59 protein-coding genes (1 of these 59 cut by a window edge) are annotated in these 54,454 nt (G+C 59.9%); 45 read left to right on the top strand and 14 right to left on the bottom strand.

Annotation, left to right across the window (positions count from 1 at the left end; genetic code table 11):
* Both ABJZ52_RS04920 and ABJZ52_RS04915 read left to right on the top strand, forming a co-directional pair.
* Positions 1-576, top strand: partial view of a peptidoglycan-binding domain-containing protein gene (locus ABJZ52_RS04920; protein WP_348188706.1) — the 3' portion only. The gene continues 153 nt to the left of window position 1, outside the view; 576 of the gene's 729 nt are visible here — the last part of the coding sequence; its start codon lies off the left edge, out of view; its stop codon occupies positions 574-576.
* Positions 577-638: 62 nt separating this feature from the next.
* Complete coding sequence (locus ABJZ52_RS04915) at positions 639-1,013, top strand: DUF1491 family protein (RefSeq protein WP_348188704.1); 375 nt, start codon at positions 639-641, stop codon at positions 1,011-1,013.
* Positions 1,014-1,045: 32 nt separating this feature from the next.
* Here ABJZ52_RS04915 and ABJZ52_RS04910 read toward each other — a convergent pair whose 3' ends face one another.
* Complete coding sequence (locus ABJZ52_RS04910; protein ID WP_348188702.1) at positions 1,046-2,200, bottom strand: DUF2336 domain-containing protein; 1,155 nt, start codon at positions 2,198-2,200, stop codon at positions 1,046-1,048.
* 184 nt (positions 2,201-2,384) lie between these two features.
* Here ABJZ52_RS04910 and ABJZ52_RS04905 point away from each other — a divergent pair, with 184 nt between their 5' ends.
* The gene (locus ABJZ52_RS04905) at positions 2,385-2,606 is read left to right on the top strand and encodes a hypothetical protein (RefSeq protein ID WP_348188701.1); all 222 of its coding nucleotides are present in this window, start codon (positions 2,385-2,387) and stop codon (positions 2,604-2,606) included.
* A gap of 258 nt (positions 2,607-2,864) precedes the next feature.
* The gene (locus ABJZ52_RS04900) at positions 2,865-3,551 is read left to right on the top strand and encodes a hypothetical protein (RefSeq protein WP_348188699.1); all 687 of its coding nucleotides are present in this window, start codon (positions 2,865-2,867) and stop codon (positions 3,549-3,551) included.
* Positions 3,552-3,632: 81 nt separating this feature from the next.
* Here ABJZ52_RS04900 and ABJZ52_RS04895 read toward each other — a convergent pair whose 3' ends face one another.
* Together ABJZ52_RS04895 and ABJZ52_RS04890 are read right to left on the bottom strand one after the other, a co-directional pair.
* On the bottom strand, positions 3,633-5,174 hold the full coding sequence (locus ABJZ52_RS04895; protein WP_348188697.1) for an ankyrin repeat domain-containing protein: 1,542 nt from the start codon (positions 5,172-5,174) through the stop codon (positions 3,633-3,635).
* A gap of 231 nt (positions 5,175-5,405) precedes the next feature.
* Complete coding sequence (locus tag ABJZ52_RS04890; RefSeq protein ID WP_348188695.1) at positions 5,406-5,885, bottom strand: Lrp/AsnC family transcriptional regulator; 480 nt, start codon at positions 5,883-5,885, stop codon at positions 5,406-5,408.
* 101 nt (positions 5,886-5,986) lie between these two features.
* Here ABJZ52_RS04890 and ABJZ52_RS04885 point away from each other — a divergent pair, with 101 nt between their 5' ends.
* The 3 genes from ABJZ52_RS04885 to ABJZ52_RS04875 all read left to right on the top strand — a co-directional run bounded on the left by ABJZ52_RS04885 (position 5,987) and on the right by ABJZ52_RS04875 (position 8,377).
* Positions 5,987-7,174, top strand: a complete 1,188-nt coding sequence (locus ABJZ52_RS04885) for a diaminopropionate ammonia-lyase (RefSeq protein ID WP_348188693.1) — start codon at positions 5,987-5,989, stop codon at positions 7,172-7,174.
* A gap of 167 nt (positions 7,175-7,341) precedes the next feature.
* Positions 7,342-7,953 (top strand): dimethylsulfonioproprionate lyase family protein, encoded by a 612-nt coding sequence (locus ABJZ52_RS04880; RefSeq protein WP_348188691.1) that lies wholly within the window; start codon positions 7,342-7,344, stop codon positions 7,951-7,953.
* Between the two features lie 91 nt (positions 7,954-8,044).
* Positions 8,045-8,377: an NIPSNAP family protein gene (locus ABJZ52_RS04875; protein WP_348188689.1), complete on the top strand. Its 333-nt coding sequence runs from the start codon at positions 8,045-8,047 to the stop codon at positions 8,375-8,377.
* A gap of 43 nt (positions 8,378-8,420) precedes the next feature.
* Here the strand turns inward: ABJZ52_RS04875 and ABJZ52_RS04870 are convergent, their stop codons facing one another.
* The 3 genes from ABJZ52_RS04870 to ABJZ52_RS04860 are packed head-to-tail and all read right to left on the bottom strand — an operon-like array spanning position 8,421 to position 11,850.
* Positions 8,421-8,981, bottom strand: coding sequence for a hypothetical protein (locus tag ABJZ52_RS04870; RefSeq protein ID WP_348188687.1), 561 nt, complete (start codon positions 8,979-8,981; stop codon positions 8,421-8,423).
* Positions 8,978-9,712 carry a DUF1214 domain-containing protein gene (locus ABJZ52_RS04865; RefSeq protein ID WP_348188685.1) on the bottom strand — a complete coding sequence of 245 codons (735 nt, stop codon included), beginning with the start codon at positions 9,710-9,712 and terminating at the stop codon, positions 8,978-8,980. The genes ABJZ52_RS04870 and ABJZ52_RS04865 overlap by 4 nt, the downstream gene beginning before the upstream one ends.
* On the bottom strand, positions 9,709-11,850 hold the full coding sequence (locus ABJZ52_RS04860; protein WP_348188753.1) for a PBP1A family penicillin-binding protein: 2,142 nt from the start codon (positions 11,848-11,850) through the stop codon (positions 9,709-9,711). The genes ABJZ52_RS04865 and ABJZ52_RS04860 overlap by 4 nt, the downstream gene beginning before the upstream one ends.
* Before the next feature lie 153 nt (positions 11,851-12,003).
* Between ABJZ52_RS04860 and ABJZ52_RS04855 the strand changes: the two genes are divergently transcribed.
* Together ABJZ52_RS04855 and ABJZ52_RS04850 are read left to right on the top strand one after the other, a co-directional pair.
* Positions 12,004-12,495 (top strand): YcgN family cysteine cluster protein, encoded by a 492-nt coding sequence (locus ABJZ52_RS04855; RefSeq protein WP_348188684.1) that lies wholly within the window; start codon positions 12,004-12,006, stop codon positions 12,493-12,495.
* A gap of 358 nt (positions 12,496-12,853) precedes the next feature.
* Complete coding sequence (locus tag ABJZ52_RS04850) at positions 12,854-14,335, top strand: PAS domain-containing methyl-accepting chemotaxis protein (protein WP_348188682.1); 1,482 nt, start codon at positions 12,854-12,856, stop codon at positions 14,333-14,335.
* A gap of 90 nt (positions 14,336-14,425) precedes the next feature.
* Here the strand turns inward: ABJZ52_RS04850 and ABJZ52_RS04845 are convergent, their stop codons facing one another.
* The gene (locus ABJZ52_RS04845; RefSeq protein ID WP_348188680.1) at positions 14,426-15,058 is read right to left on the bottom strand and encodes a TetR/AcrR family transcriptional regulator; all 633 of its coding nucleotides are present in this window, start codon (positions 15,056-15,058) and stop codon (positions 14,426-14,428) included.
* 357 nt (positions 15,059-15,415) lie between these two features.
* Here ABJZ52_RS04845 and ABJZ52_RS04840 point away from each other — a divergent pair, with 357 nt between their 5' ends.
* Positions 15,416-16,000: an NAD(P)H-dependent oxidoreductase gene (locus ABJZ52_RS04840; protein WP_348188678.1), complete on the top strand. Its 585-nt coding sequence runs from the start codon at positions 15,416-15,418 to the stop codon at positions 15,998-16,000.
* Between the two features lie 37 nt (positions 16,001-16,037).
* Here ABJZ52_RS04840 and ABJZ52_RS04835 read toward each other — a convergent pair whose 3' ends face one another.
* The 3 genes from ABJZ52_RS04835 to ABJZ52_RS04825 all read right to left on the bottom strand — a co-directional run bounded on the left by ABJZ52_RS04835 (position 16,038) and on the right by ABJZ52_RS04825 (position 19,454).
* The gene (locus ABJZ52_RS04835; protein WP_348188751.1) at positions 16,038-17,660 is read right to left on the bottom strand and encodes an FMN-binding glutamate synthase family protein; all 1,623 of its coding nucleotides are present in this window, start codon (positions 17,658-17,660) and stop codon (positions 16,038-16,040) included.
* Positions 17,661-18,678: 1,018 nt separating this feature from the next.
* On the bottom strand, positions 18,679-19,017 hold the full coding sequence (locus tag ABJZ52_RS04830; RefSeq protein ID WP_348188676.1) for a hypothetical protein: 339 nt from the start codon (positions 19,015-19,017) through the stop codon (positions 18,679-18,681).
* On the bottom strand, positions 19,017-19,454 hold the full coding sequence (locus ABJZ52_RS04825) for a Panacea domain-containing protein (protein ID WP_348188674.1): 438 nt from the start codon (positions 19,452-19,454) through the stop codon (positions 19,017-19,019). The genes ABJZ52_RS04830 and ABJZ52_RS04825 overlap by 1 nt, the downstream gene beginning before the upstream one ends.
* A gap of 534 nt (positions 19,455-19,988) precedes the next feature.
* Between ABJZ52_RS04825 and ABJZ52_RS04820 the strand changes: the two genes are divergently transcribed.
* From ABJZ52_RS04820 to ABJZ52_RS04760, 13 genes are all read left to right on the top strand, one after another.
* Positions 19,989-20,534, top strand: a complete 546-nt coding sequence (locus ABJZ52_RS04820; RefSeq protein WP_348188673.1) for a hypothetical protein — start codon at positions 19,989-19,991, stop codon at positions 20,532-20,534.
* Positions 20,425-21,798: a terminase family protein gene (locus tag ABJZ52_RS04815; protein WP_348188672.1), complete on the top strand. Its 1,374-nt coding sequence runs from the start codon at positions 20,425-20,427 to the stop codon at positions 21,796-21,798. Before ABJZ52_RS04820 ends, ABJZ52_RS04815 begins: the two co-directional genes overlap by 110 nt.
* Positions 21,799-21,864: 66 nt before the next feature.
* Entirely contained in the window at positions 21,865-23,106 is a 1,242-nt protein-coding gene (locus ABJZ52_RS04810) for a phage portal protein (protein WP_348188670.1), read from the top strand.
* Entirely contained in the window at positions 23,103-23,381 is a 279-nt protein-coding gene (locus ABJZ52_RS04805; protein ID WP_348188668.1) for a hypothetical protein, read from the top strand. The genes ABJZ52_RS04810 and ABJZ52_RS04805 overlap by 4 nt, the downstream gene beginning before the upstream one ends.
* A gap of 21 nt (positions 23,382-23,402) precedes the next feature.
* Entirely contained in the window at positions 23,403-23,603 is a 201-nt protein-coding gene (locus tag ABJZ52_RS04800; protein WP_348188666.1) for a hypothetical protein, read from the top strand.
* On the top strand, positions 23,600-24,076 hold the full coding sequence (locus ABJZ52_RS04795; protein WP_348188664.1) for an HK97 family phage prohead protease: 477 nt from the start codon (positions 23,600-23,602) through the stop codon (positions 24,074-24,076). The genes ABJZ52_RS04800 and ABJZ52_RS04795 overlap by 4 nt, the downstream gene beginning before the upstream one ends.
* A complete protein-coding gene (locus tag ABJZ52_RS04790) occupies positions 24,073-25,359 on the top strand; it encodes a phage major capsid protein (protein ID WP_348188662.1) in 1,287 nt (428 codons plus the stop codon). The genes ABJZ52_RS04795 and ABJZ52_RS04790 overlap by 4 nt, the downstream gene beginning before the upstream one ends.
* A 173-nt stretch (positions 25,360-25,532) precedes the next feature.
* Entirely contained in the window at positions 25,533-26,102 is a 570-nt protein-coding gene (locus ABJZ52_RS04785; protein ID WP_348188660.1) for a head-tail connector protein, read from the top strand.
* The gene (locus ABJZ52_RS04780) at positions 26,099-26,419 is read left to right on the top strand and encodes a head-tail adaptor protein (protein WP_348188658.1); all 321 of its coding nucleotides are present in this window, start codon (positions 26,099-26,101) and stop codon (positions 26,417-26,419) included. Before ABJZ52_RS04785 ends, ABJZ52_RS04780 begins: the two co-directional genes overlap by 4 nt.
* Positions 26,416-26,829: a DUF3168 domain-containing protein gene (locus ABJZ52_RS04775; RefSeq protein ID WP_348188656.1), complete on the top strand. Its 414-nt coding sequence runs from the start codon at positions 26,416-26,418 to the stop codon at positions 26,827-26,829. The genes ABJZ52_RS04780 and ABJZ52_RS04775 overlap by 4 nt, the downstream gene beginning before the upstream one ends.
* A gap of 34 nt (positions 26,830-26,863) precedes the next feature.
* Complete coding sequence (locus ABJZ52_RS04770) at positions 26,864-27,277, top strand: phage major tail protein, TP901-1 family (RefSeq protein WP_348188654.1); 414 nt, start codon at positions 26,864-26,866, stop codon at positions 27,275-27,277.
* Between the two features lie 9 nt (positions 27,278-27,286).
* Positions 27,287-27,676 carry a gene transfer agent family protein gene (locus ABJZ52_RS04765; RefSeq protein ID WP_348188652.1) on the top strand — a complete coding sequence of 130 codons (390 nt, stop codon included), beginning with the start codon at positions 27,287-27,289 and terminating at the stop codon, positions 27,674-27,676.
* A gap of 173 nt (positions 27,677-27,849) precedes the next feature.
* Positions 27,850-28,440, top strand: a complete 591-nt coding sequence (locus ABJZ52_RS04760; protein WP_348188650.1) for a phage tail tape measure protein — start codon at positions 27,850-27,852, stop codon at positions 28,438-28,440.
* Positions 28,441-28,462: 22 nt separating this feature from the next.
* Here ABJZ52_RS04760 and ABJZ52_RS04755 read toward each other — a convergent pair whose 3' ends face one another.
* Positions 28,463-28,717, bottom strand: coding sequence for a YdcH family protein (locus tag ABJZ52_RS04755; RefSeq protein ID WP_348188648.1), 255 nt, complete (start codon positions 28,715-28,717; stop codon positions 28,463-28,465).
* Between the two features lie 92 nt (positions 28,718-28,809).
* Here ABJZ52_RS04755 and ABJZ52_RS04750 point away from each other — a divergent pair, with 92 nt between their 5' ends.
* From ABJZ52_RS04750 to ABJZ52_RS04705, 10 genes are all read left to right on the top strand, one after another.
* Complete coding sequence (locus ABJZ52_RS04750) at positions 28,810-29,445, top strand: DUF2460 domain-containing protein (RefSeq protein ID WP_348188646.1); 636 nt, start codon at positions 28,810-28,812, stop codon at positions 29,443-29,445.
* A 23-nt stretch (positions 29,446-29,468) separates the two neighbouring features.
* Positions 29,469-30,362 (top strand): DUF2163 domain-containing protein, encoded by an 894-nt coding sequence (locus ABJZ52_RS04745; protein ID WP_348188644.1) that lies wholly within the window; start codon positions 29,469-29,471, stop codon positions 30,360-30,362.
* Entirely contained in the window at positions 30,352-30,810 is a 459-nt protein-coding gene (locus tag ABJZ52_RS04740) for an NlpC/P60 family protein (RefSeq protein WP_348188642.1), read from the top strand. Before ABJZ52_RS04745 ends, ABJZ52_RS04740 begins: the two co-directional genes overlap by 11 nt.
* Positions 30,798-34,685, top strand: coding sequence for a glycoside hydrolase/phage tail family protein (locus tag ABJZ52_RS04735; RefSeq protein ID WP_348188641.1), 3,888 nt, complete (start codon positions 30,798-30,800; stop codon positions 34,683-34,685). Before ABJZ52_RS04740 ends, ABJZ52_RS04735 begins: the two co-directional genes overlap by 13 nt.
* Complete coding sequence (locus ABJZ52_RS04730) at positions 34,678-35,403, top strand: DUF2793 domain-containing protein (protein WP_348188639.1); 726 nt, start codon at positions 34,678-34,680, stop codon at positions 35,401-35,403. The genes ABJZ52_RS04735 and ABJZ52_RS04730 overlap by 8 nt, the downstream gene beginning before the upstream one ends.
* A 39-nt stretch (positions 35,404-35,442) precedes the next feature.
* Positions 35,443-36,375: a peptidoglycan-binding protein gene (locus tag ABJZ52_RS04725; protein ID WP_348188637.1), complete on the top strand. Its 933-nt coding sequence runs from the start codon at positions 35,443-35,445 to the stop codon at positions 36,373-36,375.
* Between the two features lie 55 nt (positions 36,376-36,430).
* Positions 36,431-36,646 (top strand): hypothetical protein, encoded by a 216-nt coding sequence (locus ABJZ52_RS04720; protein WP_348188635.1) that lies wholly within the window; start codon positions 36,431-36,433, stop codon positions 36,644-36,646.
* Entirely contained in the window at positions 36,643-37,038 is a 396-nt protein-coding gene (locus tag ABJZ52_RS04715) for a hypothetical protein (RefSeq protein WP_348188633.1), read from the top strand. Before ABJZ52_RS04720 ends, ABJZ52_RS04715 begins: the two co-directional genes overlap by 4 nt.
* Before the next feature lie 87 nt (positions 37,039-37,125).
* The gene (locus ABJZ52_RS04710) at positions 37,126-37,497 is read left to right on the top strand and encodes a VOC family protein (protein WP_348188631.1); all 372 of its coding nucleotides are present in this window, start codon (positions 37,126-37,128) and stop codon (positions 37,495-37,497) included.
* 11 nt (positions 37,498-37,508) lie between these two features.
* Positions 37,509-38,204 (top strand): YafY family protein, encoded by a 696-nt coding sequence (locus tag ABJZ52_RS04705; RefSeq protein WP_348188629.1) that lies wholly within the window; start codon positions 37,509-37,511, stop codon positions 38,202-38,204.
* A gap of 2 nt (positions 38,205-38,206) precedes the next feature.
* Here ABJZ52_RS04705 and ABJZ52_RS04700 read toward each other — a convergent pair whose 3' ends face one another.
* On the bottom strand, positions 38,207-39,007 hold the full coding sequence (locus ABJZ52_RS04700; protein ID WP_348188627.1) for a DUF1194 domain-containing protein: 801 nt from the start codon (positions 39,005-39,007) through the stop codon (positions 38,207-38,209).
* Positions 39,008-39,130: 123 nt separating this feature from the next.
* Between ABJZ52_RS04700 and ABJZ52_RS04695 the strand changes: the two genes are divergently transcribed.
* The 9 genes from ABJZ52_RS04695 to ABJZ52_RS04655 all read left to right on the top strand — a co-directional run bounded on the left by ABJZ52_RS04695 (position 39,131) and on the right by ABJZ52_RS04655 (position 48,114).
* Complete coding sequence (locus tag ABJZ52_RS04695; protein ID WP_348188625.1) at positions 39,131-39,394, top strand: hypothetical protein; 264 nt, start codon at positions 39,131-39,133, stop codon at positions 39,392-39,394.
* 31 nt (positions 39,395-39,425) lie between these two features.
* Complete coding sequence (locus ABJZ52_RS04690) at positions 39,426-40,094, top strand: response regulator transcription factor (RefSeq protein ID WP_348188623.1); 669 nt, start codon at positions 39,426-39,428, stop codon at positions 40,092-40,094.
* On the top strand, positions 40,084-41,493 hold the full coding sequence (locus ABJZ52_RS04685; RefSeq protein ID WP_348200034.1) for an ATP-binding protein: 1,410 nt from the start codon (positions 40,084-40,086) through the stop codon (positions 41,491-41,493). Before ABJZ52_RS04690 ends, ABJZ52_RS04685 begins: the two co-directional genes overlap by 11 nt.
* Before the next feature lie 156 nt (positions 41,494-41,649).
* Positions 41,650-42,087, top strand: a complete 438-nt coding sequence (locus ABJZ52_RS04680; protein ID WP_348190367.1) for an RT0821/Lpp0805 family surface protein — start codon at positions 41,650-41,652, stop codon at positions 42,085-42,087.
* A gap of 363 nt (positions 42,088-42,450) precedes the next feature.
* Positions 42,451-43,851: a hypothetical protein gene (locus tag ABJZ52_RS04675; protein WP_348190370.1), complete on the top strand. Its 1,401-nt coding sequence runs from the start codon at positions 42,451-42,453 to the stop codon at positions 43,849-43,851.
* Between the two features lie 100 nt (positions 43,852-43,951).
* Positions 43,952-45,106: a c-type cytochrome biogenesis protein CcmI gene (ccmI, locus tag ABJZ52_RS04670; RefSeq protein WP_348200035.1), complete on the top strand. Its 1,155-nt coding sequence runs from the start codon at positions 43,952-43,954 to the stop codon at positions 45,104-45,106.
* A gap of 40 nt (positions 45,107-45,146) precedes the next feature.
* The gene (gene ccmE / locus ABJZ52_RS04665) at positions 45,147-45,581 is read left to right on the top strand and encodes a cytochrome c maturation protein CcmE (RefSeq protein WP_348190375.1); all 435 of its coding nucleotides are present in this window, start codon (positions 45,147-45,149) and stop codon (positions 45,579-45,581) included.
* A 62-nt stretch (positions 45,582-45,643) separates the two neighbouring features.
* The gene (locus ABJZ52_RS04660) at positions 45,644-47,629 is read left to right on the top strand and encodes a heme lyase CcmF/NrfE family subunit (protein ID WP_348190378.1); all 1,986 of its coding nucleotides are present in this window, start codon (positions 45,644-45,646) and stop codon (positions 47,627-47,629) included.
* Positions 47,630-47,634: 5 nt separating this feature from the next.
* Complete coding sequence (locus ABJZ52_RS04655; RefSeq protein WP_348190381.1) at positions 47,635-48,114, top strand: cytochrome c-type biogenesis protein; 480 nt, start codon at positions 47,635-47,637, stop codon at positions 48,112-48,114.
* Between the two features lie 24 nt (positions 48,115-48,138).
* Here the strand turns inward: ABJZ52_RS04655 and ABJZ52_RS04650 are convergent, their stop codons facing one another.
* Positions 48,139-49,134: a DUF2336 domain-containing protein gene (locus ABJZ52_RS04650; RefSeq protein ID WP_348190384.1), complete on the bottom strand. Its 996-nt coding sequence runs from the start codon at positions 49,132-49,134 to the stop codon at positions 48,139-48,141.
* Positions 49,135-49,377: 243 nt separating this feature from the next.
* Between ABJZ52_RS04650 and ABJZ52_RS04645 the strand changes: the two genes are divergently transcribed.
* The gene (locus ABJZ52_RS04645; RefSeq protein ID WP_348190397.1) at positions 49,378-50,613 is read left to right on the top strand and encodes a bifunctional alpha/beta hydrolase/OsmC family protein; all 1,236 of its coding nucleotides are present in this window, start codon (positions 49,378-49,380) and stop codon (positions 50,611-50,613) included.
* Between the two features lie 19 nt (positions 50,614-50,632).
* On the opposite strand, the gene ABJZ52_RS04640 is transcribed toward ABJZ52_RS04645, so the two are convergent.
* Positions 50,633-51,706 (bottom strand): DUF2336 domain-containing protein, encoded by a 1,074-nt coding sequence (locus tag ABJZ52_RS04640; protein ID WP_348190387.1) that lies wholly within the window; start codon positions 51,704-51,706, stop codon positions 50,633-50,635.
* Between the two features lie 296 nt (positions 51,707-52,002).
* Here ABJZ52_RS04640 and ABJZ52_RS04635 point away from each other — a divergent pair, with 296 nt between their 5' ends.
* Both ABJZ52_RS04635 and ABJZ52_RS04630 read left to right on the top strand, forming a co-directional pair.
* Positions 52,003-52,680: a glutathione S-transferase gene (locus tag ABJZ52_RS04635; RefSeq protein ID WP_348190389.1), complete on the top strand. Its 678-nt coding sequence runs from the start codon at positions 52,003-52,005 to the stop codon at positions 52,678-52,680.
* Positions 52,681-52,800: 120 nt separating this feature from the next.
* The gene (locus tag ABJZ52_RS04630; protein WP_348190392.1) at positions 52,801-54,339 is read left to right on the top strand and encodes a Do family serine endopeptidase; all 1,539 of its coding nucleotides are present in this window, start codon (positions 52,801-52,803) and stop codon (positions 54,337-54,339) included.
* Positions 54,340-54,454: the final 115 nt, after the last annotated feature.

Genomic DNA, 54,454 nt, shown 5'->3' with positions numbered 1-54,454 from the left:
CAGCCCGGCCGTCATCCAGCTCCTTTCTTCGCGACCCGTGACCGTCCGCAGGCGATTGAGCCGGATGACCGGCGGGGCATCGTGGTTCAGGAAGTGTCGGCCCTTGTTCTTGACCTGCAGACGAGCCTGCGCCGTATCGGGATCTATGAGGGGCCGCTTGATGGTCTGATGGGCCCTGCGACCGAGCGTTCGATCCGTCACTATGAAAGACTGCATGGCCGCCTGGAAACGGGTGAGGCAACCGACGAACTTCTCGCGCTGATCACGCTTCAGGGCGCGGTCGTTGCCGCGTCTGGTCCGCCTGTCCCGCGACCGAAGCCAATCGGCGCCTCAGCCTTGGCTGCCAAGACTGTTTCTGCTCCGCCACTGGAACCTGAAAATCCGCGTCTGGCTCGCATTCAGCAGCTTCTGTCGGATCTCGGCTATGGCCCCTTGAGCACAGATGGGGTGATGGGCGACAATACGTCCTCGGCAATTCAGAGGTTCGAGCTGGATCGGGGACTGCCGATCACAGGCGAGTTGACGCCCGCAGTGGTCGAACGGCTGGAAATGGTCAGCGGCAAGCGGGTCGACTGATCACCTGCCTGCCGAATTTTGGGCAACCTTGCCCGCCCTATGCGACCTGAAGAGCTAGCCTCATGCGCGTGACTTCCGATTTCTTCGTGACAGCCCTGGTCCGGCGGATCTTTGCCGAAAACGGCTTTGCGGCTATTCAGAAAAAGGGCGCGCCAGAAGCAGGCGCCATTTTTATTGCCGTTGACCGGCTAGACGGAACCTATGATTTTTATGGCCCCGCGCCGCAGGCCATGTTCATGGAGCAGCCTCAGGGACGTCTGTTCGAGCAGATTTTGGAAAAGGTGCCTCGTTCTGACATCACCGACCGCCTTGATCGCGAAGCCCGGATGGATCCGGACTACTGGTTGGTCGAAGTCGATTCAGAGGCGGGAAAGATTGACTTGCCCCTCGCCGAAGAGGAAGCGGAAAATGGTCCCGATCCCTTCTTCAAATCCTAAGTAAGCAACGCTTCGAAAATTGCGCGGCCTGTTCAGCCGAACCGGAGAAGCTTTTCGATGTCATCCAGTTCCTGCCATGTGGCGTTGCCCGAGCGTGCAGGGCGGGTCGTTTCCTGACTTTGGACGATATGCTGTGGTTCAGACAGGGAAGTCCGCTGTTCGTGCGGCGTTTCTTCGCCGATCCAGCGGTTGACCAACAGCATGGCAGCGCCGTGGCTGATGTTGCTGAACACCTCGACCAGACCACGCAGACCCTCCAGTGGAAGACGATCCCCCAGGACGCGGACAAGGATCTGTGCGGCCTGCGCCTCCGTGAAACCCAACGCCTTCAGGCAGATCGAAAGCGTTTCACCGCTGTCGGTGGTGACAATGTCACCTGTGAATGTCTCCGGCAGGCCAAGAGCGTAGGAGAGTTCATGGGCAAATTGCTCTGCACCACCGGTCAGCGCGCTCTGGTGCAATTGCTCCAGAAGGCTTTGCTTGAAGACCGGACGTGCGGGTTTGTGGGAGCCGCTGCGGGCCAGGTTGATCAGGCTTGCGAGTTCGGCCGAGGCGATGGCCTCCTGGCGCAAGGGAGCGTCCAAGCGTGAGAAATGCGTCAGCATCTGGCTGGAGTTCAAGACCTTGCGGTCAACCAGGTCCTTGCCAAAACGCTTCAGGATCTCGGGCCTTTTGCAAAGCCGCGAGACCATTTCTTCGTCCAGGTCGACGTCAGTGCGATCCAGAAGCAGTGCGACGACATCCGGACCACCGAGTTGCGCAATGATCGCCAGAACCTTCGGACCAGCATCCGGGCGTTCGGCGATGGCCTTGCGCAGGCTGTCTGGACCGCGTTCCGCCTGAGCCACGAGAATCTCTTCATCAAGGCTCGCAGCGTTGCGCAGGACGGGATAGGCGGTGAGGGCGTCCTCGTCGGCTGCCAGCGCCGCCAAAACCTCCGGGGGCGTGGCTGGATGGCGCACCAGGTGGCAGGCGATGCGGCGTCGGTCACTTTCGTCCGTCTGCGGCAGAAGGTTGAGTGCAAGTTCCCGGAAAAGGGTCTTGTCCCGGCTGTCGTGTGCCTCGCGGCCAGCAAACAGTTCTGAGGCGGCCAGAAGCACGCCTTCAAAATGTGAGGGACTGGACTGCCGAGGAGCAGTCTCGTGGCCGGAAGAAACCTCCGGCGAGGGGACGGACAAACGGTTCATGGCTCTCGTCTACGCAATACCAACAGCAGAGCGAACGGTTGCTGTTCGTTGACTAAAATAAAACGAAAAGCGTTAGCACACTGTTAACCCTGAAGGCGCCTAATCAATTTTTAGAAAGAGTATTGCGTCACCCATTTGACCGTCGCTGCGTATGCAGGAGAGACGAACCGAAGGAGGAGACGAGATGGGCACCCTTTTGGACTTTGCATCCGCGCAACGGCCCCTTTCACGACTGACCACCAAGCGAAACGACCGTCCGACGGCCAATTCCGCACCTTCTGGAGAGGTTGTCCTCTTCCCAGGTGTTCGTTACGAGCGCGAGGCTCTTGATCTGGCCGCGCGAATCGGGACCATCGGAAGAACTGCCGGAACAACTGCCGGAACAACCGCTTCCGACCTCGACTGAGTTCGAGTGAACGCTGCTTTTCCGGTAGGTTGATAGCGCAAGGGCTGATTCTCGCCCGGTGCCAAGCTACGGGGAAGCCCTATGGGCGTGACATCTACGCCTGAGCCACTGTCGAAAGAAGGAAGGTCTCGCCCGCCGTTGGCGATGACTGGACGATCTGTTTGCGTTGCCGCCATGCTTTGCGTGGTGCTGGCCGCCTGCAGTCGACCGACAGGCGACTTTGATCGCGCCCGCCCCAATATTTTCCATGACAAAGTCATGCCTGCTGCCGGCGAGGCCGCAGCGCGCTATCGCGGTGATCCCGTTTCCAAGTTCAATATGACGAACGATGAGGAACTCCTGCGCGAACGCGGCTGGGGTCTGATCCGGCCGCCCTGGACAAAAGACTGGATCGGCGGAACTGTCGTCGAGCTTTCGCGCACCCGCGTTTTGCCAGAGGTTGAAGGCAGGGTCCCTGTCGATCTCTATTACATCTTCCTGCGCTCGGACAAATTCCGCTCCAGCGATGCCCGATACGACCGCGTGGCCGCTGATGCGGAAGGCGATGCCAAGCTGGTCTGGCCCTTCTGCGAGGTCGCGATGCGCGTTCAGGCCGCCGACACGGAGCGCCTGCGGGTTCTGGCCAACAAGCCGGTCACCACCGAAGAGACATATGAGGGTGCCAAGGCCCGCGTTTGGGAAAACCGCATGATGGTCTCATGGGTAGGACAGGCCCTGCGCTACCGCATCACCGCCTATCAGAAGGCCCTCGACAGTCTGGAGATCGAAACGCCATCTGCCGATCGCTTGTGGAAGGCCAACAACGCCATCCGCACTCTCGAAGCAGAAGTGCGTCTAGCGGAAAACGGTTGCGTCAAGAAGGACCGTTTCACCGTTGAGGGCAAGATCAAACGCTCACGGATCTACACCGGCTGGGGTACAGAACGCCCGGCGCCCAAGAAGTAGGGCTGACAACTCAGGGGGGAGATGTATGGGCCGATCGGATCGAACGGCCCAGATCACAGTGTCCTCTGGAACGTCTAGACCCTAGAAAGCGCCGTGTTCCACGAGCTGATCGGGATGGTCGCTGGCCCAATCTCGCAAGAATTCCGAAATCTCGTCGGAAGCCACATGGTCGAGGGCGCGGCGTGGCAGACCAACGCCATGCGCCAATGCCAAACGCAGGCAACCGATGTGGTCCCGGTTTTCTCGTCCCGGGCAATTCTCAGACCCGTGTAGAATGGTGGAGAGCAGAGTTCCGCCATAGCCGTTTATATGGGCGAGGTCAGGCTTCAGGGTCAGCAGGTATTCCATGACCTCCGACTGTCCTTCCCAGCCAGCGATCTGCACGGGCGTCAAGCCTTCCGAGTCCGGGCGGTCATGCTCAACACCCATGGCGACAAGCCGTTTGATGTGATCGAGTTTCGCCGTGTAGGCCGTGAGCATCCGAATGATATCGCGGTAGGCGTCCGGGATCTCCTCCGGCTCAACTGGACCCGCCGCCGGGGAACCATCAGCTGCACCGGTAAGGGCGGTTTCCATGGGGCTCATCGTTTGATCAGCGCCCCGCGCCGCAAGTTGATCGGCCAGATCCGCGTGCCCGAAAACGCGAGCATAGGCATATGGTGTCGTGCCTTCAAACTGGCGGTTTGGATTGGCCCCATTGTTCAGTAAAAGCGTTGCCAGGTCTGCCGGTACCATGCGACGCGCCGCTTGATGGAGCGCCGGGATGACCCATGGCACCTCGCCTCCGACCGGAGTGGCGTCAAGCTCGTCTACCTGAGCGCCGTGATCCAGCAGCAGCTGAATGGCTTCCGTGTCATGAAAGTCCATCGCACGCAGCAGGGCGTTTGTGCCTTTGGGATCAGCGCCATGGGCCAGGAGCATGCGTAGACCATCATGATGACCAAGCTCGGTGGAATGATAGAGGCTTTCTCCATCGTTGGGGTCTGCGCCGTTGTCGAGCAGCCATTGACCAAGTGCCATGTTGTTGGCGTGGCCGATTGCAAAATAAAGCGGTGAAAGCGTGTGGTCGGTTTCGGCCGAAAGTACGGCTCCCTGATTGAGATCGGCGCCGTTTGCGTGGAGGGCTCGTGCGATCTCCAGCATGTCCTCTGACAGGTTCGGTTTGTGATGAACCCACTTTGAACGGGCAAGGACGGTCAGGGGAGGCGCCTGATTGGCAATCAGGTCGGTCGCGAGTTGAGGTGACTTGTCGAGAGCGGCAAGAACGTCCGACTTGCGATAAAGGCCAAGACACAGCCCGAAATCACCGTCAGCGATCTTTGGTGTGTCTGCAAGAAATTGCTCCACCGCACTGAAGTGGCCCGCAGACAGCGCAAGCTTCAGTCGCTGACGTTTGGTCGCGAGATCCATGCCGAGCAGGTCTGCTGCGAGTTTAAGAGCTGGCCAGGACGGAAAACCTGCCTCGCGCGCAATCACATGCAGATAGTCGGCATGTTTCAGCGCCGCCGTGTCTGTTCGAGGTGCGTGGCTTTTTAGGCGCTGCAGCGCCTGCTCGTCGTTTAACTGATGTGCCTTGCGCAGGGTTTTGGCGTCACGGCGGAGTTGGTCCAGAGACTTTGTCATCGGTGTCCTCACTTTGGCTCGCTGGTCCGCTGAGGTCGAGCATGAGACATACCGAAGTCTGGTAGCCAAATATTCGATGGGGTGCCGATGACGGCTTTCCGCGGACCTGGAGGCTAACCCGATAGCAGCGTGGTTTTAGACGTAGATCAGGCAGCAGGGCAAGGTCGGATGTAAATGAGCCATGACGCGGCTCCAAGAAGGGTCGACGATCCTGGCTGGGGAGTGGCCTGATCAGATGTTCAGGCTTCCGGAGGCTTTGGTCCGGTCCATGACGACGAAGGTCTTGAACTTGCGGATGTTGGCGTTGCCGAAAAAGAGGTGTTGTGTGAGGGCCTCATATTCCGCCATATCGCCGACCAAAATGACAAGCACGAAGTCCGCTTCACCGGTGACATAGTAGCATTGCTGGATCTCTTGAGCGGCCAGGAACTCGGCCTTGATGGCGTCGATCTGCCCGCCTGTTTCTGCCTTGAGCTCGACTTCCACCAGGATCGTCAGGGGCAAGCCGACTTTTGACGGTTCCAGAACCGCTGTTTGTGCAGCGATCACACCGGATTTCTGCATCCGCTTGATACGTCTTTGAACGCTCGGCGCAGACAGATTGACCTTCTCGCCGATAACGCGGTGAGGGATGGTGTTGTCCTCCTGGATGAGGCGCAGGATCGCGAGATCAAACGTGTCCAGATCAGAGGAGTGGGTTTCTTTCTTCAAAGCGTTCACATGCAAGAATTGTTCATTTGATGACTGAAAATAGAGCACAACTCTTACAGCCAATGAACTAAATTCTCGTCACGGATGAAAAGGAGCGATTGATGCTGGACCTGTTCGCAAATTCAAACACGGGCTATTTTGCTGCCGAACTGACGGACCAACGCCTGCTGCCTGACTTGCTGACGCCGGAGCAGTTCGATCGCGCGGAAAGCGAAGTCAGCAGTTGGGAAGGCTATGAAAAGACGCCTTTGCTCAGCTTCGCCCCATTGGCGGCAGATCTGGGATTGGGCGAGATCCTCTACAAGCACGAGGGCGATCGCTTTGGCTTGGGCAGCTTTAAGGCTCTCGGCGGCGCCTATGCGGTGATGTGTGTCCTGCAGCGGGAGATATCGAAGCGTATCGGCAAGGACGTATCCCTGGCAGAGATCCGAGACCGTGCGTTTCCGTCCGAGGCAAAGGGCATGACCGTGATTTCAGCGACGGATGGCAATCATGGCCGTTCGGTCGCGTGGGGTGCGGCCCGTTGTGGCGTCACCTGCCGGATCTATGTTCATGCCGAGGTCAGCGAGCACCGCGTCGATGCCATGCGAGCGCTGGGCGCAGACGTCATCCGCATCGATGGCGACTATGATGCAACGGTGGAGCAGACCCGCCTCGATGCTGAACAGAACGGATGGCTGATCGTCTCCGACACCTCATGGACCGGCTATACGAAGACGCCGATCGAGGTCATGGCCGGATACGGCGTGATGGCGCGCGAAATCACACGAGATCTGGCAACACCACCCACCCACGTCTTCCTGCAGGGCGGCGTGGGCGGATTGGCCGCTGCGGTGGCAGCAGTCTTCAGGCAGGATTGGGGGACTGACGCGCCCAAGGTCTACGTGGTGGAACCGGAGCTCGCGCCTTGCCTCTTTGAAAGTGCCAAGGCAGGCCGCTCTACCGCTGTTCAGATCGCCGAAGAGACCATCATGGCCGGGCTCTCCTGCGGTGAGCCGTCCGAGGTCGCCTGGTCTGTGCTGGCTTCACAGACGAGTGGTTTCCTGACCATACCGGAAGAGGTGGTCGCCCCGACCGTGCGCATGCTTGCGTCTTTCGAGCCTGAAAGTGCGCGCGTCCAGGCGGGAGAAAGCGGAGTCGCCGGGCTTTGCGGTCTGATCTGCGCGGCAACACAGCCATCCCTGCGCGCGGCGCTAGGGCTGAATGAAAGCTCTCGCGCGGTGTTGATTGGTTCCGAAGGCGTCACCGATCCGGTTATTTACGACCAGATCATCAAGGGCGAGATCTAGGCTGTCGGGAGCTGATCAGCGATTTTGATCCTGCGGCGGGGTGGTTTTCTGTGAGATGTCTTAGCTGCCGATCCTCGACAGTTCGATGGTGCCGCGACGTGTTTGACGGCGGCGGCAGGACACCCTAGCGTTGGCAGCTGACCTCGTGCCTGCTTCAGGAAGATTTCATGCAAAACCGCTCTGCCGCGCTACAAGCCTTTGTTGATGCGGCTGAAACCGCATTCAGAGAGCGTGCCCGGGGAGACGAGTCTCAGCGCTCTGTGAGGTGCGGCTTTTCAGCTCTGCGTGAACCGACGGACAAACCGACCTCAGTCCCAGCCAGTGAAGGCTGCCGTTTGCCTGTCTGCGACGAGCATCTCGATCAGGTGATCGATCCGGCACATTTTCCCGATGGAGATCTCGCTGCACTCGCGGAGACATTCCGGGCGCTGGAGCCTGCCCTTTCCTGGAGCAAACGCAAGGGCACGACACCCGCGGCAAGCGACACATTTGACCAGGGTCATGCAAATACGCTGATTATCGGGCCAGGCGGGCTGGAGCGGCGGACGGATGTCTGGCTCGGCGTCTCCCTGCTTGCGCCGGATGTCCGCTACCCGGATCACACCCACCCACCGGAAGAAACCTACCTGTGCATGTCACGCGGTGAGTTCACCCACGGCGGCAGTGACTGGTTCGAGCCAGGACCTGGCGGCTCCTTCTACAATTCACCGGGGATCATGCACGCCATGCGCTCGGGGGCAGAACCGCTTCTGGCGTTCTGGCTTCTTCTGGCCGAGTGAAGGCTGCGGCACCTAGAAACCCTGCCAGAAACGATGCCGGAAACCCGGGTCGTTTCGGGGTAAAGGCAATGAATAAGGATCGGCTTCGAACATGATCATCGAGATACGCCACTACACCTTGAAGCCGGGCCGCCGGGAAGAGTTCATCGACTTCTTCGAACGGGAAAATCGGGCCGCACTTCGCGATGCTGGAATGCTGGTCTTTGGTCCCCTGAGGGATCTTGAACATCCTGACAAGGTGCATTGGATGCGGGCCTTTCCAACGCTTGAAGCGCGCGAGACCCTCAAGGAAGGTTTTTACAATGGCCCTGTCTGGAATGAGCGCATCGAGCATCAGGTCATGCCTATGATCGCACACTACGAGGCGGAAGTGGCCGAAACGACTGGCGGGTTTGAGAACTTTGATGGCAACGCCAACCTCTGAGCCTTGGGAACAGTCGGTTTGAGATCTTACAGATGATCTGACGTCAGCTCAAAGATCCGCAGTAGGCGGTGCTCAGCGCTGTATCCACTTCCTTGCTTTGATGGGAGTGGGGCACGAAGGCCCTCAAGAGCGCAAAGCCGTTGGTGGCCGGGATCTCCAGAACGATCAGCTCATCGAGGTCCTCAGGCGGGTTCTCCCGAATGATCGACAGCTGTTCCGGCGTCAGCAGGAGCATTGAGAGAATATCCGAGCCTGATGTCCGGTTGTTGAGGCTGTAGACCGCTTCCCCTGCCTCGTTGAAGAGGCCTATCGACCAGAAAGGCACGGGAATCGACGCGGTGAACAGAACCGGCCCGTCGTCCAGGGTGAAGCGACAGGCTGCATGTTTCATCGCCGGGTCCAGCGCCGGCAGGGGCTCTGCGCCCGGTTTTACGTCCGGTAACAGGTTGAATTGGCGATCCGGGCCGAAGTTGGCGACGTCGGCATAGGCGCTGTGGCTCGTGTTTTGCGGGATCGTCAGCACAACGAGGATATGCACCACGGCTGCAAGGCTGAGTGTTGCGACCAGTCCGGTGAGCCAGGCAAGACGTGGAGACAGGCTCATAAGCAGGACAGCCTTTCGATGACCGGCATGACCGCACCATCCAGGGCGGATCCTGTCGTTATCGGGGCGTCGTAGAGCCTGAATGTGAACATCAGTCCGGACCCGATGCCGCCGGGAGCGGTGATGTCACCAGCGCCTGTCTCGCCAGTCAGTGGCAGCCCGATGGGGAGCCAGTTGCCGGACCGTGGTGCGCGCGAAGCGGTGATCTCGAAGCTGCCGTCCTCCTTGCGCAGGATCTGACGGCTTGTGAGGAATGTTCTCCCGGCAAGCGTCGGCAGCAGTCGGCCATGGTCTCCTGCGGCAGTCAGGGTCCATAGGCGCGCCGTCGGCGTCTGACCGGAAATCCGGTAGTCACATGCGGGGTCGAGCGTGGTGCCCGAGCTGTCGGTTCGTGCGCTGATCGCGAGACCTTCCCCCGATGCCAGTGGAATGCGGGCACTGCGTGTGTAGATCGCGACGGAATAAGGGTCTGCTTCCGACGTTCCCGCTTCCGGATAGGCCGACCAGGGACCGATGGTCACGGACAGGAAGGGTCGATCCCTTTCGATCATCAGATAGGCCGACGCGATCCCCAGAAGAGAGCCGACAAACAGGATCAGAAGGACAGCAAAGAGAGAGCGGATCGGTGTGGGCCGGCGCGGGGCGATGATCGCCGGCATGTCTGGCTCATACCATGCGGCCTCGCTATGAACCGGCACCTGGGCTGTTGGTGTCTTTGAAGCGACATTCATTGCCGGGCAGCCACGTCTGTTGTTGGTGAGCCCTCAGCCGGTGCGGCTGAGGCGAGCGGAGAAATCGCATTCAGTGCCTTTCCGATGTCTTTCAGAACACCCTGTGTCTGCCGATTGAGCACGCGCGGCTGAGGCCTGTTCTCGCTCTCGTCTTTCACCAGTGCTTTGGGGAAGCGGGCAAGGTCAGCTGCATCGACACCGGGCATGGGCACCAGGTCGATGTCCTGATGCGCATAGTCCATGAAGGTCTGCCAAGTCATGGCGGGAAGACTACCGCCCGTGACCCGGCGGGTCGATGTGAAGTCGTCATTACCAAACCAGACAGCTGCGGTGAAGTTGCCGGTATATCCAACGAACCATGCATCCCGGTAGGCAGAGGTGGTGCCGGTTTTGCCAGCTGCAACGACACCGTCGATGCGAGCTCTGCGGCCCGTGCCTGCCTCGACCACATTGACGAGGATCTCGTTCATTTCCTCCACCTTGTCGGCCGGCAGGACCCGAGGGGCTTCCACCTCGTCCCGATCCCGATTGTAAAGAACAGTTCCGTCGCTGTTCTTGACTTCCACGATCGCATAGGGCGTTGCCCTCAGTCCGCCGTTGGCAAACGTGGAATAGGACGCGGCCATGTCGAGAACCGACACATCCGAGGCGCCAAGGGGGAGGGACTTGGAGATCTTGAGCTCGTTGGTGATGCCCATGGCATAGGCGGTCTCCACGATCTTGTCGCGGCCAATCGCCTGGGCAAGGCGGACCGGCACCGTGTTGATCGACTTGGTCAGGGCCACCTTGAGGCTCACCGGCCCGCGGTAGCTGCGCCCGTAATTACGCGGGCTCCATCCACCAATGGTGATCGGCCTGTCGGGAACAATGCTGTCCTTGGAATAACCGTTCATGAATGCGGCCATATAGACGAAGGGTTTGAAAGACGAACCGGGCTGACGCAGCGCATTGACGGCACGGTTGAACTGGCTGTCGCCATAGGACCGGCCGCCCACCATGGCGACCACGGCACCGTCCGGAACCATCGCCGCAAGGGCCGCCGAGCCCACGTCCCTGGCCTTGGCGTTGTCCCTCAAGGTGGCTTCCACCGCCAGATCCGCCTGCCGCTGCAAGGCGGGGTCGAGGGTGGTGCGGACTGTGACGATGCGGTCGCGCGCAAGGGCCGGATTTCGGCGCGCCAGCTTTTTCACTTCGTCCAGCGCCCAGTCCAGGAAGTATTCAGGCAGTTGGTCCTGAGACCGGTCAACCGCAATGGCCGGGTTTCTCCTTGCGCCAATCACCTGTCCTTCGGTCAGGAGCCCGGCCTGAACCATGTTGGTCAGCACTTCATTGGCTCTTGCACGGGCTGCAGGCAGATTGACGTGGGGCGCGTATTTCGTCGGCGCCTTGTAAAGACCGGCCAGCATGGCGCTTTCGGCCAGTGTCAGCTCGCGGACATTCTTGTTGAAATAGAATTCCGCAGCCGCCGTCACGCCGAACACCCCGCCGCCCATATAGGCGCGGTCCAGATAGAGCTTCAGGATTTCCTGCTTGGTCAGATTGGCCTCCAGCCATAGGGCCAGATAGGCTTCCTTGATCTTGCGGCCCAGGGTCCGCTCGTTGCTGAGGAACAGGTTCTTCGCCAGCTGCTGGGTCAGGGATGAGCCGCCCTGAACAACACCTCCCGCGCGCGCGTTTTCGACCATCGCGCGAAATGTGCCGATAACGTCGATGCCGAAGTGAGAGAAAAACCGCCGGTCCTCGGTCGCAAGCGTGGCCTTGATCAGAACGTCGGGAATCTCTTCAAGCGGCACCGTGTCGTTGAGGACGATCCCGCGTTTGCCGATTTCCTTGCCGAAGCGATCAAGGAAGGTGACCGCGAAGTCGTCCGTCGTGCGCCAGTCGGCATACCGGGTCGCTTCAAACGCAGGCTGGGCGAAGGCGAGCACGATGACAAGCCCAATCGCGCCATAAGTGCAGGCATCAGACCCCAGCTCCGCAAGGGCGCGCCAGATGCCTCTTGCGCGAAAGCTCCGCAGGAAAGCATCATAGGATTCGAAGGCTCGGCGCAGGGCGCTGCCGATGCTCCAGAGAACAGTGTCGACAAAGGCATCGATCGCCAGCAGGAATTGGCCGAAACTGCGCCGTTGCCGAGGCACGGAAACTGGCTCGGGCGCGGGAGGAGGCGTCGGTTCCGAGGGGCTCTGTCTGCTGTCGTCTTCGCTCAACGGACCAGGTCCTGCTTGCTGGCGGGCGTTCAACCATGATAGGCCGCGCCGATCATCTTGTCCCAAAGGAACTCGAAACCGCAGATGAAATCAATCACCACGCCTCAAAATCCTGAAAGCCCGCCGTTCTGGAAGGTCAAAACCCTGGCCGAAATGACGCAAGGGGAATGGGAATCGCTTTGCGATGGCTGTGGGCGGTGCTGCCTGAACAAGCTCGAGGATTGGGATTCGGGTGCAATTGTCTGGACGGACGTTGCCTGTGAACTTCTGGATGGAACGAGCTGTCGCTGCAGGGACTACGAGAACCGGGCGGACACAGTTCCCGACTGCATCCAGCTGACTGTGCAGGAAGTGCAGGAGCTGACCTGGCTTCCTCCAACCTGCGGCTATCGCCTGATCCGCGACGGGCAGGACCTCTACTGGTGGCATCCCCTGGTCTCTGGCGATGCGGACACCGTTCACCAGGCCGGGGTTTCGGTCCGCGGTCGAACCGTGACGGAAGCCAGTGTTCCGGTGGAGGAATTCGAGACCCACATGGTGGCCTGGCCGAACGAGGTGCCCGCGTCCGCCCGTTAACAGGGCCGCATTTGCGGCGATTTCCCGACGTCTTCGGGCCCTGTCCGAATCAGGGTTAATGCCTATGTAGTAATTTTTCCGGATGCCAGTTAATGGGCTCTTCACATAAATTTCTGGAATTGGATTTGGTGTATATCTGGGAAATTTCGCGCGAAGGGTGAATAATACTAACTATAGTTGACTGTATTTATATTTATCCATGGGGAGAAATAACAGTATTTTATCATTCATTGGCGTTTTTGTCAGTTTTCGAGTGCTTTTCAATTAATGTATCTGAAATAATTATTATTCTAACTCAGGGTAACTTGAATCAACGCGCTGAAGAAAAGAAACGGCTCGTTTTCCCTGGAGACTAATAATGCTCGATTCTATTTTTCATGGAGATATCAATAGTATTTGGCAGGCTGTCGGAAAGTCACATGCGATAATCGAGTTCAAGCCCGACGGCACGATTGTTGACGCGAATGAGAATTTTCTCAGCACGATGGGCTATGGTCTTGCGGATATCAAGGGCAAGAAACACAGCATTTTCGTAGATCGCGACTATGGACAAAGTGCCGAGTACGAGCAGTTCTGGAATGAGCTTCGTGGCGGCAAATATCAATCAGCGGAGTTCCCGCGCTACACCCGCGAAGGTCATGAAGTCTGGATTCAGGCCTCCTACAATCCGGTCGTCGATTCCGGCGGCAAGGTCGTCAAGGTGGTGAAGCTTGCGGTCGACATCACAGAGCGAAAGCAGCAAGAGGCCGAAACCAACGGCCAGATCGAGGCGATTAACCGCGCTCAGGCCGTGATCAAGTTCGAGCTGGACGGCACGATCATTGAAGCCAATGACAATTTTCTCGGGGCTGTCGGTTACTCCATGGATGAGATCCGAGGGCAGCATCACCGCATCTTCATGGACCCGGCGGAGGCTGCATCTTCAGAGTACACGGCCTTCTGGGATGCTTTGCGTCGGGGTGAATTCCAGGCGAACGAATACAAGCGGATCGCAAAGGGCGGCAGGGAGATCTGGATCCAGGCGACCTATAATCCGATTTTCGATGCCAAGGGCAATCCGCGCATGGTGGTGAAATTCGCCACCGACATCACCGCACAGATGGAAGACCGGCTGCGCCGCCAGGCAATTCAGTCGGAAATCGATGCCGATCTCAACGGGATGGCAGATGCCATCACGAAGGCCAACGGACAGGCTGCTTCGGCGTCCAGTGCATCTTCCCAGGCGTCATCCGGCGTTCAGACCGTTGCGGCCGCCTCCGAGGAGCTTGTCGCTTCGATCGGCGAAATCAGTCGCCAGGTCGCCCAGGCCATGTCGATTTCTGACAGCGCGGTCGAAAAGGCGGACGGTTCGTCCAGGATCATGTCTCAGCTGGCAACAGATTCCCAGAAGATCGGCGAGGTCATCGAACTGATCGAGAGCATTGCCAACCAGACCAATCTGCTGGCCCTCAACGCAACCATCGAGGCGGCACGTGCGGGCGAAGCGGGCAAAGGCTTTGCAGTTGTTGCTTCCGAGGTGAAAAGCCTGGCGTCCCAGACAAGCAAGGCGACGGAAGACATTCGCGGCCAGATCGAATCCGTGCAGAATTCGACGTCCCAGTCGGAAGAGGCCATCGGATCGATCCTCGGGATTATCCAGGAACTGTCAGAGATCTCCTCCAGCATCGCGACTGCGGTCGAAGAACAGTCTTCGGTCACCCAGGAAATCTCCGGCAACATGCAGATGGCCGCCCAGGGAGTTCAATCGATCTCTGGCAATCTGGCTGACATTTCCGGTGCGACCAATGAGGTCGAAGCGGTGATGGTTCGGGTGCGCGAGGCGTCCCAGTCCTTGAGCTGACAACGACGCCCCGATAGATCATGAAAACCCGCTGCCAGCTTCCGGTGGCGGGTTTTCTTGTTTGGGGCCACGAAGGGTGTTCCAGTCCGGCTACGGCGCAGGCGTCAGCAGGAAGGCTTCCACATGCCGGGTCAGGCGTTTGCGGATCTCGGAGAGGTCATCGATCTGGTGAGACCGATAGAGGATCGCTCCGTGGATCATGAAGGCGATCAGGCCATCGACCATCTCCGCAGGATCACGGTCCTTGCGCAGGACTGGGGTAATCTCCGCAGCTGTCTGCCAATAGGCGAGAAAAGCTTGCAGCTTGCCATCGAGCGCATCCAGGTTTTCGACGAACTCCGGAGCGCAATGGCCCTTGGTCACGCCGATGTTGTCCATGAACACGCGCAGCATGGTCTGGCTTTCGGTGATCACCTCGATCAGGGCCATCATCCTGTCGAGCAAAGTCGCGACCGGGTCTGCTGATAGCGCTTCCAAGGGCGTGTCGTCTGCATCGGCCCGGGCGCGCAGCTCCTGCAGCCGGCCGAGCAACAGGTAGGAGAGCAAGCCGTCCATATCGCCGAAATGGGCGAAGATCGTGCCCTTGGCCACGCCGGCATGTTCGGAGATCGCTTCGGCCGTCAAACCCTCCAGCCCCCGCTCATGTTCGTCGGCAAGGCTGGCTGCGGACGCCAGGATCTTGCTGCGCGTCACCAGGGTCCTTTTTTGCGGTTTGCGCGTCATCCGGGGCGGTTCTCCGTCTTGTTTCTCGCGGGCTTCAGAATCGAATCGCCAGCGTGATTAAGTCAATCACATTAATTTGACCAAGGTCAATAGTTTGTCGATTGCGCACAGAGCAGGATTGCAGGGGTGAGAGCGCTGCCTGGAACCAAAATGGAGAAGGTCGCACGAAATCAGATGCTTGGGCGGAAATTTTAGGAAATATATCGAGATCTGTGCCCATCGGACGCGCCCCAATTTCATGGCCCGGAATGCGGCTCAACTAAAATGACCAGGGTCAAAATAACTTGCACTCGCTGCGCTGATGCATAACTAAATGACCAAGGTCAATATTTAGAGCGAAGGCAAAGGAGAGGCATGATGACCCGGAAAATTCTGATCCTGGATGGGCATCCCGAACAAGGCAGCTACTGCGAGGCGCTGACCAAAAGCTACGCCAGAGGCGCCGCGCGCGCCGGCCATGAGGTGCGTGTGCACCGGCTGGCGGAAATGACGTTCGACGCCGATTTCGGCACTTCGGATTTCAAGAAGGCGCCGCCGCTGGAGCCGGATCTTCAGACGTTTTGGGACGATCTGGTCTGGTGCGACCATTTGGTGCTCGCCCATCCCCTGTGGTGGGGCGGCCTGCCGGCGCGGCTCAAGGGCCTTTTCGACAGGGCCTTGTTGCCGGGCAAGGCGTTCAAATACAATCCGGGCAAGGACATGCCCGACCCGCTCTTGAAGGGGCGCAGCTCCCGGATCCTGATGACATCAGACACGCCGCCGGTCTTTTTCAAGTGGATCTACGATTCATCGGTGAAAAAGCAGACCCAGCGGCAGATCCTGAAGTTCGTCGGCTTTGCGCCCAACCGTTTCAGCCAGTTCGCTTCCATGATCAAGTCCACCCCCGACCAGCGCAAGGACTGGCTGGACAAGGTGGAAGATCTTGGTCGACGGGCCGCCTGAACCTGACAGTGCGAGCCGGAAAACGAAGCGGTACGGCCTAGCCGTGCCGTTCTTCGCGTGCTGCAGCCAGGCTTTTGACCGGCTCGAAGGTCCTGGCGTCGGCCATGGCCCAATAGGTGGTAAAGCCGGGAATGTCGTCCTTGGTCAGGAGATCGTCCGGTTTCAACCAGTCCAGCGCTGCGCTGGCAGGCATGACGTCCCGGTTTCCCTCACGCACATAGACATGCTCTGGCTTGAAGCCCTTGGGCGTTTCCAGCCCGGCGGCATGGGCGAAATCCATCAGCGCCTTGACCGTGTTGCGGTGAAAATTCGCAACTCGTGTGGCCTTGTCCGGCACGACAAGCGCTTTTTGTCGTTTTGCGTCCTGGGTCGCAACGCCGACCGGGCAGCGATTGGTGTGGCAGCTCTGGGACTGGATGCAACCGAGCGCGAGCATGAAGCCGCGGGCCGAATTGACCCAGTCCGCGCCCAGACACAGTGCACTGGCGATGTCGAAGGCGCTGATCAGCTTGCCGCTGGCACCCAGCTTGATCTCGTCGCGAAGGCCAGCGCCCACCAGCGTGTTGTGCACAAAGGCAAGGCCCTGGCGCAGGGGGGTGCCGAGCCGGTTGGTGAACTCCAGCGGTGCGGCGCCCGTGCCGCCCTCTGTGCCGTCCACAACGATGAAATCCGGACGGATGCCGCTTTCCAGCATCGCCTTGACCACGGCCATGAATTCCCACTTGTGCCCGACGCAGAGCTTGAAACCGACCGGCTTGCCGCCTGAAAGCTCCCTGAGCGCGCCGATGAAATCCATCAGCTCCATGGGCGTTGAAAAGGCCGAATGTCCTGCTGGCGAAATACACTCCACGCCGACGGGAATGCCGCGTGCTTCGGCGATCTCCTCGGTCACCTTCGCGCCGGGCAGAACGCCGCCATGTCCCGGCTTGGCGCCCTGGCTGAGCTTGATTTCAATCATCTTGATCTGCGGATTGGTGGCTTGCGCCGCAAATTTTTCCGTGTCAAAGCCGCCGGTCTCGCTGCGGCAACCGAAATAGCCCGACCCGATCTCCCAGATCAGGTCGCCGCCGCCCTCGCGGTGATAGCGCGACACGCTTCCTTCTCCGGTGTCATGGGCAAAGCCGCCGGCCTTCGCACCCTTGTTCAGGGCCAGGATGGCATTGGCGGAGAGCGAGCCGAAGCTCATGGCTGAAATGCTGAAGATCGAGGCCGAATAGGGCTGGCTGCAGGCAGGCCCGCCGATGGTGACGCGCAGCCGTTCGTCCTGACCGGGATCGGCCTTGGACAGATGCGGACCGCTGTCGGAGGTTTCGCTATTGTGCGCCGCCTCTTTCGGGGCCATGGAATGGTTCATCCAGGCGTAGTCCTGCGCATAGACGTTGTATTCCGTGCCAAAGGGCTTGTTGCCCTCGATGTTCTTGGCCCGGTCATAGACCAGCGAGCGCTTCTCGCGCGAGAACGGCGCGCCATCCAGATTGCTCTCGAAGAAATATTGCCGCATTTCCGGTCGGATCGACTCGAACATGAAGCGGAAATGTCCGATCACCGGATAGTTGCGCAGGATCGAATGATGGCCCTGGATCAGGTCGCGGATGCCAATGGCAGAGAGGCCTGCAAACACGAGCAGCGGCCAGAGGAAATGCCAGTTCACCGCCAGCATGAGAATGAAGGCAATGACGGTGAGCACGAGGCACAGGCAAAAAATGGAATAGCGGGCGGGGATCACGAAGATAGTCTCCAGCTGGCTGGCAATCAGAAGGACAGTCGTTCCTGGTCAATCATGTCAGTCATGGCAGGTGTTGCGGCGTTAGGGAAGGGGATGACGCAGGTGTTATGCCCCTGTGTCCCCTTGATAAAGCCACTTTGTCATTGATGAAATCGGTCCGCTTGAAGAGGCTCGCGTCCGCCACACCCTCAGCGGTCATCCCCGCCTTGTGCGGGGATCTGGTCCACAGCGCAGCAGGCAGGGGATTTGCTGCGGAATAAGGCTTGGATCGATTACCTCAGATCCTCGCTCCACATTCCGTCGTGCCATGGCTCGACCATGGCATCCATGCCGTGACCTTGCCCAAGAGGACCACTTCGATCTGGAGAGTTGAAACGGCATGGATTGCAGGATCAAGTCCTGCAATGACGGCCGAGGGGAGGAAAGGGCACAGGTCTGAAATCTGCCTCAGAACAGACCTTTCCTGCGTCATTGTCGGGCTTGTCCCGGCAATCCATGGGAGCTCTCGTCTGGCGCGTGGATCCTCGGGACAAGCCCGAGGATGACGACGAGGAAGCTGGAGCCTGCCACACCTTCAGCGGTCATCCCCGCCTTGTGCGGGGATCCAATCAACGGTTCGGCAAGCAGGGGATTTGGAATGGACGACGGCAGGTCTGAAAGCTCCGAACCGTCAACATTCTCATCCGCATTGCCGATGAAGAGGGATGGATCCCCGCACAAGGCGGGGATGAGGGCCGAAGGGATGCAAACCGGCCTTGCGGCAATGCTTGAGGGACAAGCCTCTCCCCCAATGCATTCCCGGACGCAGCGCAGCGAAGATCCGGGATCCAGTATGCCGGGATCTTAAGGCTCTAATCGAAGCCTCTGCGTCTACTGGATCCCTGCCTGCGCAGGGAAGTCTGGGTGGAACGTTCTACGTCAAACCCAGCGGCGTATCTTGGAGGGCATATTTTTAATCTGAGCCGTCGCTCGTCTTACCTGCCATTCGATGAAGCACTCGACTTAATATTTGAGCGATCTCCTGCATTCCCATCCTTTTAGCTAGAGGAATCAAGACCAAGAGCTCCAAGACTAATAATGCAAGTGGGCCACCGAACGTTGGCATTACAGAGAAAAACACTACGTCAAGTAAGAGAACCAGACAAACAATGCCTACAAATCGATCCTCTTGGCGAGCATCCTTCTCATAAGCAAGCTGGCTTTGCAGCTCGTCAATTTGCTTATCTTTCTTTGATGCTTCGCGAGAGATTAGAGAATCGAAACTCCGTGGAGAATCGCTATCTCCATCCATTATCGAGTTCCTCGATATTCATTGAGAATATCTTCGTTGGGTATGATGCAATGACGGACACCAGGCTGGTAGTTCAAGTCCCACGCGCCCCCTTGATGATGCGTTGCACTTACTAGACGACCCGCGCTTAGATGGCCTAGCTTGCTATATGCCTCGTCAATAATGTCGCGTTCCGCACCGCTCTGCATGTCTGGAACTGAGTGGAAGACATTCTCTACCGGATCAGAACCGAAAATCTTTACCTTATGATACAAATCCGGATGCACGGGGCCGTAGTCCCAAGCCTCGAAGTGCCCGTTAATAAGTGACTCTCCACCTGTTCGACCAAGGTAAAACATGTGAGCTAAGTATAGAATTTTCTGTAGCTCTAGGTTGGAAAGTGTCCATCCAGAACGTTGTGAAAGCCGCTTTGCGGCTGAAAGGACATTAATTGCCACTACAACCTCCTGTGCCAATCCTTTGATATCGGGGATACTTAGATTTAAGCGTATTATAGCACAAATCAATCCTCGAGGCATTTCAACTTGAATTCGGACATTTATCTAGCATACAGGCGCTGTAGTGAATTTCACTAGCGAACTTAGCGGTAACTCAGATTCATTCTAGTTGCAGCATTTTTCCTTATAACAATTCTTAGAAAATAATAGGAATTTATTCTTGACAGCGTGACGGTGATCTGCTAGGGTTTTGTCATGGTCGAAGAAGTGCGTTTGGGCCTTGAGGGCTGAGGCGCGGTGGCGGGACCGATGGCGATCATCGCATGGCAGTAAGGGGCGGGGATAAGTTTCCTGCCCTTTTTTCATGGGCCGTCGAGACGATTTCCAAACCCTTGAATGATCGACGTTTTTGAAATCCCGCGCTGACGGAACGACCGGAGCGCGGGTCACCATCTGAGGGACAACAGGCGCGGCGCTTCGGCGGACGCGCCTTTTTGCTGGCCGCGTACGGTGGCCGGTGTGAGGAGGGGCAACGTGGCGAAGGCGATCAAAAACCGGGACCGAAAGGAGATCCTTCTGGCAGAGCGGGAAGCGCGGGAGCGGATCAAGCGCGGCTTGCCGCTGCGTGTCCCCCAACCGGCTGAACCGGATCCTTCAGAAGATCCGCCGCCTCCAGATGAGTTGCCGGAGGAGGTGGCGCGCCTGGTCAAGGACGCGGATCCCGGCGAGCGGTCCGACATGATCGTCCGGCTCTACAGGGCCTTCGAAGCCCAGGTGGACGGCGTCGAAGCTCGGCTTAACGCGCTGCTGGCAGAGGCGGCCGAGGGCGGTGAGGGTGCGAGCATCGTCGAGATTGACCGGACGGTGAAGACCCTGGCGAGCCTTGCCCGCACCCTGAGCCTGCTGCTCGATCTGAAAAAGACGGTGGGGCCGGAGAGCGCAGCTGAGGACAAGCCGGGGGAAACAGGCAATGACGACCTTGAGGACGCCGACGAGCTCCGTGCGCAGCTTGCGCAACGCATTGGCCGCCTGTGCCCGGGCGCAGAGGCTGGAACAGGCGCTGGAGCAGCTGTCCCTTGAGGAAATGCGTTTTGTCCTGACCGACTGGCCGACCTTCGCCCATGACCATCAAATGCCACCTCCGGGCGACTGGCGGGTCTGGCTGCTGATGGGCGGGCGGGGCGCCGGCAAGACCCGCGCCGGGGCCGAATGGGTCAAGGCCATGGCGCTGGGCGCTGGCTGGCCAAGAGCCGGAAGTCGAACCGACGGCCGCGCATCAGGACGCATCGCGCTGGTCGGCGAGACTTTCGCCGATGTGCGCGAGGTCATGGTGGAAGGCGTGTCGGGGCTCTTGTCGGTGCACGGCAAGCGTGACCGGCCGAACTGGACGCCGACACGGCGCCGTCTGGAATGGCCCAACGGAGCCGTGGCCCAGGCTTTTTCATCCGAGGACCCGGAGGCCCTTCGCGGCCCCCAATTCGACATTGCCTGGTGCGATGAACTCGCCAAATGGCGCCACGCCGAGGAGACTTTCGACATGCTGCAATTCGGTTTGCGCCTGGGCCAGGAGCCCCGGCAACTGGTGACGACAACACCCCAGCCCGTGCCGTTGTTAAAGCGCCTGCTCGGGCTGCCGACAACAGCCGTCAGCCATGCGCCGACACAGGCCAATGCACCGTTTCTGGCGCCCGGTTTTCTGGAGACTGTGGTCTCTCGTTATGCCGGCACAAGGCTCGGTCGGCAGGAGCTGGACGGCGAGATGATCGAGGACCGGCCCGACGCGCTCTGGTCGCGGGATAGGCTGGAGCAGGTCCGGGTCGACAGGGCGCCTGAAGATCTCCAGCGCATCGTGATTGCCATCGATCCGCCGGCGTCCTCGGGACGAAAATCCGACGCCTGCGGTCTGGTGGCCGCGGGCCTTGCCGAGGACGGCACAGCCTATGTTCTGGCCGATCGCTCCATGGCCCGCGCCAAACCCGCAGACTGGGCTTCTGCTGCCACCGGTCTCTGGCACGGTCTGAGTGCCGATTGTCTGGTCGCCGAAGTTAACCAGGGCGGGGAGATGGTGGCCGAGGTAATAGCGGGAGCCGATCCTTCAGTTCCTGTCAAACAGGTACGGGCGACACGGGGCAAGTTCTCGCGGGCCGAGCCGGTCGCCATGCTCTACGACCAGGACCGCATCCGACATGTTGGCGCCCTGCCGGAACTTGAAGACGAGATGGTCGACTTCGGACCATCGGGCCTGTCGACCGGTCGCTCACCCGATCGGCTGGATGCCTTGGTCTGGGCGATCTCTGAACTGCTTTTGGGTCCAAGATCAGAACCTCGCGTTCGGCGATTGTAAGGCAGTGCATTTGTGGCTCGACGTTTGAATCACTTTCTCAACTGCGCCGAAAAGGCATTTTAAGTCATGAACTTGAAGACAGCACTTGAATCACTTTGGGCACGTTCCGAAGCGATGTCGGCTGACCGGCCGCAGCAAGCTCCAGCAGAGACCAAGGCATCGCGCACCGGTCCTTTGCTGGCAATTCAGGGCCAGGCCCAGCCGGTCTGGAGCCCGCGCGACTATGCAGCGCTGGCCCGTGAAGGCTATGCGAAGAATCCGATCGTCTACCGTGCGGTGCGCATGGTGGCCGAAGCCGCAAGCTCTGTGCCGCTGACCCTGTTTGACGGCGAGCACGAGTTGGACACCCATCCCCTTTTGGCATTGCTTTCCCGGCCCAACCGGCTGGAAGCTGGCGGCGACTTTCTCGAAAGCCTCTACGGCTATCTGCTGGTCGCCGGCAACGCCTATCTGGAGCAGGTGGCTGTCGCCGGCGAGCCTCGCGAACTCCACGCGCTCAGACCCGACCGGGTCAAGGTGGTGCCCGGCCCAGGCGGCTGGCCGGAGGCGTTTGACTATACGGTCGCAGGACGGACGGCGCGCCTGGCAGCGGAGGCCGCACCGGGCGAGGGTGGCGTAGCACCGGTGCGGCACCTGAAGCTCTTCCATCCGCTCAACGATCATTATGGTTTTGCCCCTGTGGAAGCGGCTCAGATGAGCCTCGACATTCACAATGCGGCGGCCAGCTGGAACAAGGCCCTGCTCGACAACGCGGCTCGGCCCTCCGGCGCACTGGTCTATGGAGCGGGGGATGCGGTGAACCTGTCGGCGGATCAGTTCGAACGCCTGAAGACAGAGCTGGAAAGCGGCTATCAGGGCGCGCGCAATGCCGGCCGGCCGTTGTTGCTCGAAGGCGGTCTCGACTGGAAGCCCATGGGGCTGACGCCGAAAGACATGGACTTCATCGAGGCGAAGAACCAGGCCGCACGGGAGATCGCGCTCGCATTCGGGGTGCCGCCCATGTTGCTCGGCATTCCCGGCGACAACACCTACGCCAATTATCAGGAGGCGAGCCGTGCCTTCTGGCGGTCGGCGGTTCTGCCTCTGGTCTCTCGTACGGCATCCGCACTCTCCGCCTGGCTCAGCCCCGCTTATGGCGAAGACCTTCTGCTCAAGCCCGATGCGGATGCGGTCGAGGCGCTGTCGTCAGAGCGCGAAGCCCTTTGGCGCCGCGTCGGTGCAGCCGACTTTCTGGACGACGATGAGAAGCGTCTGGCGGTTGGCTATGGCCGAAAGGCAAAAGAGCGGGCCGCAGGGGACGAAAGGTGAGTGAGGAAATCACCCGTTCGGTGATCGAGCGCGGCGACCTGGCTCATCTCGCGCTGTTCCTCTGGGCTGTGGCGGCGACGACCTTGGCTGCATTGCTGATCCGGGAACTGACGTTTTCGAACCGTCGCTTCACGCATTTCGTCGACGAAATCGCTCGTCTGAACCGGAACTTGAATCAATTTGTGAATCTCGCAAGGCGAAATGGGAAGTCCTTGGATCGTCGTTCCAGGAATTCGCTGCAAGCGACTCATGACGCTGGTGAAAAAACCGACTGAGCAAAACAGGGAGTTGCGATCATGTCCGAACCTTCAGGGCCATCGGTGGGCTTTTTGGCCCGAAGTTTTGCGGGTCATTCGCCCGGGCGCCTGCGCAGAAGTTTCGCGCGTTTTATCGGCGCCGGTGGCGCTCGTGTCAGCCACCGGGACACTTTTCACGGCTTTGCCGAGACCTTGCATGTGCTCGCCGCCGCCGATGCGGGACCGGAGCCGCGCCGGTGAGGCGGGCGCCGGATCAACTGGTCGTCACCGGCTACGCCAGCCTGTTCGGCCAACGCGATGGAGCTGGCGACCTCGTCAGGCGCGGAGCTTTCGCGCGCAGCCTGGCCCGCAGACGGGCGTCCGGCGTCGCCATGTTGTGGCAGCACGATCCGGCAAAGCCCATCGGCGTGTGGACCCATCTGGCTGAAGACGCAAGAGGCCTGCGCGTCACCGGAAACCTCTTGCCTGACGTTGCCCTGTCCCGGGAGGCCGCAGCTCTTGTAGCAGCAGGCGCCTTGAGTGGGCTGTCCATCGGCTTCAGGGCGCTGAAGACAGCCGGTGGCGGTAGACGTCACGCCGGACAGCCCACACGTACTCTGGTCGAAATCGATCTCTGGGAGGTGTCGCTCGTCACCTTTCCGCAGGTGGAAGGCGCGCGCTTGCGCCTTTTGCCAAGCAGCTCTCATCCGATGCCGTCAAGGAGACCGCAATGAACACTCATGATCCCCACACCCCATCTCTGGAAACCAAGGCCGGTATCATCCCGCCAGTCGTTTCTGCAGGCGGAGAGGACGTCGCACGCACCTTCGACGAGTTCTTCCGCAGCTTCGAGAGCTACCGGCAGGTCAATGACGCCCGGCTTGCGGAGATGGAAGAACGCGGCAGTGCTGATGTTCTGACCTTGGAGAAGCTGGATCGTCTGGACGAAGCTCTGGACGTCACTCAGAGGCGACTGGACGATCTGACCCTGAAGAGCCGCCGTCCGGAACTCGGAGGGCAGATCGAGCGTGGGCAGACAAGTCAGGCGATTGAGCACAAGGCCGCCTTTGAAAGCTATGTCCGCACCGGCCGGGAGCAGGCCTTGCGTCCGCTTGAGGTCAAGGCCCTGAGCGCCTCGTCCGATCCCGATGGCGGCTACCTGGTGCCCGAAGAAACCGAAACAGGCATTCTGCGCCGTTTGTCCGAGGTCTCGCCGATCCGCGCCATCGCTGGCGTGCGTCAGGTCTCGGCAGCGACCTACAAGAAGCCGTTTTCGATCTCTGGACCGCAGACCGGCTGGGTCGGCGAAACGGCCGCCCGTCCTGAAACCTCGACGCCGACCCTCGCCGAACTGAGCTTCCCCGCGATGGAACTTTACGCCATGCCGGCGGCAACAGCGAGCCTGCTCGACGATGCGGCCATCGACATGGATGCCTGGATCGCCGAAGAGGTAGAGACCGCCTTCGCCGAACAGGAGGGCGCTGCTTTCGTCAATGGCGACGGCGTGAACAAGCCAACCGGCTTCCTGTCGGTTCCCCGCGTTGCGGAAACCGCCTGGGCCTGGGGCTCATTGGGAACCATCTCGACCGGAGAGGCGGGCGGCTTTGCAACGCTCGCTCCGGGTGACAAGCTCCTGGACCTGATCTATTCGCTCAAGAGCGGCTATCGCCAGAACGCCCGTTTTGTCATGAACCGGCGGACACAAGGGGCCTTGCGCAAGCTCAAGGACGGCGATGGCAACTACCTTTGGCAACCACCGGCCAGCGCAGGCGCTGCCGCCACCTTGCTGAACTTCCCTGTCACCGAAGCCGAAGACATGCCGGACATTGCCATTGATGCCCCGGCGATCGCTTTCGGCGACTTCCGTCGCGGCTATCTGATCGTCGACCGGATGGGCGTGCGGATCCTGCGTGATCCCTATTCCGCCAAGCCCTATGTGCTGTTCTACACCACCAAGCGCGTGGGCGGCGGCGTCCAGGATTTTGATGCCATCAAGCTCCTGACTTTCTCTTCGTAAAAATAGCAGTCGTCTTTTGGGTGATATTTTGTGCGCTGCGGCAAGCTTGGCAAAAGGCTGGGCTGCAATACCTGTGCATGCACGCAGTGAGTGCTTTTTTGTAACCCTCCCCACTTCGCCGGGTCCCGTTGACGGATCCGGCGTTTTTTTTGTTTCAGGCAAAGGATAACGCGATGACGTCCGTCGTTGTGACGCCGCCGGCCCTTGAGCCGGTGACGGTGGCCGAGATGCACAATCAGCTGCGGCTTGCCGGTGCCCAGGAAGAAGACCTCCTGTCCGGCTTCATTCAGGCCGCCCGTCAGCAGATCGAACGGGAAACCCGGCGTGCCTTGATCCGCCAAAGCTGGCGGCTCTATCTGGAGGCCTGGCCGATGGGCCGGATCGTGTCATTGCCGATTGCGCCTGTGCTCTCTGTCGACGAGGTCACGGTCTATGATCTGGACGGCGATGGTCATGTGCTTGACCCGTCCGAGTACACGCTGGACCGATCCTCGAACCCGGCACGCATTCGCATCGGCCTTGGGGCTGGCGTGCCCTCCGCGAGCCTGCTTGGGGTCGAGATCGATTTTTCCGCTGGCTATGGCGATACCGCTCAGGATGTTCCCGCGCCACTGCGCCAGGCAATTCGACTGCTGGCGGCGCACTGGTTTGAAAATCGGGAGGCAGGGACGGACCTTGCCATGACGAGCCTGCCCCATGGGCTCGACCGGCTGATGTCGGTGAACCGGGTGCTGCAACTGTGAGGGCGGGTGTCTACCGCACGCCCGTGGCGCTTGAGCAACCCGTGCACACATCGGCTGCCGATGGGTCGGCGAGCCTCGTCTATCTTTTTGCGGGCGACGATTTCGCCCAGATCAAGCCGCTTCGCCACAGCGAAGCGCTTCGCGGTGGTCGCCTCGAAGGCATCGCGACCCATCAGCTGCGCCTGCGCTACCGGGACGACGTCGCCGGTGGCTGGCGGATCTTGAGCGGTCCGCGTGCCTTTCGAATTCTGTCGACCACCGTGGCCGATGACCGTTCCAGGGAAATCACCTGTCTGGCAGAGGAGGAGGGGACATGAGCAACCATCCGCAACTGGCCCTGCGCGGCGCTCTGTTCAGTCGACTTGCCGTCGATGTGGCGTTGACCGACCTTATCGGCGCTGGGCGCATATTCGATGCCCCCCCAAGGGGACAGGCCTTTCCGTTTCTGGTGTTGGAAACACTTGGCGCGCGTCCCTTGCTGAACCTGCCCGAAGAAGGTCTTGTTCATGACCTCCGGCTTGCCGCCCTGTCGCGCAAGGCAAGCCGCGATGAAGCGCTCGCGATTATCGAGAGGGCTTCTGTGCTCGTGATGGAACCGGAACTGCTCCTTTCGGGGCACCGGCTTGTCGGACTTCAGGTGTCCGAGATGTCGTCGCGGCTCTTGCGTGATGGCCGCACATTCCGGGCCGAATTGTCGCTGCGTGCTGTCACCGAGCCTGACGCCTGACGCAGCTTTCAATCTTGCAACAAGGACATTTGCCATGACCGCACAGTCAGGACGAGATCTGCTGCTCAAGCTGGACCAGACCTCCAGCGGAAGCTTTGAAACTGTTGCCGGGCTTCGCACCCGCAGAATGGCGCTGAATGCGGCCACCGTGGACATCACCAATGCAGACAGCGCCGGGCGCTGGCGTGAGTTGCTGGCGCAGGCAGGCACACGAAGCGCGAGCCTTGCCGGCTCCGGTCTGTTTCGCGACCAGGCAAGCGACGCGGCTGTGCGTCAGATCTTCTTCGACGGGACCATCTGCCCCTGGCAGGTCATCATCCCCGATTTCGGCACGCTGGAAGGCGCGTTCCAGGTCACCGCGCTGGAATATGCCGGTCGTCACGATGGCGAAGTGACCTATGAGATCGCACTGGAATCGGCGGGGCCCATCACATTTACAGCCCTTTAGGAGGACAGCATGGCAAATCATCTTCGCGGCGAAATCAGCGCCTGTCTCGACGGCCGCAAATGGACCCTGGTCTTGACCCTAGGGGCACTGGCAGAGCTGGAAAATGCCTTCTCATGCGACGATCTTCAGGCTCTGGTTGAGCGATTTTCAACTGGGCGCTTTTCCGCGCGGGATCTGATCAGGATTCTTGGGGCCGGATTGCGAGGCGCAGGCAACGATGTTTCCGATGATCAACTGGCCTTGATGACATCTGCCGGTGGCGTGTCCGGGTACGCCGCGATCGCCGCAGACCTCTTGCGGGTGACTTTCGGTGATGCGCAAGAGGAAGAGCTCAGTATGTCTTCCTCTAAGGGGGAGGCAGGCCAGAACCAGACCGCCCCTTTCCCTGGCGCGGGCTGATGCACGTCGCTTTTGCAAGCCTAGGCTGGTCACCAACTGTCTTTTGGTGCTCGACCCCGCGCGAACTGGCCGCAGCGCTGGGCTGGTCGAAAGCTGCAGCTGGGCTCGAGCGAAGCGCCCTTGAACGCATGATGAAACGCCATCCCGACCGGTAGGCAACAAAGGCACCTGAGATGACAGATGTTCAACTTGATGTTCCGCTGGAAGACCTTTCTGCATTTTCTCGGAAAATGCAGGAAATCACGCGCTCGGCGGACAGCTTTTCAACCGCGCTCACCGGTGGTCTCAAGGCGGCGCTCATCGATGGAAAGTCGCTTGAAGCCGTCTTTCGACAAATCGCTCTGACCACGTCATCCCGTTTGCTCGGGTCCGCGCTGAAGCCCTTGGAAGGATTGGCTGAAACGGCGTTCTCCAGTGCTTTCGGCGGACTGACGAATGGGATCACCGGCTCTGTGGCAGGTGCGTTGGGTGCCGTCACCCCATTTGCCAAAGGGGGCATCGTCGCGTCGCCGACCTACTTCGGTCTTGGCGGCGGCGGTGCATCTGGTGGGTTGGGATTGGCCGGCGAGGCGGGCGCCGAAGCGATCTTGCCGCTTGTGCGTGGCAACGATGGCAGGCTTGGCGTCAAGAACGGCACTGGAGCCGCGCAGCCGCGGGTCCAGATCAATGTTGCCACCCGGGATGCGGAAAGCTTTCGCCGATCCGAAACGCAGGTTTCCGCAATGGTGGCCCGCGCCGTCGGACGGGGACGGCGCGGGCTCTAACACCGGCCTGAAAAGGAGGGGCTCAGGAGCCGGTGTTCTCGCTCACCGCCAACATGGCAGCGATCTGGTCCTTGAGTGACAAACGCTTCTTCTTGAGGTCTTCCAACGTCTCGTCCGAGGCAGGTTCGACATCGGTCTCGATGCGGTGAATTTCGCGGTTGATGGCGTGGTATTCGTCTGAAAGCTTGACGAAATGGGCGTCATTTTCCTTGAGCGCATGCAAGGCTTCGCCGGCGTCGGGGAATTCTTCGTGCAGTTCGTGCGGTACGTGACTCATTTGGTCCTCCTTGAATGACGACCAACATGAAGAGGGTGCCTGCAAGCCACCTTGAGGCAGATCAATTACGGCCCCTTCGCAGGGAGAATTTGATGGTTTCTTTCTTGGATGAGTATTTCCCCTCAGGGGTGGCTTTTGGTGCGCTGGGGGGCCCGGAGCGGCGCACTGAAGTGGTGCTTCTGGCCTCTGGCCTTGAGGCTCGCAACGCGCGCTGGGCCGATAGTCGGCGGCGCTATGACGCCTCCACCGGGATCCGGTCTCTTACCGACCTCAGAGCTGTCCTGTCGCTGTTTGAAAGAGCGCGCGGGCGACTTTTCGGTTTCAGGTTTCGCGATCCCTTCGATCATTCGACCCGCGACGGCGCCGGTATGCCGACGGCCTTTGATCAGGTGATCGCTCAGGGTGATGGCGTCACTGACACCTTTGCCTTGATCAAGACCTACGGCAACGGCGAGGCGGCCTATGCGCGTGAAATCCGCCTCGCTGACCCTGCAAGTCTGAAGGTCGCGGTCGACGGCGTCGAGGTGACGGTCGGGGTCGATGCCTGGCTGGGCGCCGAGGCCGGAGAGCTTGTCTTCGCCTCTCCACCTGCCGACGGGGTCCAGATCTGCGCGGGCTTTTTTTTCGACGTTCCCGTGCGCTTCGACACGGATCGGCTCGAGGTGAGCCTGACCCATTTCGAAGCGGGCGACATTCCCTCGATCCCCCTGATCGAGATTCGGATCTGACTTCCGCGAAATAGGGCGCTCTCATGAAAGATATTTCATCCGAACTTGCTGGCCATTTGGCCGGCGGGGCGACGACGTTTGCCCATTGCTGGGTGGTCGCGCGCAAGGACGGTCAACGCATCGGTTTCACCGACCATGATCGATCTCTGACCGTCGATGGCCTGTCCTGCCAGTCACAAAACGGTCTCGAAACCAGCAGCCTGGCTGCCGGTCCAGGGCTTGCAACTGGCGGCGGTGAGGTCAGCGGTGCGCTCTCCTTGTCCGGTCTGTCCGATGATGATCTTGAGGCGGGACTTTGGGATGGCGCAAGCGTTGAGGTCCATCTGGTCAATTGGGCGGACCCGTCCCAGACGCAGCTTCTGCGCAGAGCCCGCGTCGGCGAAGTCAGCCGAAACGGCGATGCATTTCAGGCGGAACTGCGCGGGTTGTCCCATTTGCTCGAGGTCAAGCGTGGCCGGGTCTTCGCCAGGACCTGCGATGCGGATCTCGGCGATGGCCGCTGCGGCGTTGATCTGGCAGACCCGGCATATCAGGCCAAGGGAACGGTCACACTTACCGGCGATCTGGGCGAACTTGAGATCGCCGGCCTGTCTGCCTTTTCGTCAGGCTGGTTCAACGGCGGGCGGCTGGAGGTTCTGACAGGCGAACACGCGGGCTTTCGGTCCGAGGTTGCCGCGCATCGGGTGGAGGAAGGCGTCGCGCGGATCGGCTTGTGGCAAGCGCCACCGTCAAGCCTTGAGACGGGAACGCAGATACGCGTTTCCGCCGGATGCGACAAACAGGTCTCGACTTGCCGCGCAAAATTCGCCAACGAGCTGAACTTTCAAGGCTTCCCGCATATGCCCGGCACAGATTTCGTTCTCTCCTATCCGACCCGTAACACGGGCGAGAACGACGGTGGCGTCCTTGTCTCCTGACATCGCCAGAGTGCGTGCCGCAGCCCTGAGCGAGGCTGCGTCCTGGCTTGGAACGCCTTATCGGCATCAGGCCAGCTGCAAGGGCGCAGGGTGTGATTGCCTGGGTCTGCTGCGCGGCGTCTGGCGGGAGCTCTATGGCGCGGAGCCCGAACCCGTGCCCGCCTATCAGCCTGACTGGACAGCCTCTGGAAGGGGCGAGAGCCTTGTCGAGGCGGCAAGGCGTTGGCTGGTCGAACAAGCGCCGGACGTCGCTGTGCCTGGAGACGTTCTCCTGTTTCGCTGGAGGGACCATCTGCCTGCCCGGCACGTGGCGATCTTGAGCGCGCCCGGCCTGGTGATCCACGCCTATGAGCGCGTTGGCGTTGTTGAAAGTCCTCTCGTGCCGGCCTGGCGCCGGCGCATTGCCCATGTGTTTTCATTTCCGGAGCAAGCCCCATGGCAACCCTGATCCTGACAGCAGCCGGACAGGCACTGGGTGGCACAGCCGGAGGCCTTTTCGGCCTCGGTAGTCTTGGCGGCATTCTGGGCAAGGCTGCAGGCGCCGTCGCAGGGTCTGTCGTGGATCAGGGCTTGTTTGGCTCCTCAGCCACCGTGGAGACGGGCCGTCTGTCGGATCTCTCCGTCCAGGCGTCCAACGAGGGCGCCTCCCTGCCGCGGGTCTATGGCCGCGTGCGGCTGGCCGGTCAGGTCATCTGGGCGACGCAGTTTGAGGAAGAGGTTTCGGAAGAAAGTCAGGGTGCCAAGGGCGGCGGTTCGTCTACGACAGTGCGGTCCTATGCCTACTACGCCAACTTCGCCGTCGCATTGAGTGAAGGACCTATCAGCCGGATCGCCCGGATCTGGGCTGATGGCAAGCTGCTGGACACATCGGGCATAACCATGCGGGTCTATTCGGGTGCTTCGGATCAGGCTCCCGATCCGCTGATATCGGGACTTCAGGGCGACACCCCTGCTTATCGCGGAACAGCCTATGTGGTCTTCGAGCGTCTTGCTCTGGAGACGTTCGGAAACCGTCTGCCGCAATTGACCTTTGAGGTGATCCGGTCCGTTGAACGTCTTGAAACGGATATCCGGGCGATCACCTTGATCCCCGGCGCTGGCGAATTCGTCTACCAGCCGACCGCCGTCACTTCGACGCCGAGACCTGGCGTCACCGAAAGCCTCAATCAACATGTCACACAGGCGCCAAGCGACTGGGTCGCTTCCCTGGACGAGCTGCAGGCACTGTGCCCGAATCTTGAAAGCATCGCATTGGTGGTCGCCTGGTTTGGCGATGATCTGAGGGCTGCCCACTGCAGCATTCGCCCGAAAGTCGAGGAAAGCGTCAAATCCACGACCGGCGGCACCTGGTCGGTCGCGGGGCTGGGTCGAGAGGAGGCGGAGGACGTCTCCAGAATTGATGGCAAACCCGCATTTGGTGGAACACCATCGGACGCAAGCGTGATTGCCGCGATCAAGGACCTGAAGGACAGGGGTCTTCGGGTCATGCTTTATCCCTTCATCCTGATGGACATCCCTGAAGGTAACGGCTTGCCGGATCCATACGGCGGGTCGGAGCAGGCGGCCTATCCCTGGCGCGGCAGGATCGTTCCGGTCGGGGACACGGATCAGGACGCTACAGCCTTTTTCGGCGCGGCGAGTGCAAGCGATTTCTCGGTCTCCGGCGAAGCAATAGCCTACGGCGGCCCGGCCGAATGGTCTTATCGCCGTCATGTTCTGCACATGGCGCATTTGGCGAAAGCTGCCGGGGGCGTCGATGCCTTTTTGATCGGCTCGGAACTGCGCGGCCTGACAAGGGCGCAGACAACCTCGGGGACCTATCCGTTTGTCAGCGGCCTGATCGATCTTGCCGCCGAGGTCCGGTCGGTTTTGACTGCTGGCACTGATCTTTCCTACGCGGCCGACTGGTCCGAATATGGGGCGCATCAGGTGAGCTCTGGTGAGCTGAGGTTTCCGCTCGATCCGCTCTGGGCTTCTTCGAACATCGATTTTGTCGGCATCGACAACTACCTGCCCATGGCCGACATGCGCAGGGGCGGAGATCCATATGGCAACACAGACCCGCACGAGATCGAGATGCTCAAGGCGGGCATCGCCGGCGGTGAATATTTCGACTGGTACTACGCCTCGGAGGCTGACCGCCGAGCGGGCACACGAACGCCGATTTCAGATGGAACCTACAACAAGCCATGGGTTTACCGTGCCAAGGATCTGAGAGGTTGGTGGGAAAATCCTCATGTGGAGCGTTTTGGCGGTGTTGAAGCAAGCCTGCCAACCGATTGGGTTCCAGCCTCCAAACCGATCCGCTTCACCGAACTCGGCGTTCCGGCCATCGACAAGGGCGCAAATCAGCCCAATGTGTTCGTCGATCCGAAGTCGTCCGAAAGCGCGCTGCCGCATTTTTCAGACGGGACGCGCGACGACCTGATCCAGCGGCGTGCGCTGGAGGCTGCGCTCAGCTTTTACGATCCTGCAGACCCGGATTTCGAGGCCGAGCAGAACCCGGTGTCTCCGCTCTATGGCGGGCACATGATCGACAGCGCCAATATCCACCTGTGGACCTGGGATGCCCGGCCCTATCCGGCCTTCCCGTCCTATCTGGATGTCTGGTCTGATGGCGCTAACTGGCAGGTCGGGCACTGGCTTTCCGGGCGGCTCGGCAGCCTGACGCTGAAGGGCTTTCTGGAGCACTATCTGGAAGACGAGGGCATCGCCGCGCAAGACGTGTCGGTCGGCAATGTACCGGGAATCCTGGAAGGGATTGCTGTGACAGGGCCGGTGTCCAGTCGGCAGGTCATCGAACCGCTTCTGACGGCGTTTGGCGCGACGGCCTCCGATCGTGGCACAGACATTCGCCTGGAGGCGGCCCGGACCGACGTTGATTTGACCCTTGCTGCCGATGACCTGGTGGACCCGGACGCGGACAAGCCGGTTCTGTCGCGGACCCGGGCGCAGGAAAGCGAACTGCCGTCCGAAGTGCGCATTGGTGCTGAAGATGTGACGGCGGACTATCAGCGCCGGATGGTGACATCGCGCAGGCTCGAAGTCGGATCGCGCCAAATCGAGACGCTGGATCTGGCAGCGGTCAGTGCCCCTGAAGCGCTTCAGCAGGCTGCCGACCTTCGTCTTGCCCGGATCTGGGGAGAACGTGAACGCGCAGAGTTTGCCTTGTCGCCGGCCCGCCTTGATGTCGACCCAGGCGATGTCCTTGAGATCGCAAACGTGCCGGGCAAAAGTTTCTCGCCGCCGCTCAAGTTCCGCGTTGAAGCTATTGAGGACACGGATGTTCGCCGCATCGAGGCGGTGCGTGTCAGCAGCGCATTGGCGCCTGTCACCGCTGCACCGGATCCGGTCGTCAAGCCATTCAAGGACGTTGTGCCGGGAGTGCCGCATGGCTTCCTGATGGACTTGCCGGTTCTTTTTGAAGAGGATTCTGACGCTCCGGTGCGATTGGCTGCCTTTGCAAGCCCCTGGCCCGGAGCTCTAATGCTCATGCGGTCTGCGACCGGCAGTGGCTTCCAGCCCGTGTTGACCCTTGATCGTCCTGCAACGCTTGGTCACCTGGTCTCGGACCTTGCACCAGGGCCGCTTGGCCAGTGGGACCATGCAAATCACATCGACGTCGAGATCTACGGGGGGCTTTTGCAGGCGCGTTCTCAGGACGCGGTTCTGGCGGGCGCGAATGCCCTGGCTGTGCGGACAACAGGCGGTGGCTTTGAAGTCCTGCAGTTTGTCGATGCTGATTTGACCGGTGTCCGGACTTATCGGCTGACGACCCTGCTGCGTGGCCAGTCGGGAAGCGAGCCGGAGATGCGGGAAGGGGCGCTGGCGGGAGCTGAGGTCGTCCTTCTCGACGCAGCTACCGTTCCGGTTGTTCCACTTTCCTCTGACCAGCTTGGTCTCGAGCAGCACTACAGGTTGGTGCCCGCCGGACTTGCCGTCGATGATCCGTCTGCTCTGGCGTTTGTCCACGCGGCTTCGGGTCGTGGCGCCTTGCCGCTCGCCCCGGTCCATCTCAAGGCACGGCGGCAGGGCGACGACATCGAGATCAGCTTCATCCGCCAGACCAGGCGTGGTGGAGACAGCTGGGCTCAGGTGGAAGTGCCTCTGGGTGAAGAAAATGAGGCCTATGAGGTCGACATTCTTGGAGTGGACGGCGGGGTTCTCAGAACTCTCGTCACATCGGTCACTTCTGTTTTCTATCCGCTCACAGACGAAATCTCGGACTTTGGCGCTCAGGTGGCCGAGCTGAGTTTTGCCGTCTGCCAGCTGTCTGCCACGGCCGGGCGTGGCGTCCAAAGAAAGGCAACAAGTCATGTCTGAGACCCTTCGTTTTGCCCTGCCGCTTCTGGCGGCCGCGCAGGCGCAAAAGCATGTCACCCACAACGAAGCGCTGCTGACCCTTGATGCGCTGGCCCATTTGCTCCTCTCCTCCCGAAGCATCGCGGTGCCGCCCGCCGCCGAGGACGGTGCAGCGTATCTTGTCGCGTCAGGCGCCATGGGAGACTGGCTGGGCCGGGAGGGAGAGATTGCGCTCTGGCGCGATGGTGTCTGGCAGTTCCATTCGGCTTTCGAAGGATTGGTGGCCTTCGTGGCCGACGAAGAAGTCCTGATTGTTCTGACCGGTGGTGGCTGGAGGGACGTTGGTCCTCTGCTTGGTCCCGATCGTCTGGTCGCGCGCTCCGAAAATAGAGCAGAAACCCGGCTGGCGGTGCTGGAAGAAGAGCTTTCCAACCTTTCCGGTGCCTACGCCGAAACCAGCGCACTCATTCCGGACCGGGCCATTGTGTTCGGTGTCTCCTGCCGGACCGTCACGACCATCAGCGGTGCTGCGTCCTACGACTGCGGCTTGGCGGGAGAGACTTCGAAATTCGGCGGATCATTGGGCATTTCTGCCGGCGCCACCAATGCCGGTGTCATTGGTCCGAGTGCCTTTTACGCCCCAACCCAGGTCCGTTTAACCGCCAATGGCGGCAGCTTCACCGGCGGCACTGTGCGCGTGGCGGTGCACTGCCTTTTGCCGGTGGTGCCGCAGTCCTGACGGGCTGCACCTTACGAAATGACGGAAGGGAGATTTGCCATGCGGGTCAGTGAGAAAGGTGTCGCTTTCATCGCCGCGCACGAGGGCTTCGTTTCGCGCGGATATCTGGATCCGGCGGGCGTCGTGACAATCGGCTACGGGTTCACAATGCGCTCAACGGTTTTTGCCTCCTGGTGGCTGAAGCAGCACGGCAGTCCACTGAAAGTGGGAGACAGTCTGAGCCGCGAAGAGGCCAATCGTCTGCTGCTGACCCTGCTCGACGAAGAATACGCTCCGCCAGTCGAACGGGCGTTGCCTCACCTGGATCAGACCCAATTCGATGCCTGTGTGTCGGTTGTCTACAATCTGGGGCCACGGGCCTTGACCTGGAAATGGGCCAAAGCCCTGAAAGCTGGAAAGGACGCCCTGGCAGCACAGCTTCTTGCCAGGACGGGGACGACCGCAGGTGGACGGCGTCTGCCAGGTCTCGTCCGCCGCCGAAAGGACGAGGCTGATCTGTTGCTGGATGGCAGCTATGGCTCCTTTGCGATTGGCCCTCAGGCGACCGGGTCACTGTCCGCTGATATCGACCAGGCTCTGAAGCTGGCGCAGAAGCACCTGGCGCACTTGGGCTATCGGCCCGGTTCTGCAGATGGTCTGGATGGACCAAGGACGCGCCGTGCCGTTCTCGCCTTTCAGCGCGATCATCCCCCTCTCACCATCGACGGACGCGTGGGGGCGGCCACGCGGGCGGCTTTGCAGCGCAAGATCGAACAGGGAACGAGCCACCGGGCCTCGGGACTCACCTGCGCTGGAACTGCCGCGGCGCTGCGTACAAGCGGTTTCGATTGGGAACGGGTGCTCATTGTCGCCGGGGTGGTTCTGGCGCTGAGCTTGCTCGCCGGACTGGCCTGGCGCTACCGGGGGAGGCTGTTGTCCTGGATGCGTCGGAAGGCGGTGATGGTTCATCTGGTGCCCGCTCAGAGCCACTAACGTCAATTTCCCCTTGCAACGACACGGAAATTCCGACCTGGAAAAGGAGCGAGAAATGTCTGGCTGGAAAACCCTTCTGTTCAATGGCGGCGTTGGCATTCTGGTCGCCATCGCGCAATTGGTTGAACACGTGAGTGTTGTCGAATGGAGTGAGATCCTGCCGGCGGACATGACACCCTGGGTCATCATTGCGATCGGGATCATCAACATTCTGCTGCGTCATGTCACCAGGGGGGCTGCCGGCTGGAAGGTGAAAAGGGATAAGGCATGATTGCGGCGTTTCTGACCTGGTTGTCCGGGTCCGTGCTGGAAAGCTTGCTGGCCTACGCCAGACAACGTCTCGACAGCAGAACCGGGCAGGACCGGATCGCCGCGGAGTTGGCGGCTGAAGAAATCCGGGCGGAAATTGCAGCTCGCAGCGAAGCCCGTAAGATTTTGTTGGCGGAAAACGGCCAGTTTTTCTCGGCGGGACGGCTTGGAAGACTGGCCTTTGTTCTGCCGCTCGGGCTCTGGTGGGCCGCAGTTTGCCTCGACAGTGTCTTTCATTTTGGTTGGAAAATCGCCGAGGTTCCGGTTCTGCGCGATTGGGGCGGCGCAATCATCACCAGCTTGTTTCTGGTCGATGGCGTCAAGAGCATCAGCCGGTCGGTCCGGGCAAAATAATTGCGCGTGCCTGACACGCTCCTGACAGAAGGCTGTCAGGAGGCCTGTGCGACTGTCCGCCTGTTGTTTTTGACAGGAGAGACGAAAATGAGCTTTCAACCTGATGACTTCACGGTCTGGATGGAATTGCCGGTCACCGACCTCGACAGGTCCATCGCTTTTTATAATGAGGTCTTTCAGACCGAACTGAACAAGATCGTCGACATGGGACCTAATCCAGTGGCGATGTTCCCTGCCAAGAAGGATGGCGTGGCTGGGCATCTTTATCCAGGCACGCCGCCTGCAAAAGGAACCGGCCCGACCATCCATCTGATGTGCCCGGACACACTTGAGGCAACCATGGAACGGCTGGCGAAGGCCGGCGGTGAAGTGGTTTCGGACCCGATTACCATTCCGGATGGCCGTTTCACCTACTGCCTTGACCTTGATGGCAATTCCATCGGACTTTTCAGCCGCTGAGGAGCCCTATGATGAGACGAGCCGACCGCCTTTTCCAAATCGTGCAATATCTGCGCGGCGGTCGGCTTGTCCGCGCACGGCAGCTGGCCGAATGGCTGGAAGTGTCCGAGCGCACGATTTACCGAGATATTGCGGACCTGCAGGCTTCGGGCGTGCCGGTCGATGGCGCCGCCGGCGTTGGGTACATCCTGCGCTCGGGCTTTGATCTTCCGCCACTGATGTTTTCCCGGGACGAGATCGTGGCACTGATTGCCGGAGCCCGTCTTATCCGTGCATGGGGCGGCGCCGAAATGGCGCGAGCGGCCGAAGAGGCCCTGATCAAGATCGACGCGGTTCTACCTGACCCGATGCGCGAGCGTACAAGCTCCGTTGAAGTTCATGCCATTGCGCCGGAAATGACACCAGAGGTTCGCGAGCGGATTGATGTTCTGGAGGCTGCAAGCGATGGCCGCAAACGGTTGATTCTTGCTTATCGTGACGGAGAGAACCAATCGTCAGAGCGCACGGTGCGCCCGCTGGGCTTGTGGTTTTGGGGTAAGGTCTGGACGTTGGTCGCCTGGTGCGAATTGCGCAGCGACTTCCGCATGTTTCGCCTTGATCGGATCGATACGATTACCGACCTGCAGAGCAGCTTCCGCCACGAACCGGGCAAGACGCTCAAGGACTTCTATCGCGGCATGGAAGAGCAAGGACATCACCGGAGGTGATGTTAGGGGTCCATGCTGGATGCCGGTTCGGCCGACGCGAAGTTCATGCCCCGGATCTCCCGCAGGAGTTTGCGTTTCATGGCCGCACGATAATTGGCGAAGCCTTTGGCCACTTCGACAAAGGCGCCCGGGCCCCGGATGACCTTATCCCGATAGTAGGCGACCGGATCGGGATCGGCTCCGGCGATCGCCAGACCATTCACCGTGATGCCGTCAAAGGGAAATGCCCCGTAAGCCTTGTCGGCGCTGAACCCCTCGTTGTTGATGCCGTCACCGGCCACGTCCACAACCTTGCGCGCGCAGGGCTCCGGCACTTTTGCCAGATGAACCGCGGCAAAGCCCAGGGCGTATCCAAGGGCTGTCGGAAACTCGGTGTAGCCTCTGTCGGAGGCCGCAAGGTCTGCCGCCGCAGCTGAAATGCTGTCATCGCTCTCTAGGAATCGCCAGTCGATCTGAACATGCTGCTGATAGCGCCCGCTCCATTCGAAGCTGGAGAACCAGATACCGCCCAGGCTCTGGATGGCCCGGCGTACATCTTCATCTTTGAGTGCGCCGGAGAGGCCTTCAAGCTGGAATGTGTGCTCTTGCGGACTGACACTTGATGATCCGTCCATCGCAACGACAAGGGCCAGAGCGCAGGCCGACGCTGGGGCAGGTAAGGCCAGAAGGGTCGCGGTCAAAAACGTACAAGCGCCGCGTCTTTTTGTTTTCCCCAGCATCACCTGGCCTTTCTGTTCAGCGTTCTTGACGATTTTCAACATGTTGCCGAAAAAATCGTCGTGCCGAAAGGCTTGTTCCGTCATTCATGTCGTGTTCAGCTGGCTCTTGCTAGAAAACGATCAGATAAGACGTGATAGACGTCGGTTGTGCGGCGAGTGAGGCGGACGGTATGCCTCTCCACAGCGCCCGACCCTGGAAGCCCGAAGGTGGTACTTTTGAAACGTGTTTTTGCCCTTCTTGTCCTGACCCTGCTGACGGCGGCGCCTGCCAGCGCGCAGTGCCTGTCCCAGGGCGAGGCGCGTCAGGCGGTTGCGAGCGGCAAGGCTGCGTCGCTCGGCTCGATGAAATCGGCTGCGGGCGGGGAAATCGTCAAGGCGCAGCTGTGTATTGAAGGTGGCCGCTATGTCTATCGGTTGTCGGTTCTGGTCGGCGGCAAGGTGCAGACCAAGGTGCTGAACGCCAGCCGCTGACTTTATTGATTTTGGAACGACAGGATTTCAGATGCGCTTGCTCGTGGTGGAAGATGATGCCGACCTCAATCGTCAGCTGGTAACGGCGCTGGGCGAGGCGGGCTATGCGGTCGACACGGCGTTTGACGGCGAGGAGGGGCACTTTCTCGGCGACACGGAGCCCTATGATGCGGTTGTGCTCGATCTCGGCCTGCCGAAGCTCGACGGTCTGTCCGTCCTGGAGACCTGGCGCCGAGATGGCAGGGCCATGCCGGTTCTCATCCTGACCGCCCGCGATCGCTGGTCGGACAAGGTGGCCGGAATAGATGCTGGTGCCGACGACTATGTCGCCAAGCCCTTCCACATGGAAGAGGTTCTGGCCCGCGTACGCGCTTTGGTGCGCCGGGCCGCCGGTCATGCATCCAATGAAATCACATGTGGCCTTGTTCGTCTTGACCTGAGAGCAGGGCGCGTCACGCATGATGGCAACCCCGTCAAGTTGACCTCTCACGAGTATCGCCTGCTGTCCTATCTCCTGCATCACCAGGGCAAGGTCATCTCGCGCACGGAACTGACCGAGCATCTGTACGAGCAGGATTTCGATCGAGATTCCAACACGGTGGAAGTGTTTGTCGGTCGTTTGCGCAAGAAGATCGGCGCGGACATGATCGAGACGATTCGCGGGCTTGGTTACCGCTTGGGCGCACCCGTTGACGAGTGAGCCTGTACAGGGCGGAAAACCCGCCGGAGCAGGACGCAAGCCACGTTCCCTTTCCGGGCGCCTTGTTGTCGTCGCGGCCGTCTGGTCCGTTCTTGCGCTGGCAGTCGCGGGTTTCATTCTGGTCGGACTTTATCAGGCTGCCAGCGAACGGGCGTTCGATGCCCAGCTTGATGTCTATGTGAAGTCCATTCTGGCCGAGATGGTCCCCGATCCGGCTGCGGGCGAAAGTGCGCCTGTCCGTGAGCCCAAGGGCGTCGGAGAGCCCAGGTTCTCGCTGCCCTTGTCGGGCTGGTACTGGACGGTTGCCGAGGCTGCAAATGGCGAAAAGATTCGCTTCGCTTCTCTTTCGCTGGTCGGCGACCCGCTTGATGTCGAGCCGCTTGGTTCCGCGGAAAATCGCAGTTCCTTCGGTACGGGGCCGGGCAACGAGGAGGTCCGGGTGCGCCAGCAACGTATCGGGCTTGGCAGTGCGGAGTTCATCATAACAGTTGCTGCCGAGACCGCGGGTTTCCGTGCCGATGTGCGTGACTTTGCAAATCAGGTGGTTCTGACGCTCGTGGTCATTGGCGCCGGTCTTGTCGGTGCGGTGTTCCTTCAGGTGCGCGTTGGTCTCAGGCCGCTCGTGCGTCTGAGGACCTCTCTTGGCGAGGTGCGGCGCGGTGAAGCCGATGAGATTGACGAGAACCTGCCGGTCGAGCTCGCGCCACTGGCGGTGGAACTCAACGCCCTGATCCATTCCAATCGCGAAATCGTCGAACGTTCGCGAACCCATGTGGGCAATTTGGCCCATGGCCTGAAAACACCCTTGAGCGTGATTTCAAATGAGGCGCGGACAGCAGCCGGGCCATTTGCTGACAAGGTCGGCGAACAGGCGGAAATCATGTCGACCCAGATCCAGCATCATCTGGAGCGCGCCCGCATGGCGGCTCAACGACGCGTCATCGGCGTCTCCTGCGAGGTCGAGCCGATCTTGTCTCGCCTGACGCGGGCCATGTCCAAGATCTACCGGGAGCGGGATGTCGAGCTTGAAGGCGCCATGCCTGACGGCCTGAGATTTCGGGGGGAACAGCAGGATCTGGAAGAGCTGGCGGGAAACCTGCTCGACAACGCCTGCAAGTGGGCAAATTCCCGGGTGGTCGTCCATGTTCGTCAGTTGCAGCACGGCGAGGCGACGCGCGAGTTGTTCGAACTGGCCGTGGAAGACGACGGCCCGGGCTTGTCGCAGGAAGAGCGCCGTGAGGCTGTGAAGCGTGGCCGACGGCTGGACGAGACGGTGCCTGGAACTGGGCTTGGTCTCTCCATTGTTGCTGATCTTGCAGGGCTTTACGGCGGACGTCTGGAGCTGGACCGCGCCGAGATCGGCGGCTTGCGGGCGCGGCTGATCCTGCCCTCAGTGTAACATTCCGTTACGCAATTGTGACCTCTGTCACGGTCTTTGCCCTGTCGTAGGCGTAGTTCCGCCATAAAAAATGCCTATAAGTGTAAAGATCAGACTTGATTCATTTCCAGGGCCATCGTCTCGAGGGTCCAAGGCGTCATGACGACGGAGCGATAAATGCGGGTTCGTACTCTTTCATGCCTCATTCTGCTGGCGGTCGGTCTTGCTGCCTGCAGTTCCGCCCCCGGTGGCAGTCAGGGGACATGGGGAAGCCAGTTCGGTGCCAGCACCTCCGGTGTGGCAGAAGACGAAGCCAGCACGGCAATCGCTGTTCTTGTGAACAACGAATTCGGCCAATCCCTCGAAAGCTCTGATTATAAGGCCGTTGCGGAGGCCCAGAAACGGGCGCTGCGCGCACGTGCCAACGGCGTTGCCGTCTCCTGGCAAAATGAGGAAACCGGTCGCAGCGGCCAGGTTCGTCCCGGGCCGGTTTATCAGGTCAACGACACATCCTGCCGGGAATTTACCCACGAGATGATCCTGAATGGCGCGGCTCTGACCTCGCGCGGTACGGCGTGTCGTCAGGAAGACGGGTCCTGGAAAACGCTCACCTGACTGCTGCACAAACGCCGGGGAAATTGCCTGCTGGCCGCGCTTTCATGATTTACCAAACGTTATTCGAGCGATAGTGCGAGTTTCCCCTGCGCCCAAGGGAATGCTACGCGAGTGACACGACGCTAAAGCCTGCGCTGTAGGCTCCTTGAGAGCCTCTCCCTAAGTTACTGTCACCGAATACATTTCCCGCTGCCCGGTTGCAACGCGGTCGCGGTTTCTCAACCTTTGTTTAAAGGTCTGCAGATATCGTCCGGTCTGGGCGGCGCACGTTTATGTCAGCGGAAGATGTCAGAAACCGAGATTGTTACCAACAAGATACGAAGGTATTTGCAAGAGCTCTCTCCGCGGGCTGTGGAAACACTTGTGCGGAATCTGGAGCGTGCAAAGAAATCCGGTTCTGCCGACGCTCATATTGAATTGATACTCGCGGCGTCGCTAGATCTTCTTCGAAAACCTGATCCACAACTTGACGATTTGCCGCGCGGTGTCCTGCGCCGCAATCAGGTTCAGCGTCTTTTCTTCACACCGCTTGACGAGTTCCTGATCAACGAACACCTGCCGACCAAACAGGAGGGCCGTGTCAATCGCGCGGTTCTCAACCGTGTCTGGCAGTGGATCGGCCGCGATGTCCTGCCAGGTGACGTCAAACGCGTGCTGGACCAGGCCGAACAGGACACCATCAGCGAAGAGCGGATGGAAACGTTGGTCAAAAGCCTGCGCAAGAGCTCTGTCGAGGCCGTCGGCGATGTCCTTCACAAGATCGAGATTTCCGACAAGGACCGCCGCCGTCTCGGCATGGAAGTGGGCGGAGAACGCGGTATCGATGAACTCAAGGACATCAACAAGATTTTTGCTGCCGAAGGCTGGTTGATGCCATTCCTGAACGCAGTGCCTGAAAGCCTTGACGAGGCCGGTCTCAAGACCGGAAAGGGCGTTCTAAAACTGGTTGAAAAGGCGTCGACCCGTTTTCCTGATCATATCCCGGTCGTTGCTGCGGCTCTTTTGGAACGTGCGGACACACCTTCTGCCCTATGCTCTCTTGCCGGACGTCTGGCGCGAACTGACGATGCCAAGGCCATTGGCAACTCAAAGTTTTCTCCCTTCGTCGATGTGGTGCTGAGCGAAGCCGAACGGTTGAACATCCTTGCTCACGAGCACCGCAACAATAATCCGGATCCTGTCGCGTTCTCCCAGGCCTTGTCAGAGTACCACAGCCTGGTGCGGGGCGTTGAACTCGACATGGACCTGTCCCACGCCGGGAAGTGGCAAAAACGTCTGTCGGCGACCAAGAAGGACATTTCGGAGATTGTCACGAGCGAATTGCAAAATGCGCATGGTGCGGTCCGGCGCTCACTGATGATCCCCGGCTTTGATGAAGCCGGAGAACTTGATCAGGACCAGACTGTTATCGACGATGCTGTTCGGGCGCTTCGGGTGGTTGTCATGGTCCGTAATGCCTCGCAGACCTTTGCAGTCAACGACATCGGCAAGCGGACGCGGCAGGCGGTCGAGCAAACCCTAGAAATCCTGACAAGGTCGCTGATCAGCGAGCTTCACAAGACGGATGGCAAGGCGAGGGAAGCTCATCTTGCTGCGGTCGATGTGGCCATTATGCTGTCGGAGATTTACTTTGGCGGCGAGTATGCACAGCAACTTCGTCGAAGCCGACAGACAGCCTTGAGCACCAAGATCATAGCAAAGGCTGAAACCCTTGCGCCTGGCCCTGCCAAAAAGGCCGCCGTCGGGCAGATGCGCCGGCAGTAGATTTCTGCCTCGGCCTACCTTCTGCGCCAGTCTTTCCGCGACGGCTGGTCACATAGTCTTGCGCTTGCCTTCCTGACGCGGTCGCGCTCTATAGTGCTCCATGATGTTCTGGATCCTGATTGCCGTCATGACGGCTGCTGCCGCCCTGTCGATCCTTGTGCCACTGGCCCGCAGTGCGCGCGCGGAAGAAGCCGTGGAGGCCGAGCAAACCGCCGACACGGCAGTTTATCGCCAGCAACTTGCAGAAGTTGACCGGGATCTCGAGCGCGGATTGATCGAAGCCGAAGCCGCCGTTGCCGCGCGAACTGAAATCTCCCGTCGCCTGTTGGCCGCCGATGAACGCCGGCATGGCAGTGAGACCGGAAGCAAGAGTGGTGCATTGCTGCGCGTTGCCATGGTCACCGCGCTCGTCGTCCTGCCGCTTGGTTCCTTCGGGCTCTATCTGTATCTCGGGTCGCCTGATCTGCCCGATCAGCCGCTTTTCGCGCGCCTGTCGGAACCGGCGGAAAACCAGTCGGTCGACGTACTTGTCGCCCGCGTCGAACGGCACTTGTCAGAAAATCCGCAGGACGGCCAGGGCTGGAGTGTTGTGGCGCCCGTCTATATGCGCATGGGCAATCCGAAGGCGGCGGCCAACGCGTACGCCAACGCAATCCGTCTTTTGGGCGCGACAGCCCAACGGGAAACGGACTTCGGCGAAGCTCTGACCGTTGCCAATGACGGCATCGTTAGTGTCGATGCCCGCGCTGCTTTCGAGCGCGCCGTTGCGCTTGAGCCGGACGCCGTCAAACCCCGTTTCTTTCTTGCGCTTGCCCTTGGTCAGGAAGGCAAGTCAGAAGAGGCAATTGCCTCCTGGTCATCCCTTCTTGAGGGCGCTGACCCCGGTGAAGCCTGGGTTCCTGTCGCTCAGGCGGAACTTGCCAAGCTTGGCGGAACGCAGATGGCAGGCCGGCTTGGGTCAGGGGAGGTTCTTCCCGGGCCAAGTTCTGAAGACGTTGCAGCTGCAAGCGACATGACGGAGCAGGACCGCACAGCCATGATCTCCGGGATGGTCGAGGGACTGGCTGAGCGGCTCGATGATACCGGGGGGACTGTTGACGAATGGCTTCGGCTGATCCGGGCTTATACCGTTCTGGACGAAGGTGATAAGGCGGCGGCGGTGCTGACAAAAGCCCGAAAAGTGTTTGCAGAAGATACTTCGTCCTTGGGACGGATCAATGAAATGGCCGAAAAGGCAGGTATAGAAGGCTCCTGAGGGGCAGAGCTTTCGACTACGAGGAAACGGACGCAAACATATGACAAGAAAACAAAGGCGCCTGACCATGATCGGGGTCGCCGGAGCCGTTTTGGCGGTTGCGGTCGGTCTTATTCTGTTCGCGCTGAACGATCAGATCGTCTTCTTCCAGAGCCCGACAGACATTGCCGAAAAGGCGATCCCGCCTGGCCAGCGCATCCGTCTTGGCGGCCTGGTCGAGGAAGGTACGGTTGTGCGTTCCGATGATGCCAATGTGTCTTTCAAGGTAACCGACACGGTCAATTCCGTCGCCGTCACCTACAAGGGCATTCTTCCCGATCTGTTTCGTGAGGGGCAGGGCGTCGTGACAGAAGGTGTGATCGATGCGCGAGGCGTCTTCGTTGCCGATAACGTGCTGGCCAAGCATGACGAAAATTATGTGCCCAAGGAAGTCGCGGAGGCGCTCAAGGAACAGGGCGTCTGGCAGGGAGAATGACCCTTTCCGCCCATGCTGAACCTGTTGTCGGCAAGCTAGAAACGGGAACGTGAGAACACGCCATGATCGTTGAACTTGGACATTATGCTCTCGTATTGGCTTTTGCGCTGTCGCTCATCCAGTCGGTGCTGCCAATGGTTGGTGCTGTGCGCGAGGACAGCCGGCTTATGGCGATCGCTCCGCCTGTATCGGTCGCTCTCTTTATGCTGGTCGCGGTGTCTTTTGCCGCGCTGACGGTTGCCTACCTGTCTTCGGATTTTTCTGTCGTAAACGTTTGGGAAAACTCTCACTCTGCCAAGCCGCTGATTTACAAGATCTCCGGTGTCTGGGGCAATCACGAGGGCTCTGTCCTGCTCTGGGTCCTGATCCTGGTGTTCTTCGGTGCGCTTGTCGGGTTCTTCGGCACCAACATTCCAGCGTCGCTTCGTGCTGCGACCCTGGCTGTGCAAAGCTGGGTCACCGCAGGCTTTATCCTGTTCATTCTGGCCACCTCCAATCCCTTCAACCGGATTGTCCAAGCGCCGCTTGAGGGCAATGGCCTCAATCCGATCCTTCAGGATATCGGCCTCGCAATCCATCCGCCGCTGCTCTACATCGGTTACGTCGGCTTCTCGATCACCTTCTCCTTCGCCGTTGCTGCCCTGATTCTGGGGCGGCTTGATGCAGCCTGGGCGCGGTGGGTGCGGCCCTGGACCCTTCTGGCGTGGGTGTTCCTCACCGCCGGCATCGCGATGGGATCCTACTGGGCCTACTATGAGCTCGGCTGGGGTGGCTGGTGGTTCTGGGATCCGGTCGAGAACGCCTCCTTCATGCCATGGCTCGCAGGCACCGCTCTCTTGCATTCTGCCATCGTCATGGAAAAGCGTGATGCGTTGAAGGTCTGGACCGTCCTCCTCGCAATTTTCACCTTCTCGCTTTCGTTGCTGGGCACCTTTCTCGTGCGATCGGGCGTGTTGACCAGTGTCCATGCCTTCGCGACGGATCCGGAGCGCGGCGTCTTTATCCTCGTGCTTCTGTGTCTCTTCATCGGAGGCTCGTTGACGCTTTATGCCTGGCGAGCGCCAATGCTCAAGCAGGGCGGTCTGTTCGCGCCGATCAGCCGTGAGGGCGCGCTGGTCTTGAACAACCTCTTCCTCACGGCCGCGACCGTCGCCGTTTTCGTCGGGACGCTCTATCCGCTTGCTCTGGATGTCATCACCGGTGAGAAGATTTCCGTTGGCGCGCCATTCTTCAACCTCACCTTCGGGCCTTTGATGATCCCGCTGCTGATTGCAGTGCCGTTTGGGCCGGTTCTGGCTTGGAAACGCGGTGATCTGCTTGCAGCCAGCCAGAGGCTTTATGCGGCCTTTGGCATTGCCATCCTAGCCTGTCTCTTCACGCTTTGGCTTTGGGGCCTGGAGCGTGTCTTGGCGCCTCTTGGCGTCGGCCTCGCTGTCTGGGTCATGACCGGTGCCATCGTCGAGATCCTGACGCGAGTGAAACTCTTCGAAGTTGGACTGTCTCGAGGGTTCTCGCGGCTGAAGGGCTTGCCGGGCTCTGCCTGGGGCACGTCCATCGCTCACTTCGGCGTCGGCGTGACGGTTCTGGGCATTGTCACCGCATCCGCATTCCAGGAAGAGCGGATCCTGACAATGAAGCCGGGCGAAAATGTCGAACTCTCCGGCTATGAGCTGACCTTTGATGGCGTGGTGCCACGCAAGGGACCGAACTACCGCGAGGACGTCGGGCATTTCACCGTGCGGACCGGCGGCACCATCGTTGAGAAGATGGAGCCGTCCAAGCGGCTTTATACAGCGCGCCAGATGCCGACCACGGAAGCTGCGATCATGACCTCATGGTTCTCGCAGCTCTATCTTTCCCTTGGCGAGGGACGTGACGACGGTGCGGTGGACGTGCGTGTCTACTTCAAGCCGCTTGTGACGTTAATCTGGATTGGCTGCATGATCATGGCCTTCGGCGGGCTGGTCTCCATTGCCGACCGCCGCCTTCGCGTCGGGGCACCCAAACCGGCGCGGCGTGCCGCGCCGTCCCCTCAGGCTGCGGAGTAGACCAGATGAAGCTCAAGTCCTTCTTTGTGGTCTTCGCCCTGGCGTTCATCTGGCTCGGTTCGGCCTTGGCGGTTGCACCTGACGAGGTGCTGGACGATCCCGTCTTGGAGGCGCGTGCCCGCGCACTGTCGGCCAATCTGCGCTGTATGGTGTGTCAGAACCAATCGATCGACGACAGCGATGCGCCTCTGGCCAAGGATTTGCGGGTTCTGGTGCGCGAGCGCCTTGTCGCCGGCGACAGCGATGCCCAGGTCATGGATTATCTGGTGTCACGCTATGGCGAATTTGTCCTGCTGAAGCCGAGGTTTGCCTGGCACAATCTGGTGCTTTGGGCAGCGGGTCCTGTCGCCCTTCTGGCTGGCCTTGTGGGTCTCTTTCTCGCAATCCGCCGCCGAAAGAGTGGGGTGTCGGAGACCGTGCCGAAGCCCTTGAGCGACGAGGAGCAGGCCCGTCTCGACAGGCTTCTGCAAGAACCTAAAAGTTAGCAGGATTGACGCTTCACAAGAGCCCTAGGCCGCTTCGCCGTTTACGGAAGTCAACTTGTACTTCATCAGTTCAAGCAGCCGCTTGGCATCGGTCGGATCAAGAACGTGGTAATTGGTCAGCCATTTGTTCCCGGTCGATGGTGGGAACTTCAGATGATGACACCGACATGTGCAAATGCCCGAGTAGGAGGTGTCGTCAATGTTTGACGCCCGGCAGAGTGTTGCGATGCCGGACGAATCGAAGCGGTTCATCAGGCTCAGAACATGCTTGTGTTCCAGGCCCGAGACCACCGAGAGCATCAGGGTGATGTCGTAGAGGTTCTTTTCCATCGCCATCTGCGAGATGGCCTTGGTCAGGGTTACCTGGCCTGACTTGATGCCCATCATCCACTGTCGGACAGCAATGCGGACCTCTTTCTTTTCAATCGGCGGGCCCGTCATGGCCTCGCTTTCGTCCTTGAACAGATCCTCAAGCAGCTGCTCGTTGGACTTGCGCAGATGGCGTACCTTTTCGCCCATCTGTTTCGGCAATTCCTTGACGACTATCTCGAAGTCTTCTGGCGTCATTTCGGCGCCGAGATTGAGCGCCAGGGACTTGTGAACGGCCTTGCCGCCGCGGTCGATAAGTTTCTTGGTCAGCCGACTGCTGAGATGATCACGCTTGGCGATCTCCAGCATGTGTTCCTGACTGGTTTCCGAAGCAAGTGTGAGAAGGTCACTCTCTTTCAGGGATTTGGATTCGGCGATCATCCTGCGGGCAATGGGCAGATCGTCCCGGGCGACCTTGGCCGCCAACACTGACGAGGTCGCATCGACATCAGTCAGGCGGTCGGAGATCTTTTGGCGTTCTTCGGCCGGAAGCTTGTCGTAGACACCTTCCAGAATCCCGTTGTAGGTCCCGATTTCTTCGCGTCTTTGAAGGCGTGCTCTCTCGACAAACTGCGTTGTCACGTGTTCGACAAGCTTCTTTTGCTTGTCGCTAGAGATGTCCTTTGCCTGTTCTATAAGAGAATCGAGCATGATCCGACCAGTTCCAATCTAGTCTTGAGTGTAGATTCGAAAATCTTCACAATTGGATAAAATAGCGTTCAAAGATTGGTAATTTTTGCAATCATCGTGTGGCCCGTCGGAGACAGTCGCACGACTGACCAGGGGGCACATTTTCGTTATGTGCAATTGACTTGCGACCTCGAGATCGCGACTTATTTCAAGGCCAGATTTGCAGCGGGCTGGATGTTCCGCATGTCAAAATTGCGAGGGAACATGGCAAACAGGGCACGGAAGCTGGAGTTTGAAGGGGCACACGGCGTAAAGCTGGCGGCGCGCCTTGATAGGCCGACCGGAGATGTGCGTGCCTTCGCACTCTTTGCGCATTGTTTCACCTGTTCCAAGGATATCGCTGCCGCGCGTCATATTGCCGAAGCCTTGATTGCCGAAGGCATTGGCGTTCTGCGGTTTGATTTTACAGGTCTGGGAGGAAGTGGCGGGGATTTTGCCTCAACCGACTTTTCCTCCAATGTCGAGGATCTGAAACATGCAGCTGCTTTTCTGACCGAGCACTATCAGGCGCCGCAATTGCTGATCGGGCACTCCCTTGGTGGCGCCGCTGTTCTGGCGGCTGCGGGCGACTTGCCCGAAGTCCGTGCCGTGGCGACGATCGGGGCGCCCTCTGATGTCGGTCATGTCCTGAAGAATTTCGAAGGATCGCTTGATGCCATTCGCGAGCAGGGCGAGGGGAAGGTCATGCTCGCCGGCCGAGAGTTCACAATTCGCAGGGAATTTGTCGAGGATGCCACCGGCCAGGTCCTGTCCCGGAAGATCGAAAGCCTCGGCAAGGCGCTCCTGGTTATGCATGCACCTGGAGACGAAACGGTTGGTATAGAAAATGCCACCGAGATCTTCGTCGCGGCCAAGCACCCCAAGAGCTTCGTGTCGTTGGACACGGCAGATCATTTGCTGAGCGATGGAGCGGATGCGGCCTATGCGGCCCGTGTCATCTCGGCCTGGGCAAACCGGTATCTGGATGCGTCGCCGCAGGCCGCTGTCGGCAGGACTGGCGAGGGTGTCGAAGTGGCCGAGACGGGCCTTGGCAAGTTTCAGGTGGCTGTCACCAGTGGGGCGCACAGGTTGATTGCGGATGAGCCGACAGGTGTCGGCGGTCTCGACAGCGGACCTTCGCCCTACGATTTGCTGTCCAGCGCCCTGGGAGCCTGCACGGTCATGACCCTGCGCATGTATGCCGACAGGAAGGGCCTGCCGGTCGAGCGCATTTCGACGACCGTTGTCCATGGCAAGGTGCATGCGGCTGATTGCGAGGATTGCAGCGAGGCGCATCGTGGTCAGTCCGGCCGTGTCGACCGGTTTGAACGCAGGATCTCCGTCGAGGGCGACCTCGCTCCCGAAGTCCGGGAAAGATTGCTGGAAATCGCCGACAAATGCCCCGTGCACAAAACCCTTGAGACCGGCGCGGCGATTGTGACCAAGGCGGTCGATCCCTAGGAGATCGGCCTGACTCAAGTCAGGCGGTTTCAGCCATCTTCAGGCGAACCTTGATGAAGCGCAGGACACGCTGGGCGTCGTCTTCCGACAACAGCTGATAGTCACGCATCCAGTTCTCGATCGCGTTTTTGGACAGCTTCAGGTGTGCCCCACGTGCCTTGCAGAACATATTGAACTCGCTGGTGCCGATAGATAGCGCACGGCAAAGCACCGCGACACCGTCGATCTCGTATCTGATCATCACGTTGGTGACATACTTCTGATCCAGGCCGGACATCTGGGCAAGAATGAAGGCAAGATCATACAGGTTCCGGGACAGCGAGTAGGCGAGAAAGACCTCATTCAAACTGGTCTTGCCGCTTCGAATATCCTTGAGCGCCACTTTGGCATCCAGCCGTGAGCGTTTGCGCTCGAGCGAGCCGCCCGCCACGGCCTTTCCGGCATCGTGAAAGATCTTCTCGACGAGCTTGCCGTTCTGCGCATGCAGGTTGCGGACGCGGGTCCCTTGATCCTCCGGAAGCAGGCTGATCAGTTTTTCGAAATGCTCGGCTGAAAGATCTGCGCGATGGGTCATGCTCTCGCGCAGCGGTGCGTCGCTTCCGGCCAACTTCATGAGCAGGCGCATGCCCCATTCCGAAAGTTCGGCGCCCGGGTTGTCAGCAATGGATCGGCGTACTGGCTGTTCGCCGCGCTCCAGGAGGATGTCCGTGAGCCTGCTCTCGAGATGATCGCGTTTTGAAATGGCAAGCAGGTGATCCTGTCCCTTGCTGCGGGCCAGCAGGATCAGGTCGTCGCGTGTGAGCGAATTGGAATACTGCAGCATGTATTTCGCGATGGCTGCATCATCATTCGCCAGTTCGAGCGCCAACTCATTCGGCGTTTCATCGACGTGGGCAAGCCGGGCCGAGAGTTTCGCCTTTTCCTGGGTTTCCGCTTCACGAAGGAGCTTTTTCAGAACGCCGGTGAAGAGCGTCATCTCTTCGCTGGTGTAGCGATCTGCGTCCGCAATGAAGAGTGCCGAGACCTGACCCATGAGCTCGCGACGTTTGTCGCTGCTGCTTTCCTTGGCAAGGTCGACCAATGAGTTGAGCATGAAAAAACCGAGTGTTGAACGTGTCGAGGCAACATGCCCCAGGGAACTTAAATAACTGTAAGAAAGTAGGTGTGAAATTCGATGGAATTCCATTTTTTCATGGGTGTGAATACGTAGGGGCAGGCGTTTTATTGTCAGTCTTTACAGTGACGTCGCCGGAAGGTTTCTGTCTCTTTCAGGAATGGCTTTGTCTCATCGGGGCCAGTCTGCGTGGATCTGGGTGACGTTCATGGGAAATGGCGTAGGGAAAGGCGCTGGCCTTGACGAACCGGCCAAATTCTTCAACAGAATGCAGGATGACAACACTTCCGATCCTCTATTCTTTTCGTCGGTGTCCCTATGCCATGCGCGCGCGCCTCGCACTCCAGTCGGCGGGTCTGGAGGTGGAACTGCGCGAGGTCTTGCTGCGCGACAAGGCGCCTGAGTTTCTGGCTGCTTCGCCGAGCGGAACCGTGCCCTGCCTTGATCTGCTCAACGCCAATGTCATCGACGAGAGCCTGGACATCATGCTCTGGGCACTTCGGCAGTCCGATCCCGAAGGTTGGCTGGCACCCGATGAAGGCACGCTGGACGAGATGCTGTCGTTGATCGAAACGCTCGACGGTGACTTCAAGAGGCATCTCGACCGATACAAGTATGACACCCGGTATCCCGACGCGTCTTCGGAGGGGGAGAGAGCTGCGGCCGCCGCCATTTTGAGCGATCTGGAAAAGCGTCTGGGCAACACGCCCTGGCTGTTCGGGCGCTCGGCCAGCCTAGCGGATTATGCTTTTCTCCCGTTTCTGCGCCAGTTTGCGAACGTGGACCGGGACTGGTTTGAGGCGGCGGACTGGCCGCGACTGAAGGCCTGGTTGCGGGCTTTCGAAGACAGCGAGCGCTTTGCTGCGATCATGCCGAAGTATCAGACCTGGAAGGCCGGTGATCCAGCTCTGATCTTCTCGAACAGCGCTCTTGCCAAGATTACAAAAGCTTAATCCGCCTGACAGGCGGCTGTAAGGCGACATCAAACATAGTCCGTGGTGACAGGACGGAATGCTTCATCCCCGCGAAGCGTCCATCCGTGAATTCTGACCCTTCGTCACCAAAGGACTTTAATGATGCAAAACAGCCAGACCACAGAAACCTCCCGCGGCTTGCGCTCTCGCCGGACCCGCCTGTTGGCCGGCGCAATGGCGCTCGGCGTTGCAGGCGTTCTGTCTGCCCAAACTGTCATTCCGAACCAGTTTGCCCTCGCGGACGCCGTCAAGGTCGACGTGGCCGGGCCGACCGATTTCTCTCCCGTGGTAACGGCTGTTCAGCCGGCTGTGGTGAGTGTTCGCGTCAAGCAGGAAGTCGAACCGCGCATGATGAACTTCGGCGGTGGGCGTGGCGGCAGCTTCTTTGAAGATCTGCCCAAGGACCATCCGCTGCAACGCTTCTTCCGTCAGTTCGGCGAGCAGGGCCAGTCCCAGAACCGCGGCGGCGAACGGCAGCAGCCCCGTCAGTATGGCATGTCCCAGGGCTCCGGGTTTTTCATCAGTGAAGACGGCTATCTGGTCACCAATCATCACGTCATCGACAAAGGCACCGAGTTCACCATTGTCACGGACGATGGCAAGGAATTCGACGCCAAGCTGATCGGCGCGGACAAGCGTACGGATCTTGCGCTTCTGAAAGTCGATGCCGACCGTGAGTTCACCTATGTGAAGTTCGCAGATGACGCCCCGCATGTGGGTGAGTGGGTCGTTGCCATCGGCAATCCCTTTGGCCTCGGCGGTTCCGTCACAGCAGGTATTGTTTCGGCTCGTGGCCGCGATATTGGTGCCGGACCTTACGATGATTTCATCCAGATCGATGCGCCGGTCAATCGCGGCAACTCGGGCGGCCCTGCCTTCAACATGAAGGGTGAGGTCATTGGCGTGAACGCTGCGATCTTCTCGCCTTCCGGCGGCAATGTCGGCATTGCCTTTGCCATTCCGGCGTCGACTGCGACGGATGTGATCATGGACCTGAGGGACGACGGCTCTGTCGTTCGTGGCTGGCTTGGAGTTCACATCCAGGGCGTCAGCGATGACATTGCGGAAAGCCTTGGGCTCGACGAAGCGAGCGGTGCAATTGTGGCCGATGCCCAGGACGGCGGTCCGGCCGAAAAGGCAGGCCTGAAGTCAGGCGATACCATCTTGTCCGTCGAGGGTGCCAAGGTTGAAGGGCCGCGTGAGCTGTCCAAGATCATCGCGGCTTATGAGCCAGACACGGATGTCGACATCACCGTCTGGCGCAATGGCAAGGAAAAGACCATTGAGGTTACCCTTGGAAAGCTGCCGGAAGCTGAAAAGGTTGCTTCTGCGGAGACCGTCGCCCCTGAGCGGACCAGCCTGGATGACATGGGTCTCGAACTCGTCACGGCCGATGAAGCCGGCGTCGATGGCGAAGGTGTGGTGATTGCAGAAGTCGATCCGAGTGGCGCGGCCGCCGAAAAAGGCCTTCGCCGCGGTGACCGCATCGTCGAAGTGGCAGGTACTGCCGTCAAGACGCCGTCCGATGTGGTCAAGGCTGTCGCCGATGCGGAAGAAAATGGCCGCAAGGCAGTGCTCTTCCGGATCGAAAACAACGACGCCACCCGGTTCGTGGCCCTGCCGATGAACATCGGCTGACCCTGAAACTCTGGAACCGGCGTGCCCCTGCCGGTGCCAGAGCTCCTTCGGCAAGTCCAGGCTTGATGCCCCATTCCCGCCTGAACCTGTCGAGACGTCCGGCGGCAGATCCTCA

The sequence above is a fragment of the Roseibium sp. genome (assembly GCF_039982295.1).
Taxonomy (GTDB): Bacteria; Pseudomonadota; Alphaproteobacteria; order Rhizobiales; family Stappiaceae; genus Roseibium.
This window is presented reverse-complemented; position numbering and strand designations above follow the sequence as displayed.

Excerpts from the sequence above, each read along its gene's own strand:
- ABJZ52_RS04915 (WP_348188704.1), top strand. The coding sequence starts at position 639 with ATGCGCGTGACTTCCGATTTCTTCGTGACAGCCCTGGTCCGGCGGATC.
- ABJZ52_RS04910 (WP_348188702.1), bottom strand. The coding sequence starts at position 2,200 with ATGAACCGTTTGTCCGTCCCCTCGCCGGAGGTTTCTTCCGGCCACGAG.
- ABJZ52_RS04905 (WP_348188701.1), top strand. The coding sequence starts at position 2,385 with ATGGGCACCCTTTTGGACTTTGCATCCGCGCAACGGCCCCTTTCACGA.
- ABJZ52_RS04900 (WP_348188699.1), top strand. The coding sequence starts at position 2,865 with ATGCCTGCTGCCGGCGAGGCCGCAGCGCGCTATCGCGGTGATCCCGTT.
- ABJZ52_RS04895 (WP_348188697.1), bottom strand. The coding sequence starts at position 5,174 with ATGACAAAGTCTCTGGACCAACTCCGCCGTGACGCCAAAACCCTGCGC.
- ABJZ52_RS04885 (WP_348188693.1), top strand. The coding sequence starts at position 5,987 with ATGCTGGACCTGTTCGCAAATTCAAACACGGGCTATTTTGCTGCCGAA.
- ABJZ52_RS04880 (WP_348188691.1), top strand. The coding sequence starts at position 7,342 with ATGCAAAACCGCTCTGCCGCGCTACAAGCCTTTGTTGATGCGGCTGAA.
- ABJZ52_RS04875 (WP_348188689.1), top strand. The coding sequence starts at position 8,045 with ATGATCATCGAGATACGCCACTACACCTTGAAGCCGGGCCGCCGGGAA.
- ABJZ52_RS04870 (WP_348188687.1), bottom strand. The coding sequence starts at position 8,981 with ATGAGCCTGTCTCCACGTCTTGCCTGGCTCACCGGACTGGTCGCAACA.
- ABJZ52_RS04865 (WP_348188685.1), bottom strand. The coding sequence starts at position 9,712 with ATGAATGTCGCTTCAAAGACACCAACAGCCCAGGTGCCGGTTCATAGC.
- ABJZ52_RS04855 (WP_348188684.1), top strand. The coding sequence starts at position 12,004 with ATGAAATCAATCACCACGCCTCAAAATCCTGAAAGCCCGCCGTTCTGG.
- ABJZ52_RS04850 (WP_348188682.1), top strand. The coding sequence starts at position 12,854 with ATGCTCGATTCTATTTTTCATGGAGATATCAATAGTATTTGGCAGGCT.
- ABJZ52_RS04845 (WP_348188680.1), bottom strand. The coding sequence starts at position 15,058 with ATGACGCGCAAACCGCAAAAAAGGACCCTGGTGACGCGCAGCAAGATC.
- ABJZ52_RS04840 (WP_348188678.1), top strand. The coding sequence starts at position 15,416 with ATGACCCGGAAAATTCTGATCCTGGATGGGCATCCCGAACAAGGCAGC.
- ABJZ52_RS04835 (WP_348188751.1), bottom strand. The coding sequence starts at position 17,660 with ATGCTGGCGGTGAACTGGCATTTCCTCTGGCCGCTGCTCGTGTTTGCA.
- ABJZ52_RS04830 (WP_348188676.1), bottom strand. The coding sequence starts at position 19,017 with ATGGATGGAGATAGCGATTCTCCACGGAGTTTCGATTCTCTAATCTCT.
- ABJZ52_RS04815 (WP_348188672.1), top strand. The coding sequence starts at position 20,425 with ATGACGACCTTGAGGACGCCGACGAGCTCCGTGCGCAGCTTGCGCAAC.
- ABJZ52_RS04810 (WP_348188670.1), top strand. The coding sequence starts at position 21,865 with ATGAACTTGAAGACAGCACTTGAATCACTTTGGGCACGTTCCGAAGCG.
- ABJZ52_RS04800 (WP_348188666.1), top strand. The coding sequence starts at position 23,403 with ATGTCCGAACCTTCAGGGCCATCGGTGGGCTTTTTGGCCCGAAGTTTT.
- ABJZ52_RS04790 (WP_348188662.1), top strand. The coding sequence starts at position 24,073 with ATGAACACTCATGATCCCCACACCCCATCTCTGGAAACCAAGGCCGGT.
- ABJZ52_RS04785 (WP_348188660.1), top strand. The coding sequence starts at position 25,533 with ATGACGTCCGTCGTTGTGACGCCGCCGGCCCTTGAGCCGGTGACGGTG.
- ABJZ52_RS04775 (WP_348188656.1), top strand. The coding sequence starts at position 26,416 with ATGAGCAACCATCCGCAACTGGCCCTGCGCGGCGCTCTGTTCAGTCGA.
- ABJZ52_RS04770 (WP_348188654.1), top strand. The coding sequence starts at position 26,864 with ATGACCGCACAGTCAGGACGAGATCTGCTGCTCAAGCTGGACCAGACC.
- ABJZ52_RS04765 (WP_348188652.1), top strand. The coding sequence starts at position 27,287 with ATGGCAAATCATCTTCGCGGCGAAATCAGCGCCTGTCTCGACGGCCGC.
- ABJZ52_RS04760 (WP_348188650.1), top strand. The coding sequence starts at position 27,850 with ATGACAGATGTTCAACTTGATGTTCCGCTGGAAGACCTTTCTGCATTT.
- ABJZ52_RS04755 (WP_348188648.1), bottom strand. The coding sequence starts at position 28,717 with ATGAGTCACGTACCGCACGAACTGCACGAAGAATTCCCCGACGCCGGC.
- ABJZ52_RS04750 (WP_348188646.1), top strand. The coding sequence starts at position 28,810 with ATGGTTTCTTTCTTGGATGAGTATTTCCCCTCAGGGGTGGCTTTTGGT.
- ABJZ52_RS04745 (WP_348188644.1), top strand. The coding sequence starts at position 29,469 with ATGAAAGATATTTCATCCGAACTTGCTGGCCATTTGGCCGGCGGGGCG.
- ABJZ52_RS04735 (WP_348188641.1), top strand. The coding sequence starts at position 30,798 with ATGGCAACCCTGATCCTGACAGCAGCCGGACAGGCACTGGGTGGCACA.
- ABJZ52_RS04730 (WP_348188639.1), top strand. The coding sequence starts at position 34,678 with ATGTCTGAGACCCTTCGTTTTGCCCTGCCGCTTCTGGCGGCCGCGCAG.
- ABJZ52_RS04725 (WP_348188637.1), top strand. The coding sequence starts at position 35,443 with ATGCGGGTCAGTGAGAAAGGTGTCGCTTTCATCGCCGCGCACGAGGGC.
- ABJZ52_RS04720 (WP_348188635.1), top strand. The coding sequence starts at position 36,431 with ATGTCTGGCTGGAAAACCCTTCTGTTCAATGGCGGCGTTGGCATTCTG.
- ABJZ52_RS04715 (WP_348188633.1), top strand. The coding sequence starts at position 36,643 with ATGATTGCGGCGTTTCTGACCTGGTTGTCCGGGTCCGTGCTGGAAAGC.
- ABJZ52_RS04710 (WP_348188631.1), top strand. The coding sequence starts at position 37,126 with ATGAGCTTTCAACCTGATGACTTCACGGTCTGGATGGAATTGCCGGTC.
- ABJZ52_RS04705 (WP_348188629.1), top strand. The coding sequence starts at position 37,509 with ATGAGACGAGCCGACCGCCTTTTCCAAATCGTGCAATATCTGCGCGGC.
- ABJZ52_RS04700 (WP_348188627.1), bottom strand. The coding sequence starts at position 39,007 with ATGACGGAACAAGCCTTTCGGCACGACGATTTTTTCGGCAACATGTTG.
- ABJZ52_RS04690 (WP_348188623.1), top strand. The coding sequence starts at position 39,426 with ATGCGCTTGCTCGTGGTGGAAGATGATGCCGACCTCAATCGTCAGCTG.
- ABJZ52_RS04680 (WP_348190367.1), top strand. The coding sequence starts at position 41,650 with ATGCGGGTTCGTACTCTTTCATGCCTCATTCTGCTGGCGGTCGGTCTT.
- ccmI (WP_348200035.1), top strand. The coding sequence starts at position 43,952 with ATGATGTTCTGGATCCTGATTGCCGTCATGACGGCTGCTGCCGCCCTG.
- ccmE (WP_348190375.1), top strand. The coding sequence starts at position 45,147 with ATGACAAGAAAACAAAGGCGCCTGACCATGATCGGGGTCGCCGGAGCC.
- ABJZ52_RS04660 (WP_348190378.1), top strand. The coding sequence starts at position 45,644 with ATGATCGTTGAACTTGGACATTATGCTCTCGTATTGGCTTTTGCGCTG.
- ABJZ52_RS04655 (WP_348190381.1), top strand. The coding sequence starts at position 47,635 with ATGAAGCTCAAGTCCTTCTTTGTGGTCTTCGCCCTGGCGTTCATCTGG.
- ABJZ52_RS04650 (WP_348190384.1), bottom strand. The coding sequence starts at position 49,134 with ATGCTCGATTCTCTTATAGAACAGGCAAAGGACATCTCTAGCGACAAG.
- ABJZ52_RS04645 (WP_348190397.1), top strand. The coding sequence starts at position 49,378 with ATGGCAAACAGGGCACGGAAGCTGGAGTTTGAAGGGGCACACGGCGTA.
- ABJZ52_RS04640 (WP_348190387.1), bottom strand. The coding sequence starts at position 51,706 with ATGCTCAACTCATTGGTCGACCTTGCCAAGGAAAGCAGCAGCGACAAA.
- ABJZ52_RS04635 (WP_348190389.1), top strand. The coding sequence starts at position 52,003 with ATGACAACACTTCCGATCCTCTATTCTTTTCGTCGGTGTCCCTATGCC.
- ABJZ52_RS04630 (WP_348190392.1), top strand. The coding sequence starts at position 52,801 with ATGATGCAAAACAGCCAGACCACAGAAACCTCCCGCGGCTTGCGCTCT.